The organism is Hyphomonas oceanitis SCH89 (assembly GCF_000685295.1).
GTDB classification, from domain to species: domain Bacteria; phylum Pseudomonadota; class Alphaproteobacteria; order Caulobacterales; family Hyphomonadaceae; genus Hyphomonas; species Hyphomonas oceanitis.
This window is the reverse complement of sequence record NZ_ARYL01000031.1, coordinates 1-50,557: the sequence shown is the minus strand read 5'-3', so window position 1 is coordinate 50,557 and position 50,557 is coordinate 1. Positions and strand designations below refer to the sequence as shown.

At 60.5% G+C, this 50,557-nt stretch carries 55 protein-coding genes; 24 read left to right on the top strand and 31 right to left on the bottom strand.

The genetic code is table 11. The features are described from left to right. Positions 1-1,278: hypothetical protein (locus tag HOC_RS16265; RefSeq protein ID WP_206741591.1), on the top strand; the 1,278-nt coding region annotated here is incomplete at its 5' end. A 9-nt stretch (positions 1,279-1,287) separates the two neighbouring features. Here HOC_RS16265 and HOC_RS16260 read toward each other — a convergent pair. The 3 genes from HOC_RS16260 to HOC_RS16250 all read right to left on the bottom strand — a co-directional run bounded on the left by HOC_RS16260 (position 1,288) and on the right by HOC_RS16250 (position 5,318). After that, on the bottom strand, positions 1,288-1,875 hold the full coding sequence (locus HOC_RS16260) for an anthranilate synthase component II (protein ID WP_035540540.1): 588 nt from the start codon (positions 1,873-1,875) through the stop codon (positions 1,288-1,290). A 117-nt stretch (positions 1,876-1,992) separates the two neighbouring features. Then, positions 1,993-3,420, bottom strand: a complete 1,428-nt coding sequence (gene trpE, locus HOC_RS16255) for an anthranilate synthase component I (RefSeq protein WP_035540538.1) — start codon at positions 3,418-3,420, stop codon at positions 1,993-1,995. Then, positions 3,417-5,318 (bottom strand): peptidylprolyl isomerase, encoded by a 1,902-nt coding sequence (locus tag HOC_RS16250; protein ID WP_277813053.1) that lies wholly within the window; start codon positions 5,316-5,318, stop codon positions 3,417-3,419. Before HOC_RS16250 ends, trpE begins: the two co-directional genes overlap by 4 nt. A 99-nt stretch (positions 5,319-5,417) precedes the next feature. Between HOC_RS16250 and tpiA the strand changes: the two genes are divergently transcribed. The 3 genes from tpiA (at position 5,418) to HOC_RS16235 (ending at position 8,428) form a co-directional block, all read left to right on the top strand. Beyond that, a complete protein-coding gene (gene tpiA, locus HOC_RS16245; RefSeq protein WP_035540535.1) occupies positions 5,418-6,164 on the top strand; it encodes a triose-phosphate isomerase in 747 nt (248 codons plus the stop codon). An 80-nt stretch (positions 6,165-6,244) separates the two neighbouring features. Continuing rightward, complete coding sequence (secG, locus tag HOC_RS21480) at positions 6,245-6,730, top strand: preprotein translocase subunit SecG (protein WP_051625005.1); 486 nt, start codon at positions 6,245-6,247, stop codon at positions 6,728-6,730. Between the two features lie 63 nt (positions 6,731-6,793). Further along, positions 6,794-8,428, top strand: coding sequence for a CTP synthase (locus HOC_RS16235; protein ID WP_035540533.1), 1,635 nt, complete (start codon positions 6,794-6,796; stop codon positions 8,426-8,428). Here HOC_RS16235 and HOC_RS16230 read toward each other — a convergent pair. The 6 genes from HOC_RS16230 to HOC_RS16205 form a co-directional block, all read right to left on the bottom strand. Beyond that, positions 8,425-9,138 carry an SDR family NAD(P)-dependent oxidoreductase gene (locus tag HOC_RS16230; protein ID WP_035540531.1) on the bottom strand — a complete coding sequence of 238 codons (714 nt, stop codon included), beginning with the start codon at positions 9,136-9,138 and terminating at the stop codon, positions 8,425-8,427. The two genes, HOC_RS16235 and HOC_RS16230, sit on opposite strands and share 4 nt — an antisense overlap. 117 nt (positions 9,139-9,255) lie before the next feature. Further along, positions 9,256-9,918, bottom strand: a complete 663-nt coding sequence (locus tag HOC_RS16225) for a hypothetical protein (RefSeq protein ID WP_035540530.1) — start codon at positions 9,916-9,918, stop codon at positions 9,256-9,258. A gap of 147 nt (positions 9,919-10,065) precedes the next feature. Beyond that, positions 10,066-11,289 (bottom strand): SAM-dependent methyltransferase, encoded by a 1,224-nt coding sequence (locus HOC_RS16220; RefSeq protein ID WP_035540529.1) that lies wholly within the window; start codon positions 11,287-11,289, stop codon positions 10,066-10,068. Beyond that, complete coding sequence (locus HOC_RS16215) at positions 11,286-12,092, bottom strand: DUF1365 domain-containing protein (protein ID WP_051625004.1); 807 nt, start codon at positions 12,090-12,092, stop codon at positions 11,286-11,288. The genes HOC_RS16220 and HOC_RS16215 overlap by 4 nt, the downstream gene beginning before the upstream one ends. Beyond that, a complete protein-coding gene (locus HOC_RS16210) occupies positions 12,089-13,405 on the bottom strand; it encodes an NAD(P)/FAD-dependent oxidoreductase (protein ID WP_035540528.1) in 1,317 nt (438 codons plus the stop codon). Before HOC_RS16210 ends, HOC_RS16215 begins: the two co-directional genes overlap by 4 nt. Next, on the bottom strand, positions 13,402-14,838 hold the full coding sequence (locus HOC_RS16205; RefSeq protein WP_277813054.1) for a cryptochrome/photolyase family protein: 1,437 nt from the start codon (positions 14,836-14,838) through the stop codon (positions 13,402-13,404). Before HOC_RS16205 ends, HOC_RS16210 begins: the two co-directional genes overlap by 4 nt. A 237-nt stretch (positions 14,839-15,075) precedes the next feature. On the opposite strand from HOC_RS16205, the gene rfaE2 reads away from it, so the two are divergent. The 3 genes from rfaE2 (at position 15,076) to HOC_RS16190 (ending at position 18,571) form a co-directional block, all read left to right on the top strand. Continuing rightward, positions 15,076-16,542, top strand: a complete 1,467-nt coding sequence (rfaE2, locus tag HOC_RS16200; RefSeq protein ID WP_051625003.1) for a D-glycero-beta-D-manno-heptose 1-phosphate adenylyltransferase — start codon at positions 15,076-15,078, stop codon at positions 16,540-16,542. Continuing rightward, positions 16,539-16,718, top strand: a complete 180-nt coding sequence (locus HOC_RS16195; protein WP_035540526.1) for a hypothetical protein — start codon at positions 16,539-16,541, stop codon at positions 16,716-16,718. Before rfaE2 ends, HOC_RS16195 begins: the two co-directional genes overlap by 4 nt. A 77-nt stretch (positions 16,719-16,795) precedes the next feature. Next, positions 16,796-18,571 (top strand): SLC13 family permease, encoded by a 1,776-nt coding sequence (locus tag HOC_RS16190; protein WP_035540524.1) that lies wholly within the window; start codon positions 16,796-16,798, stop codon positions 18,569-18,571. 20 nt (positions 18,572-18,591) lie between these two features. Here the strand turns inward: HOC_RS16190 and hspQ are convergent, their stop codons facing one another. Further along, positions 18,592-18,870, bottom strand: coding sequence for a heat shock protein HspQ (gene hspQ / locus HOC_RS22720; RefSeq protein WP_051615695.1), 279 nt, complete (start codon positions 18,868-18,870; stop codon positions 18,592-18,594). 224 nt (positions 18,871-19,094) lie between these two features. Here hspQ and HOC_RS16180 point away from each other — a divergent pair, with 224 nt between their 5' ends. Both HOC_RS16180 and HOC_RS16175 read left to right on the top strand, forming a co-directional pair. Next, a complete protein-coding gene (locus HOC_RS16180; RefSeq protein ID WP_035540554.1) occupies positions 19,095-20,228 on the top strand; it encodes a Ppx/GppA phosphatase family protein in 1,134 nt (377 codons plus the stop codon). Then, entirely contained in the window at positions 20,218-20,922 is a 705-nt protein-coding gene (locus HOC_RS16175; protein WP_035540523.1) for an RlmE family RNA methyltransferase, read from the top strand. Before HOC_RS16180 ends, HOC_RS16175 begins: the two co-directional genes overlap by 11 nt. 8 nt (positions 20,923-20,930) lie before the next feature. Here HOC_RS16175 and HOC_RS16170 read toward each other — a convergent pair whose 3' ends face one another. Both HOC_RS16170 and HOC_RS16165 read right to left on the bottom strand, forming a co-directional pair. Beyond that, positions 20,931-21,140 (bottom strand): dodecin, encoded by a 210-nt coding sequence (locus HOC_RS16170; protein WP_035540521.1) that lies wholly within the window; start codon positions 21,138-21,140, stop codon positions 20,931-20,933. 72 nt (positions 21,141-21,212) lie between these two features. Then, positions 21,213-21,506 (bottom strand): dodecin family protein, encoded by a 294-nt coding sequence (locus HOC_RS16165; RefSeq protein WP_051625002.1) that lies wholly within the window; start codon positions 21,504-21,506, stop codon positions 21,213-21,215. A 141-nt stretch (positions 21,507-21,647) separates the two neighbouring features. Here HOC_RS16165 and HOC_RS16160 point away from each other — a divergent pair, with 141 nt between their 5' ends. Together HOC_RS16160 and HOC_RS21475 are read left to right on the top strand one after the other, a co-directional pair. Next, on the top strand, positions 21,648-22,058 hold the full coding sequence (locus HOC_RS16160; protein ID WP_035540520.1) for a GFA family protein: 411 nt from the start codon (positions 21,648-21,650) through the stop codon (positions 22,056-22,058). Further along, positions 22,055-22,480: a hypothetical protein gene (locus HOC_RS21475; protein ID WP_051625001.1), complete on the top strand. Its 426-nt coding sequence runs from the start codon at positions 22,055-22,057 to the stop codon at positions 22,478-22,480. Before HOC_RS16160 ends, HOC_RS21475 begins: the two co-directional genes overlap by 4 nt. A gap of 13 nt (positions 22,481-22,493) precedes the next feature. Here HOC_RS21475 and HOC_RS16150 read toward each other — a convergent pair whose 3' ends face one another. After that, the gene (locus tag HOC_RS16150; protein WP_051625000.1) at positions 22,494-23,819 is read right to left on the bottom strand and encodes a serine hydrolase domain-containing protein; all 1,326 of its coding nucleotides are present in this window, start codon (positions 23,817-23,819) and stop codon (positions 22,494-22,496) included. 242 nt (positions 23,820-24,061) lie between these two features. On the opposite strand from HOC_RS16150, the gene guaB reads away from it, so the two are divergent. Continuing rightward, entirely contained in the window at positions 24,062-25,519 is a 1,458-nt protein-coding gene (gene guaB, locus HOC_RS16145) for an IMP dehydrogenase (RefSeq protein WP_035540519.1), read from the top strand. Positions 25,520-25,660: 141 nt separating this feature from the next. Next, complete coding sequence (locus HOC_RS16140) at positions 25,661-26,167, top strand: DUF6680 family protein (RefSeq protein WP_035540518.1); 507 nt, start codon at positions 25,661-25,663, stop codon at positions 26,165-26,167. A gap of 37 nt (positions 26,168-26,204) precedes the next feature. On the opposite strand, the gene HOC_RS16135 is transcribed toward HOC_RS16140, so the two are convergent. Continuing rightward, positions 26,205-26,825 (bottom strand): GNAT family N-acetyltransferase, encoded by a 621-nt coding sequence (locus HOC_RS16135; protein ID WP_035540516.1) that lies wholly within the window; start codon positions 26,823-26,825, stop codon positions 26,205-26,207. Positions 26,826-26,991: 166 nt separating this feature from the next. Between HOC_RS16135 and HOC_RS16130 the strand changes: the two genes are divergently transcribed. Further along, the gene (locus HOC_RS16130) at positions 26,992-27,903 is read left to right on the top strand and encodes an NAD(P)/FAD-dependent oxidoreductase (protein WP_051624999.1); all 912 of its coding nucleotides are present in this window, start codon (positions 26,992-26,994) and stop codon (positions 27,901-27,903) included. Between the two features lie 5 nt (positions 27,904-27,908). On the opposite strand, the gene HOC_RS16125 is transcribed toward HOC_RS16130, so the two are convergent. Further along, positions 27,909-28,211, bottom strand: coding sequence for a DUF1330 domain-containing protein (locus tag HOC_RS16125; protein ID WP_035540515.1), 303 nt, complete (start codon positions 28,209-28,211; stop codon positions 27,909-27,911). Between the two features lie 119 nt (positions 28,212-28,330). Between HOC_RS16125 and HOC_RS16120 the strand changes: the two genes are divergently transcribed. The 4 genes from HOC_RS16120 (at position 28,331) to HOC_RS16105 (ending at position 33,354) form a co-directional block, all read left to right on the top strand. Continuing rightward, the gene (locus tag HOC_RS16120) at positions 28,331-29,638 is read left to right on the top strand and encodes an RsmB/NOP family class I SAM-dependent RNA methyltransferase (RefSeq protein WP_035540514.1); all 1,308 of its coding nucleotides are present in this window, start codon (positions 28,331-28,333) and stop codon (positions 29,636-29,638) included. After that, positions 29,635-30,093 (top strand): hypothetical protein, encoded by a 459-nt coding sequence (locus HOC_RS16115; protein WP_035540513.1) that lies wholly within the window; start codon positions 29,635-29,637, stop codon positions 30,091-30,093. The genes HOC_RS16120 and HOC_RS16115 overlap by 4 nt, the downstream gene beginning before the upstream one ends. 128 nt (positions 30,094-30,221) lie before the next feature. Further along, positions 30,222-31,784, top strand: a complete 1,563-nt coding sequence (guaA, locus tag HOC_RS16110) for a glutamine-hydrolyzing GMP synthase (RefSeq protein ID WP_035540510.1) — start codon at positions 30,222-30,224, stop codon at positions 31,782-31,784. Positions 31,785-32,079: 295 nt separating this feature from the next. After that, positions 32,080-33,354, top strand: a complete 1,275-nt coding sequence (locus HOC_RS16105) for a tyrosine-type recombinase/integrase (protein ID WP_035540508.1) — start codon at positions 32,080-32,082, stop codon at positions 33,352-33,354. 27 nt (positions 33,355-33,381) lie between these two features. Here the strand turns inward: HOC_RS16105 and HOC_RS16100 are convergent, their stop codons facing one another. From HOC_RS16100 to trbB, 14 genes are all read right to left on the bottom strand, one after another. Further along, entirely contained in the window at positions 33,382-33,981 is a 600-nt protein-coding gene (locus HOC_RS16100) for a mobile mystery protein B (RefSeq protein WP_035540506.1), read from the bottom strand. Continuing rightward, on the bottom strand, positions 33,981-34,436 hold the full coding sequence (locus HOC_RS16095; RefSeq protein ID WP_035540505.1) for a mobile mystery protein A: 456 nt from the start codon (positions 34,434-34,436) through the stop codon (positions 33,981-33,983). Before HOC_RS16095 ends, HOC_RS16100 begins: the two co-directional genes overlap by 1 nt. Before the next feature lie 91 nt (positions 34,437-34,527). Continuing rightward, positions 34,528-34,908 carry a helix-turn-helix transcriptional regulator gene (locus HOC_RS16090; RefSeq protein ID WP_084146396.1) on the bottom strand — a complete coding sequence of 127 codons (381 nt, stop codon included), beginning with the start codon at positions 34,906-34,908 and terminating at the stop codon, positions 34,528-34,530. Between the two features lie 17 nt (positions 34,909-34,925). After that, positions 34,926-35,237, bottom strand: coding sequence for a DUF736 domain-containing protein (locus HOC_RS16085; protein ID WP_034789507.1), 312 nt, complete (start codon positions 35,235-35,237; stop codon positions 34,926-34,928). 2 nt (positions 35,238-35,239) lie between these two features. Beyond that, positions 35,240-35,476, bottom strand: coding sequence for a DUF2274 domain-containing protein (locus HOC_RS16080; protein WP_035540504.1), 237 nt, complete (start codon positions 35,474-35,476; stop codon positions 35,240-35,242). Further along, the gene (locus tag HOC_RS16075; protein ID WP_035540503.1) at positions 35,476-36,732 is read right to left on the bottom strand and encodes a TraB/TrbI/VirB10 family type IV secretion system protein; all 1,257 of its coding nucleotides are present in this window, start codon (positions 36,730-36,732) and stop codon (positions 35,476-35,478) included. Before HOC_RS16075 ends, HOC_RS16080 begins: the two co-directional genes overlap by 1 nt. Beyond that, positions 36,729-37,736: a P-type conjugative transfer protein TrbG gene (gene trbG / locus HOC_RS16070; protein ID WP_035540502.1), complete on the bottom strand. Its 1,008-nt coding sequence runs from the start codon at positions 37,734-37,736 to the stop codon at positions 36,729-36,731. The genes HOC_RS16075 and trbG overlap by 4 nt, the downstream gene beginning before the upstream one ends. Beyond that, a complete protein-coding gene (gene trbF, locus HOC_RS16065; protein WP_035540500.1) occupies positions 37,733-38,428 on the bottom strand; it encodes a conjugal transfer protein TrbF in 696 nt (231 codons plus the stop codon). Before trbF ends, trbG begins: the two co-directional genes overlap by 4 nt. Before the next feature lie 4 nt (positions 38,429-38,432). Then, a complete protein-coding gene (gene trbL, locus HOC_RS16060) occupies positions 38,433-39,749 on the bottom strand; it encodes a P-type conjugative transfer protein TrbL (RefSeq protein WP_035540498.1) in 1,317 nt (438 codons plus the stop codon). A 6-nt stretch (positions 39,750-39,755) separates the two neighbouring features. Then, a complete protein-coding gene (gene trbJ / locus HOC_RS16055) occupies positions 39,756-40,469 on the bottom strand; it encodes a P-type conjugative transfer protein TrbJ (RefSeq protein ID WP_035540496.1) in 714 nt (237 codons plus the stop codon). Beyond that, positions 40,466-42,928 carry a conjugal transfer protein TrbE gene (trbE, locus tag HOC_RS16050; protein WP_035540494.1) on the bottom strand — a complete coding sequence of 821 codons (2,463 nt, stop codon included), beginning with the start codon at positions 42,926-42,928 and terminating at the stop codon, positions 40,466-40,468. Before trbE ends, trbJ begins: the two co-directional genes overlap by 4 nt. Continuing rightward, on the bottom strand, positions 42,922-43,176 hold the full coding sequence (locus HOC_RS16045; protein ID WP_035540493.1) for a VirB3 family type IV secretion system protein: 255 nt from the start codon (positions 43,174-43,176) through the stop codon (positions 42,922-42,924). Before HOC_RS16045 ends, trbE begins: the two co-directional genes overlap by 7 nt. Beyond that, positions 43,176-43,508, bottom strand: coding sequence for a TrbC/VirB2 family type IV secretion system protein (locus tag HOC_RS16040; protein ID WP_035540492.1), 333 nt, complete (start codon positions 43,506-43,508; stop codon positions 43,176-43,178). The genes HOC_RS16045 and HOC_RS16040 overlap by 1 nt, the downstream gene beginning before the upstream one ends. An 11-nt stretch (positions 43,509-43,519) precedes the next feature. Further along, positions 43,520-44,500 (bottom strand): P-type conjugative transfer ATPase TrbB, encoded by a 981-nt coding sequence (gene trbB, locus HOC_RS16035; RefSeq protein ID WP_084146395.1) that lies wholly within the window; start codon positions 44,498-44,500, stop codon positions 43,520-43,522. 198 nt (positions 44,501-44,698) lie between these two features. Between trbB and HOC_RS16030 the strand changes: the two genes are divergently transcribed. Beyond that, positions 44,699-44,965 carry a hypothetical protein gene (locus HOC_RS16030; RefSeq protein ID WP_035540491.1) on the top strand — a complete coding sequence of 89 codons (267 nt, stop codon included), beginning with the start codon at positions 44,699-44,701 and terminating at the stop codon, positions 44,963-44,965. 3 nt (positions 44,966-44,968) lie between these two features. On the opposite strand, the gene HOC_RS16025 is transcribed toward HOC_RS16030, so the two are convergent. Both HOC_RS16025 and traG read right to left on the bottom strand, forming a co-directional pair. Then, complete coding sequence (locus tag HOC_RS16025) at positions 44,969-45,346, bottom strand: hypothetical protein (protein ID WP_035540490.1); 378 nt, start codon at positions 45,344-45,346, stop codon at positions 44,969-44,971. Between the two features lie 3 nt (positions 45,347-45,349). Beyond that, the gene (traG, locus tag HOC_RS16020) at positions 45,350-47,269 is read right to left on the bottom strand and encodes an IncP-type conjugal transfer protein TraG (RefSeq protein WP_084146394.1); all 1,920 of its coding nucleotides are present in this window, start codon (positions 47,267-47,269) and stop codon (positions 45,350-45,352) included. 173 nt (positions 47,270-47,442) lie between these two features. On the opposite strand from traG, the gene HOC_RS16015 reads away from it, so the two are divergent. The 5 genes from HOC_RS16015 to HOC_RS15995 form a co-directional block, all read left to right on the top strand. Then, positions 47,443-47,814, top strand: a complete 372-nt coding sequence (locus HOC_RS16015; RefSeq protein ID WP_035540489.1) for a hypothetical protein — start codon at positions 47,443-47,445, stop codon at positions 47,812-47,814. Positions 47,815-47,820: 6 nt separating this feature from the next. Then, positions 47,821-48,177, top strand: coding sequence for a helix-turn-helix transcriptional regulator (locus HOC_RS16010; RefSeq protein ID WP_035540486.1), 357 nt, complete (start codon positions 47,821-47,823; stop codon positions 48,175-48,177). Between the two features lie 97 nt (positions 48,178-48,274). Continuing rightward, positions 48,275-49,192: an ImmA/IrrE family metallo-endopeptidase gene (locus HOC_RS16005; protein ID WP_162174882.1), complete on the top strand. Its 918-nt coding sequence runs from the start codon at positions 48,275-48,277 to the stop codon at positions 49,190-49,192. Positions 49,193-49,287: 95 nt separating this feature from the next. Then, positions 49,288-49,842, top strand: a complete 555-nt coding sequence (locus tag HOC_RS16000) for a C1 family peptidase (protein ID WP_035540481.1) — start codon at positions 49,288-49,290, stop codon at positions 49,840-49,842. Continuing rightward, positions 49,839-50,557: thymidylate synthase family protein (locus tag HOC_RS15995; RefSeq protein ID WP_035540480.1), on the top strand; the 719-nt coding region annotated here is incomplete at its 3' end. The genes HOC_RS16000 and HOC_RS15995, both read left to right, overlap by 4 nt.

The window sequence follows — 50,557 nt, the reverse complement described above, 5'->3', positions numbered from 1 at the left end:
ATAACGGACCACTTTTCGGGAGGCAGACCACTAGAAGCAAATCTGGGTTTCCAGTACGACGCTAAGCGAGCCCCCAATGCAATTATATTACGCTATGCGGAGGGGGGGCAGCTGGTTAATCGTTGTGACTATTCGCGGGTTTTGCGGGTGATCCAGAACACACAAAAATCTAAGACAGTTGTTGTTTATGTTCACGGTTGGCGAAACGATTCAGGGCAGAAAGACGAACTTCTCTACAATTACCGCGGGGGTGACTATACTCCGCAGTCAATGGGGGGGGATTTAAAATCCTTCAATGAGTTTCTTGGGCGGTTGCGTAACGAAGATAACGAGCGACCGGTCATAGGCATTTTCGTAAGCTGGAAAGGAGGAACAGGAATTCCTGTTCTAGAAACGCTAAGTTACACCAACCGTAGAAATGGAGCTGACAAAATTGGCAATGCCGGCGGCCTCCCAAGGCTTATGGGAGCTATTGCAAACATCTCTAAAGCTCAAGAAACTATGGATCCAAAATGCGCGCAGAAGAAGAATTTAACAGATGAATGCGTGGTCAATCAACTGATATATATAGGTCACAGCTTCGGGGCGAGAATACTCTACAAGGCTGTGGTCGATGACATGATAGTCAACACGCAGTTAGAGCACCCTAGCGACCCCTACAATTCATCAGGTCCAGCGCAACTCAGTCTTTGTGACAGACAAGAAAGATTTAACGTGATTTCGAGCACGGCAGATCTTGTTGTTTTGTTGAATCCCGCGTTTGAAGCGGCCTCCTATCAAGCACTTAACGAATTTCGCTATGCAGACAGGTGTTTCTCCGAAGATCAGCAGCCGCTGATGGTTACAATCCAATCAAAGGGCGACAAGGCAAACCGCATATATTTTCCTATCGGCCAAGTGCTCAGTATGGAGTGGACGAGATTGGAAACTCAGGCGGTGGGTTTTCGAAAGCAATATTTTTCACACCACCTTAAACGTATCTCCAACAAAGATTGCCCCGTCCAGAGGAGACTAAGCGAACTTCCAATTTCTAACAGCACTCCAGAACTGTATAACGGATACTGCTTGAACGGAATAAGCCTAGAATACGAACCGTCAGCTTCTGATGTATCGACAGGACAGATGCGGCTGTCACCTTTTCTTGTAATCACGGCAGATGATACAGTCTTAGATGGACATGGCTGGTATTCTGGTAGGGAAAATAAGAATGATGATTTCAAGGCCTGGTTGGTCGGTTACTTGTCGCAATATCAGCCTCAACCACCAGGGGTAAAATAGCTAACACAACTACCGTCCAGTAAACGTGCTGAGGAAGTTCTTCAGTAGGGCGTGGCCGTGTTCGGTCATGATGGATTCGGGGTGGAACTGGACGCCGTAGAGCGGGCGGGTCTTGTGGTGGAGGGCCATGATCTCGCCATCGTCCGTGTGGGCATCGGCGACGAGGCAGTCGGGCAGGTCCGTCTCGCGGACGGAGAGCGAGTGGTAACGGACGACCGTGAAGGTTTCGGGCAGGCCCTCGAACAGGTCGCCGCCAGTCTGGTGGATGTCGGACAGCTTGCCGTGGCGGATTTCCTTGGCCGTGATGACCGCGCCGCCAAAGGCCTGGCCGATGGACTGGTGACCGAGGCAGACGCCGAGGATGGGCATGTCGTCGGGCGCGGACTTGATCAGGTCGACGCAGATGCCGGCCTCGTTGGGCGTGCAGGGGCCGGGGGATAGAAGGATGCCGTCGGGGTTGAGGGCGAGGGCCTGTTCCACCGTCAGCTCATCATTGCGGATGACCTGTGTGTGGGCGCCTAATTCTTCCAGATAGTGGACGAGGTTCCAGGTGAAGCTGTCATAATTGTCGACGACGAGGATGTGCGGCTTAGGCATGCTGACCTCCAGATGGCCCGGAGCGCTCACCCTGAGCGAAGTCGAAGGGCGGGCGCGGGGCGAACGGAACTCGTCCTTCGACTTCGCTCAGGATGAGTTCCTTGAGTGAGCATGCCGTCATTGGTCGAACTCGTAGGTGGCGGCGAGTTCGGCGGCGCGGCGGAGGGCGCCCGCCTTGTGCAGGGTCTCGTCATATTCGTATTGCGGCACGGAATCGAGGACGACCCCGCCGCCCGCCTGGATGTGCAGTTGGCCATCCTTGATGATGGCGGTGCGCAGGGCGATGCAGGTGTCGAGGTCGCCATTCCAGCCGAAATAGCCGACAGCGCCGCCATAGATGCCGCGGCTGGCGCTTTCCATCTCGTTGATGATCTGCATGGCGCGGATCTTGGGCGCGCCCGACACTGTGCCTGCCGGGAAGCCCGCGAAGAGCGCATCAACGGCGTCGAGGCCTTCGCGGAGGTTTCCTTCGACATGGGAGACGATGTGCATGACGTGGCTGTAGCGCTCGACGATGAAACGCTCGGTGACTTCGACGCTGCCATAGGCGGCGACGCGGCCGACATCATTCCGGCCAAGGTCGAGCAGCATGAGGTGTTCGGCGATCTCTTTCGGATCGGCCAGCAGGCCTTCGGCGCGGCGGGCATCCTCTGCGGCGTCGCCCGAGACAGGACGCGTGCCAGCGATGGGGCGGATGGCGACACGGCCATCGCGGACGCGGACGAGGATTTCCGGGCTGGAGCCGACGAGACGGACGGTGCCGAGGTTCATGTGGAACATGAAGGCCGACGGGTTCAGGCGGCGCAGGGCCCGGTAGAAGCTGATCGACTTGCGGGTAAAGGGCGTCGACAGGCGCTGGCTCGGCACGACCTGAAAGATGTCGCCAGCGCGAATGTACTCGCGGCACTTCTCGACGATCTCGAAATAGCGCTCCTTGGTCGTGTTGGACGTGAGCGTCACCTCGGTCGGCTTCTGGTCCTTGGGCGGGACGACGGGCAGGCGCTCAAGGCGGGCTTCGACTTCGTCCAGCAGCGTGTTGATCGCCGCCTCGTTGCCATTATGGACACGGCCGATGAGCAGTATTTCCTGATAGATATGGTCGAACACGATAACGACCTTGGGGATGACCAGCAGCGCTTCGGGCACGTCGAGCGTGTCTTCGGCGCTAATGGTGACCGGCTCCACGTGCTGGATCATGTCATAGCCGACATAGCCGAAAGCACCGGAGGCCATGGGGGGCAGGGGCGTGTCGGTTTCGGCGCGGGCGCTGGCCACGAAGGCGCGCAGGGCGTCGACGGGGGTGGCGTCCAGCTTCACGCCGTCGCTGAAGGCAGCGTCGGTGGCAGTTTCGGCCACGCCGTCCTGGATGCGGAACCATTGTTCCGGCTCGAGACCAATGAAGGAATAGCGGCCGAGGCGCTGGCCACCGGCAATGGATTCGAACAGGAAGCTTCCGGGCTGGTCGTCGCCCAGTTTCAGCATCGCGCCGACGGGCGTTTCAATATCCCCGATGCGCCTGCGAACAATCAGACGGGCTGTGCTCATTGATCGGAAGCAATCGTTCTCTTGTAGGCTTCAAGGGCGCCCGGATTGGTCTTCAGCTTGATGGCCCGTTCGATCTCGGCCTGAAGGGCGACCTGGAGGTCTTCGTTCAGGGCCTGATTGAGCGATGAGGTGGCGCGTGTGCCAAGCACTTCAAGAGCTTCATCCGAAGGCGGCGTGATCTTGTCGAGGCGAACGACCATGTACTTGTCGCCAGCGCGGCTTGGATAGGCATAGACGTCGCCTTCCGCGCCGCTGAAGATGGCGGTGATGGCCGGCGTGGGCAGGCCGCTTTGTTCGGCTGTGACACGCGTCAGCGGCATCGTCGGGGAGTCGACAGCGGAATCGGCAGCTGCGGCGGCAGCTGCGAGTGTCGTCTCGCCTGATTTGATGCTTGCGACGATATCGTCCGTGAAGGTTTTCATCGCCGTTGCGGCGCGCTGGGCGACCAGTGTCTGGCGGATGTCTTCCTTGACCTTCTCGAAGTCCGGCGTGCTCGGCGCGACGACGGCGCTTGGCGATGTCAGGTAGACAGCGTCATTGCCGTCGAACCGGATGGATACATCACCGGCATTGATCTTGAAGGCATCGTTGAACGCATCCTGCGCGGCGATCAGGCCGTTCATCATCGTGCCGTCTTCCGTCATGCCATTGGCATCGACCGGCTCGAAGCTGATGACCGGCACACCGAGTTCGGAGGCGATCTGGCTGAGCGGGTAACCGGCGCCGATGGCGCGGTCGAGCTCGTCGAGTTTCTCGTAGAACAGGACCTGGGCGCGCTCGCGGGCGAGTTCGCCGCGGATTACGTCAGAGACTGTCTCGATCGGGTAAACCGCGCCGGGCTGGACAGACACCAGACGCGCAACTTGCCAGCGGCCGTCAACCTCACGCGGGTCGAGCAGGGCGCCGCTCTGCTTGCCGGGGCCGAACATGGCGTCGCGGAGGGCGGCGTCGGTGATGCTGTCCTTGTCGCCGGTCTTGGTCTGGCTGGAGAGGACGCCGGACAGCGTGGCCGGGTCTGCGCCACCTGCGAGCAGGCCGAATGCGGCGCGGGCGGTATCACGGTCGGCGAAATAGAGTTCGATATAGGTGCGTTGTTCCGGCTCCGAGAAGCGCTCGGATTTTGTCGCTTCGTAAATGGTCGCGATTTCCTGTTCGGTGACCGTTACCTGCGATAGGAAATCGTCGGCCGACATTTGCAGGAGGTCAATCGCCCGGCGTTCCGGGTGCTCAAGCGCCGCAAGGTTAGCGTCGTAATAGGCGCGGATTTCCTCATCGGTGGGCGCATCTGGTGTCGGGGCCTTGGACGCATCGAGGATGAACCATGCGACGTCGCGCGTTTCGCCAATATAGAGTGCCTGAATGCCGGCAAGGACCTGCGGCGGGAAGAGCGCCGCTGTGGCGCCTTCGCTCAGCGTCTTGAGAATCAGGTCGTCGGAGACTTGTTGCTCGTATTCTTCCTTGGTCAGGCGGTTCTGGTAGAGGACTTCACGATATGTGTTGAGATCAAGCTCGCCCGTGAGGGGATTCTTGAACGCGTCGACCGTTTTAAGCTGTTCGACCACGGCATCGGTCGAGGGTTTGATTCCAATGGCATTGGCATAACCGAGGCTGACGATGCGGGACTTTTCCAGTTCGAAGACCTGATCGATAATGCCTTGCTCGACGGCTTCCGACTTGGTGATCGGCTTGTCAGAATTCGTATTGATATTGCGCAGCAGGGTTTCGACACGGCGGTCGAGTGATGTTGCATCAATGCCGCGCGTACCGGCGCCGGCCAGATTGCCACCGAGCCCGGAATTGACCGCAGTCCATGCCTGATCGGCGCCCCAGAGCGCCATGCCTGCACAGATGATCATGACGACGATCTTGCCGAAGATCGAATTCATCAGGCTTTTCATCACGGCTAGCATATTTGACGCAGTCTTTCTGAGGGTTTGCGGGATGGCTCAGTGCTTGCTAGGCGACACGGCTTAGTCTTGCAAGATAGGGATGGCTGCATGTCACGGACACTGATCGCGGGAAACTGGAAAATGAACGGCCTGAAGGCCGGGATTTCGCAGATAGAGGCAGTCGCTGTTGCAGTTGGCGCCGGACGGGACGATGTCACGGCGCTGCTCTGCCTGCCAGCCACGCTGGTGGCACTTGGATCGGCGGCGAAGGGGCATTCTGCGCTGCGAATCGGCGGGGAAACCTGCCATCCGAACGAAAAAGGCGCGCATACGGGCGATATTTCGGCTGAAATGCTGGCAGATGCAGGCGCGTCGCACGTGATCGTAGGCCATTCCGAGCGCCGCGCAGACCATGGCGAAACCGACGCCGTGGTCGCCTCGCAGGCCAAAGCCGCGCTGCGGGCAGGCCTCGTTCCAATCATTTGTGTCGGGGAAAGTCTCGAGGAGCGCGAAGGCGGACGGACGCTGGAGCGGATTGAAAGCCAGCTCGCGGGCTCGATTCCAGAGGGCATTGGCGCGGCTGATTTCGTGATTGCCTATGAACCAATTTGGGCCATCGGGACCGGAAAAGTGGCCAGTACGGAACAGATTGGCGAAGTACATGGCGCCATTCGGGCCTGGCTGTCAGGCCGGTTCGGACCTGATGCGGCGGTCACACTGATTCTATATGGCGGCAGCATGAACCCGGGCAATGCCGCCGAAATCCTTGCCGTAACTGATGTTAATGGCGGCCTGATCGGTGGTGCGAGCTTGAAGGCCGAGGATTTCCTCTCCATTTACATGTCAGCAATTTAACACAGACTGACGGGAGAGGCTTGGCGTTCGCCTTCATAGGCGATATGCGGGCCCCTTGATTTCAGGAAATTCGGTCCGCCATGCAGAATCTCATCCTCGTTGTCCACATCTTCGCCTGTGTCATCATGACCGGGCTGGTTCTGATTCAGAAATCGGAAGGCGGCGGTTTGGGAATGGGCGGCGGCGGCGGTGGCAATTCGCTGATGTCGGGACGTGGCGCAGCAGGTGCGCTCGTGCGCACCACGATCATTCTTGGCGGCGTGTTCTTTGTTACAAGCCTTGCGCTCACTGCGATTGCCAACCGGACCAGCGATACGCGCTCGGACGTCGAAAAGGCGCTCAGCGTCGACGAAACAGGCGCTCCGGTGGAGCAGAAAGACCTGTTTGACCCGACGACGTCGCTTCTGGACGGACAGGATGCCGGATCGGGCAGCCTGACGAACCCTGACGCGCCTGCGGATGACCTGGTCGATCCGACCGCATCCGAGCCTGTCCTGCCTCAAGGCGACGCGGCAGTAGAGGAAACCCCTGTTCCGGCTGATCCGGAAACGGGCAATCCCCAGTAAATTTGCGGCAAGGGCATTTTGCCCGCGCCAATCATCAACGAATCACGGCATCGGGATAGTCCCATGATCCGCTATATTTTCATTACGGGCGGCGTGGTGTCATCCCTTGGCAAAGGGATTGCTTCCGCCGCACTCGGCGCATTGCTGCAGGCACGTGGCTACAAGGTCCGCCTGCGCAAGCTGGACCCCTATCTCAACGTCGATCCGGGCACGATGAGCCCCCGCCAGCATGGCGAAGTCTATGTTACCGATGACGGGGCAGAGACCGATCTCGACCTTGGCCACTATGAGCGCTTTACCGGCGTCTCGGCGCGCCAGTCGGACAATATCACGACGGGGCGCATCTATCAGCGCATCATCGAGAAGGAACGGCGCGGGGATTATCTCGGCGCGACGATCCAGGTGATTCCGCACGTCACCAATGACATCAAGGATTTCGTCCTGTCGGATCCGGGCGAGGACGTGGAATTCGTGCTGTGCGAGATTGGCGGCACGGTGGGCGACATTGAGGGCCTGCCTTTTTTCGAGGCCATTCGCCAGCTGGGCCAGGAACTGGGCCCGGAGCGCGCCTGCTTCATCCACCTGACGCTGCTGCCCTACATTCCGGCAGCCGGCGAGATGAAGACCAAGCCGACGCAGCACTCGGTGAAGGAGCTGCGCTCGATCGGCATCCAGCCGCATATCCTGCTGTGCCGCTGTGACCGGCCAATTCCGGAGACGGAAAAAGGCAAGATTGCGAGCTTCTGTAACGTGCGCCCGTCCTCGGTGATCGAGGCGCGCGATGTGGGCCATATCTATGACGTGCCGGCGGCCTATCACGCCGAAGGCCTTGATACCGAAGTGCTGGGCCATTTCCGGATAGGGGATGCGCCTGAGCCTGACCTGACCTCGTGGAACAAGATTGCCAAGACAATCCGCAACCCCGACGGCGATGTCTGTATCGGTCTGGTCGGCAAGTACACGGACGTGCCGGACGCCTATAAATCGGTGATGGAAGCGCTGGTGCATGGCGGCCTCGCCAACCAGGTGAAGGTGCAGGTCCGGCTGATCGATTCAGAGCAGTTCGATGACGAACATGCGCCGCTGGACATTCTCGAAGGCGTGCATGGCGTGATCCTGCCGGGCGGTTTTGGCGAGCGCGGCGCGCATGGCAAGATGCGGGCGGCCCGGTTTGCGCGGGAGCGCCAGGTGCCATGTTTCGGCATTTGTTACGGCATGCAGCTGTCGGTCGTGGAAGCGGCGCGGCACATGGCAGGCATTGCGGATGCCTCAACCAGCGAGTTCGGCCCGACCAAGTCGCCGCTCGTCGGCCTGATGGAAGAGTGGACCAAGGGCAATGAGCGCGTCGTGCGTGACGAGAACACCGACAAGGGCGGCACGATGCGCCTGGGCGCGTATCCGGCCCGCCTGAAAGAGGGCAGCAAGGTCGCCGAGATCTATGGCTCACTGGATATTTCCGAGCGTCACCGTCACCGCTATGAGGTGAATGCTGGCTATATCAAGCAGCTGGAGAAGGCGGGTGTGCTGTTCTCGGGCATGTCGCCGGATGGCAGGCTGCCGGAGATTTTCGAGCTGCCGGACCACCCCTGGTTCATCGGCGTGCAGTTCCACCCCGAACTGAAATCACGTCCGTTCGAGCCGCACCCGCTGTTTGCGAGCTTTATCGGCGCGGCGGTGAAGCAGAGCCGACTGGTTTAGGCCGGGATTTCCTTACCGGCCCAGTCGAAGCTCTTGCCGGTGTCGGCGGGGCTCAGGCCTTCAATCACTTTCAAGAGATATCCGGCCGACTGGTCCGGGCTGAAGAGCTGTGCGTCCGGTACGTTCGACTGGAAAGGCCGCGAGAGGCCTGTGTCGACTGTGCCGGGATGGAGGGTGACGGCGATGAACTGGTCGTTCACGCGGGCCTGTTCGATGGCGTAGTTGCGCACCAGCATGTTGAGGGCGGCCTTGGAGGCGCGATAGGCGTGCCAGCCGCCGAGGCGGTTGTCGCTGATCGAGCCGACGCGGGCCGAGAGGGCGGCGAACACGGCGCGACCTTTACGCGGCATCAGCGGCAGCATGTGCTTTGCGACGAGGGCCGGGCCGAACGTGTTGGTGCGGAAGACCTGTTCAAAGGCGTCGAGTGACTGGTGCCGGTAGGACTTTTCGGGCTGCAGGCCGGTTTCATCCGAGAGCAGGCCGGTGGCGACGATGACGAGTCCCAGATCGCCTATGCCTTTGAGCGTGGTCGCGAGCGCGGCAAGATCGGCCTCGCTGGTAATGTCGGCCGTATGCGGCGTGACCTTTTCGGCTGAATCAGTGCCGGAGCGCGAGACGGCGTGGAGGTGGCTGATGTCAGGGCGGGCGGCGAGCTGGGCCACGAGGGCGCGGCCGATACCGCCGGATGCGCCGAAGATGACTGCCTGCATAGTGTTGCTCCTTCAGGCGGGAAGCTAAGGCATCGGCGGCGCAAGGAAAGGCCCAGCACAGATAGCGCCACATGCGGGGGGCATGTCGCGTGAGGCGGAGTGGCGATGCAGTCGATATCAGGAGGAGTTCAGGCGCGGCACGAGGGCGGCGATTTCCGCCTGCAGGCCGCTAAGGTTCTCGCGTTCGAGCGTTGAACGGGCACGGGAGCGGAAGGCGGGCGGTGTGTCGGCGCGGACCGGGGCCGGAGCTTGCGGCTGTCCGAGGCGGCGGCGCATGGCGGTGATGTAGAAGAGCGGGTTCTCGAACACGTCATTGAGGGCGCGCAGGCGCTGGATCAGCGGCTTTGCTGGCAGAATGTCTGTCGGCTGCGGCGGATACACGAAGGGCGCGGGTGGCGGGAGCGGCAGGTCCAGATAGCGAAAGCCGGGGCCGGTGGCGGCAGCGCGGCGGGGCGGAAGGCTGTGGACCGCGCGCTTCGGCGGCTCGGCAATGCGGAAACGGGGTTTACGGAGGAAGCGGCACGATTCCGGTGCGCTGTGCTTTGCGCCGCCTGATTTGGACGTTGCTGTGGCCTGCGCGCGCGGCGGCAGGGCACCGAGCTCAAGTGCCATGAGGAAGAGGAGACGCCGGACAAGCGGCTCGAACCGCGCGAGTTCCGCCGCGAGGCGGGCGCGCACCGGACGCAGCAGGAAGGGGCGGCAGCCGGTGAGCCCGAGGGCGAAAGAGCGGTGGAGCCCTTCGACCAGATAGCCTGCCTGGTTCCACGCGAAGCGGATCATGCTGGAGACTAGAGGAGTGGGCTTATAATGCATTCGGCGAGGATAGGCGCCGCGCCTGTGCGGTAGGACAGATTTTCATCCGGGCCAGTTGCGACGGGCGCTTTCGCCGGGATGTGCCGAGGAAAGCGTATCACTTATCCTGCAGAATCAGGCCTTGGAGACGGAGAACTGGCCGACATTGATGCGACCGTCGAGGAAGCCCGCTTCGCAATAGGAGAGATAGAAGTTCCACATGCGCTTGAAGGGTTCGTCGAAACCGAAGGTCTGTATCTCGTCCCATTTGTCATTGAAGGTGCGGGCCCATTCATGACAGGTGCGGGCATAGTCCTGGCCGAAATAATGGACGCCGTCATGGCGCAGGCCCGCCTTGGCGAACTGTTCCTTGAGGACTGTTTCGCCCGGCAACATGCCACCGGGGAAGATGTAGCGCTGGATGAAATCGACCCGGCTGCGATAGCTTTCGAAGAGGTGGTCATCAATGGTGATAATCTGGAGCGCGGCCTTTCCACCTTGCTTCAGGCTGTCGAAGATCTTCGCGAAATAGCTTGGCCAGTAGGATTCGCCGACGGCTTCGAACATCTCGATTGAGGCCACACCGTCATAGACGCCCTGATGGTCGCGATAGTCTTCGAGACGGATGTCGACACGTTCGGAGAGGCCTTCGCGCTGCATGCGCTCCATCGCGTAGTCGCGCTGGGACGGAGAGATGGTGAGGCAGGTGACCTTGCTGCCGCGATGCTTGGCGGCATATTCGGCGAAACCGCCCCAGCCGCAGCCGATTTCGAGGATGCTGCTGGATGGACCGGCGTCGATGCGGTCGCAGATGCCCTTGTATTTGACCTGCTGGGCCTGTTCGAGCGACTGGTTGGGGCTTTCGAAGATCGCTGAGGAGTAGGTCATACTGGGATCGAGCCAGAGACGGTAGAAGTCATTACCCAGATCATAATGCGCCATGATGTTGCGACGCGCACCGGCCTTGGAATTCCGGTTGAAGAGGTGGCGGACCATGTTGGCCCAGCGGACGACCATGCCGCCGCGGGCAAGGCGTTGTGCGCTCTCGAAATTGGCGGAGAAGAATTGCAGGACCTTGGTCAGGTTTGGCGTCGACCACTGGCTGTCCATATAGGCCTCGGCAAAGCCGACATCGCCGCCCGCAAGGGCGCGTTTCACGAAGCCATAGTCGTGGACGATGATTTCGGCTTCGGGGCCGGGCTCGGCATTCTTGAAGAGGAGCTGGCGGCCATCCGGCAGGGTGAACTGAAGCTTGCCGCGCTGGGTGCGCAGGACAGCGAGGGCGACCAGCCGGAACGTGGTGGGTACGCCCTTGAGGCGGCCGATTGACTGCGTGGTGGCGATGATTGGGTCGGTCATGCGGCGTCCTTTACAACTCGTGGCAGATCGCATGCCGTTTCAACGGCAATTGTGGCACCGTTTGCCGGGGGCTTGGGTTTGGATCGGTATTTCGCGCCGCGCATCCAGAGGAGGAAGGCCTGCCAATGGATGCCGATCGTGACGCCGATTGTGGAAAGCGGCATCGAGACGGCCGTGCGGAGGAGGGCGGATGGCGTCGCTGCCACGCGCCGGGCGGTGATGTTGGCCATGTGCAGGCGGACATCATCCTTCAGGCTCTCCACCACGACGCCGAGGCGAACGTCAGGCTGGCGCAGCGTGAAACGGTAGGTGCCTGTCACGTCGAAGAAGGGCGAGACGTGGAAGGCCTTGTCAGCCACATGGCGCGAGCGGTCGCGCGACACGGCCGCGACATAGGAATGGCTCTCGCCGAACGTGTTGTTTACCTCGTAGATGATGCCGCGCAGGTCGCCTTCCGGTCCATAGCCATACCAGAGCGATATTGGCGCGAAGCGGTAAAGCAGGTGGCGCGGGAAAGTGACAAGGCGAATGGCGCCGCCGTTCAGCGCAACATCAGCTTGCGCGAACATGTGCTCTGCCCACGGACGCAAGGGCACGTCGATCCGGTCACCATGATCCTTGCGGTGGAAGGAGAAAAGGCCCCGCCGGTCAATGGAGAAGAAGGGTGTCTGCGCATCGGCCTCATCGAGTCGGTCAATGTCGATATCGATCATGGCGATCTTGTAGGCAAAGCGGCGTTCGAACGGCACATAGCGTGCGTGTGCCGTCTGACCTTTCCACAAACTGAGCGCTGGGACGGTCAAACCGACACCTCTGCTGCAATTTCCATAAAGCTAGTTTTGCGCGAGCCTGCATGAATGTCCACGCCTTTCGCTTCCCACGGGACCCGGCCCCCAAGGGAAAGGGCGGCGGAAAGGCCGGACTTGAGGCCATCCTCGTGGAAGCCGCGGCCCATCCATGCCCCAGCGAGCCACAGGCCATTTTGACCCTGGGTGCGCTTGAGTCCGCGTACAGCCGCTTCTGCAGCACCATCGAACTGAGGATGGTCGAATTCGTATTTATGGAAGGCCAGATGGTCCATCGGCGGCACTTCGGGGTTGAGTGTGATGAAGAGCGGGCGCGCATCATCAAGACCCTGAAGGCGGTTCATCCAGTAGGTGAGGCAGATGTCGCCATTGTCCTGCTTGATGACGTTCCAGCTGGCCCAGGCGCTTCGGCGGGTTGGCATCAGAGCCGGGTCGCGGTGCAGATAGATCGTGTTGGGACGATAGTGGACGGAGCGCAGCAGGAAGGCGCGATCTTCATAGCTGTCCTGCACGAGGCGCAGGGCTTGGTCGGAATGGCACGCAAGGATGACGTCATCAAAGACTTCGGTGCGCTTGTCTGCTGTCAGGACAGTAACCTTGTCGCCGAAGGGGGCGACGCGGGTGACGGGCGAATTGGTGCGTACACGCTGGCCGAGCTCTGCGGCGACGGCGCGGACATAGGTCTGGCTACCGCCGGTGACGGTGCGCCATTTCGGGCGCTCCTTGTGCATCAGACGGTGGTTTTCGAAGAACTGGAAGAAGCTCTGGGCCGGATAGTCCAGCATATTAGCCTCGGGCGTCGACCAGATGGCTGCGCCCATGGGGAGGATATAGTTGCAGCGGAACGGCTGGTCGAAGCCGTGCATGTCGAGCCAGGCGCCGAGCGTGGTGTCGGCGATCTTGCCGGCGGCGAATTCGGCGCGGGCGAGGTCATTAAAGCGCAGAATGGTGCGCCAGAAACGGTGGAATTTAGGGCTGAGGAAATTACGCTTCTGGGCAAAGATGCCGCGCGCGGTGGACGCCCATTCCCAGCCATCGCGGTCGGACACCGCGAAGCTCATGTCGGAGGGCTGGGTGGCGACGCCGAGCGCGTCGAAGAAGCCGATCAGGTTTGGATAGTTGAGGCCATTGTAAACGATGAAGCCGAGATCGACGGCGGTTTCGTGGCCGTCATAATCGAACACGTGCGTGCAGGCGTGCCCGCCGAGCCGGTCGTCCGCCTCAAAAACGGTGACGTCGGCCGTGTCTTTCAGGGCATAGGCGGCGCCGAGGCCGGAAATGCCTGATCCGATAATGGCGATTCGTTTCATGCGGCGTTCCGTTTTTCCTTGAGGGTATCATAAGCGTCGAGTGCGCGCTGGCGGGCCGTAGCGTGATCGACGATCGGTTTGGGATAGGTCGTGCCGAGCGTGATGCCGGCCTCCTTCAGCGTGTCGCTGTCTGCTTCCCATGGCGTGTGGAGCACTTTGTCAGGCAGGAAGGAGAGTTCCGGGCACCAGCGGCGCACATAGGTGCCGTGGGGGTCGAACTTCTGGCCCTGCGTGATCGGGTTAAAGACGCGGAAATAAGGGGCGGCATCGGCGCCGCTGCCGGCGGTCCACTGCCAGCTGGCGGCATTGGCGGCGGGGTCTGCGTCGACCAGCGTGTCCCAGAACCAGTCTTCGCCAACCTGCCATTGCTGGAGCAGGTGTTTGGTGAGGAAGGATGCGACGATCATCCGGACACGGTTGTGCATGTAGCCTGTATGCCAGAGCTGGCGCATGCCGGCATCGACAATGGGATAACCTGTCTGACCCGCGCGCCATGACTTCACCGCGTCGCAATCTGCCCGCCAGGGCAGCAAGTCGAAATCGGAATTGTAGTTCTCCGTTGCGAGATCCGGATTGTAGTAGAGCAGGACGTAGGAGAATTCGCGCCAGACCAGTTCGGACAGGAAAGTCATGGCATTGGATTCGTCGAACTTTCCGGCACTGATACCGTGCTGGACAGCGCGCCAGACCTGGGCGGGGCTGATCTCACCGAAATGGAGGTGCGGTGAGAGGCGGGACGTGCCACCTTCAAGGTCAGGACGGTTGCGATCCTGGGCGTAGGTGTTGATCGAGCCTTCCAGGAATTCCCAGAGACGCTCGATGGCGCCGGCCTCGCCGGGGTGCCAGGTCGCTTCCAGACCGCCGGACCAGTCGGGATTGGTCGGCTGCAGGCCGAGCGACTCGATAGCTTGGGATTTGAGAACCGGGCCGCTCAGCGCTTTAGGCGCCGCGAGGACGGGCGGGGCGCGGTAGGTGGACTTCAGGGCTTTCCAGTAGGGTGTGAAGACCTTGTAAGGCGTGCTGGCGCCGGTGGTAATGTCCCACGGCTCTGTCAGCAGGCGGCCGTTGAATGTTGAAACATTCATTTCGCCTTTCCGCAGCATCGCTTTCAGGTCGGTGTCGATCGTACGCTCGGCGCTGCCATAGCGTCGGTTCCAGAACACGGACGTCGCGCCGGTTTCGGCGATAATATCGATCAGGACTTCTTCCGCTCCGCCGGCGCGTATCGTGAGACGCCCACCGGTATATTCGATTTGGCGTGCATGCTCTGCCAGGGACTTGCCGAGCCACCATTTGGATGCGCCGCCACGCGCCCGCAATCCGGGGGACACTTCGTCATGGATATAGAGCAAAACCAACGGCCGACCGGTCTTCACAGCCGCCGTGAGGGCCGGATTGTCAGCGAGTCTCAGGTCTTCTCGGAACCAGACGATGGCGGGGGCAGATTGAGTCAGGGCAGGCTCCGGATGGTTACGGGTTGGTGTATGCTTCTCTTACGCCGCTGAAGCGCATCTGGATCAGTTGATGCCACGATGGGTTTCGCGGGGCGCGACGGGCGGCTATATCCTGTTAACAAAGGGAGTCGCCAGCATGGCCTCGTATTTCGGGCTTGAGCCACATTACGTTGTAATTGCAACAGATTACGCAGCTTTTCTGGCGGACTATCGCTAATGGAAACGAGCGCACTGATGGCACTGGTCCGCGCGGCCGCAGGCAAACGCGTTGTTTGCGTCGGTGATGTGATGCTCGACCGGTTTGTATATGGCCATGTGGCACGTATTTCGCCCGAAGCACCGGTGCCGATCATGCGGCGCACGCGCGAAGCGGCGATGCCGGGCGGCGCGGGCAATGTGGGGCGGAACCTCTCGACCCTCGGCATGAAGACCTCGCTGATCGGCGTCGTCGGCGATGATGCTGAAGGGCGCGCATTGGCCGAGTTGCTGGGGCAGATTGACGGGGTTGAAGCCGACCTGATCGTCATGCGCGACCGACCGACAACGCTCAAGACACGTTTCGTGGCAGGCGGGCAGCAGCTGCTGCGGGTCGATGCCGAGGATACGAAGGCGATTGACCTCTCGACGGAGGCCGACCTCGTCGTCTCGCTGGAAGACGCGGCCAAGGATGCCAGCCTGATCATTCTGTCTGATTATGCCAAGGGCGCGGTGACGCCGGGCGTGATCGAGGCAGCAATTGCGGCGGGACGTGCCCATGGCATTCCCGTAATTGCTGACCCTAAAGGGCTCGATTTTGCGCGCTATGGCGCAGTGGATGTGCTGAAGCCAAATGCTGTCGAGCTGAGCCAGGCCATGGGCCTGCCGGTGGAGACGGACCGCGACGCCGCCGAGGCGCTGGGACAGGCGCTGAGCATCCTGCCGGCCAAAGCGATTGTCGTGACACGAGCCGCCAAGGGCATGTCGTTCGCCACGCAGGGCGGAGAGGTCATGCACCGCTCAGGCGAGGCGCGGGAAGTTTATGACGTGTCCGGCGCTGGCGACACGAGCATTGCGGCGCTGGCGCTCGGCCTCGCGGCGGGCGGCACACTGGAAGAGGCAGTGGCGCTGGCAATTGCGGCGTCCGGGATTGCTGTTGGCAAGTCGGGCACGGCAACCGTGGCGGCGGTCGAACTGAGCCAGGCGCTGCAAATGGGCATGCGGAATGGCGGCGTGTCACATGTGCCGCTGGAGACCCTGAAGGACCAGGTGGAAGTATGGCGCGATGCGCAGCTTACGGTCGGGTTCACCAATGGCTGTTTCGACATCCTTCATCCGGGTCATTTGCGCGTGCTTGAAGAAGCCAAGGCGCGGTGCGGTCGCCTGATCGTGGGGCTGAATTCCGACGCGTCGGTGAAGCGCCTGAAGGGGCCAACGCGGCCGGTGAATGATGAAGTGTCCCGGGCGCGGGTGCTGTCCGGGCTGACGGCTGTGGATGCGGTGGTCGTATTTGACGAGGACACGCCGCGAGAGCTGATCGAGGCGCTGCAGCCGGATCTTCTGGTAAAGGGCGGGGACTATTCGATTGAGACGATTGTCGGCGCGGATACTGTGCTGGCGCGGGGCGGGACGGTACATATTGTGCCGCTGGTCGATGGACAGTCGACAACGGCCGCCATTGCACGAGCGAATGCGCAGGCCGAATGAGCGAGACAGCCGCCAGCACCGCCGGACAATTGATGCGCCAGTATGGCGAGGATGCCGCCGTGATCGCAACACTGCGGGCGGCCGAGGTGGCGGCGCAGGGCGATGTGGAAGCCTTGGCCCATTGGGATGCGGTGATCGCCCTGATCGAGGGAACGGATACCGGCCTGTCAAGCTGACAGGATCACGTGGCATCTGAGGCAACCAGCGCTGAAGCTACGCGTATGAACCTCACCTCACACAGCGGGACACATGAATGCAGGCCTTTTTGACCGACCACGCTGCGCTTATTTCACTTTCAATTCTCGGGCTGATGTTTGTCGGCTTTTTCATGGAGCGGCTGCCGGCTGCGGCTATGGCCATGGTCGGGGCAGGCGTCTTCCTGATGCTGGGCTTTCTCGATGAGAAAGGCGCCCTTTCGGCCTTTTCCAACAGCGCGCCGATCACGATTGGCGCCATGTTCATCCTCGCGGCCTCGCTGCGCCGTACCGGCGTGCTGGATGCGATGGCAGCCTCTGTGCTGCAGGTGGCGGACAAGTCGGCCGTCGGGGCCCTGCTGTTGCTGGGGACGATTGTATCGGTGGCATCGGCCTTCGTGAACAATACCGCCGTCGTGGTCATCCTGCTGCCTATCGTGATCGAGTTGTCGCAGCGGCTGAAGATTTCAGAGAAGAAGCTGCTGATCCCCTTGTCCTATATCTCGATCCTTGCGGGCACCTGCACGCTGATCGGTACATCCACAAACCTTTTGGTGGCGGGCGTGGCGCAGGAAAATGGTCTCGCGCCATTCGGCATTTTCGAGATTACGCCAATTGGCCTTGTGACGTTCGCCTCAGGGCTTGTCATCCTGCTCGGGCTTGGCTGGCTGCTGTTGCCGCGCTCAGAGGGCGACGTGGCGCGGCCTGCGCTCGATTCTTCCTACCTGACGGATGTCTATGTGCGTGAGGAATCGCCAGCGGCCGGAAAGCTGGTCTCAGATGTGCCGGAACTGGCGAAGAAAGGCATTAACGTCATATCGCTGTTCCGCGGTAACCGGCGGCTGGCCGTGGCGGATGAGGAATCCATCTTGAAGGCGGGGGACCGGATCACGCTGCGCGCGGACCTGCAGGAATTGCTGACAATGGTGGATTCCGGCCTGTTCCGGATCGGTATCAAGCTGCGCCAGCTGGAAGGCGGCGCAGAAGAGCACGCCCAGGCCACGGTGACGCCGAATGACCCCAATATCGGGCGGCGGGTTTCGGAGATGACCTACCTGTCGCGCCATGCGGTGACCGTGCGTGGGCTGACCCGCTTTGGCAGCCTGCCGGGGCCCGATCTTGCCAGCGCACGCGTAAAGGCCGGGGACCGGATGATCATTGATGGCACGTCCGGTGAGCTGCGCGACCTTGCGGCATCAGGCGCGCTGGTGGTCGACACCTCGCTCAAGGTGGAGCCGTTCCGCCGTAAGCGGGGGCCGCTGGCAATTGCCATACTTGTCGCGGTGATCCTGTCCTCAGCGGTGTTTGGCGTGCCGTTGCTGATCACGTCGCTGATCGGTGTGGGGGCCGTTCTGGCCTTTGGATGCCTGACGCTGAATGATGCGTTCGAAGCGATGGATGCGGGCGTTCTGACGCTTATCGTGGCGATGCTCATGGTGGGGCAGGGGCTTCAGTCGGCAGGCGGCGTCGAGGCACTTGTCAGCGTGTTGCAGCCAGTGCTGGTGATGGCTTCGCCATTCTGGCTTGTGCTGATGGTCTATCTGTTGACCTCGGTGCTGACGGAAGTGGTGACGAATGCGGCTGTAGCAGTCATCATGACGCCGTTGGTGATCGGGATCGGCACGCAGCTGGGCATTGATCCGCGCGCACTGGTCGTGGCGGTGATGTTCGGAGCAAGTGCGAGCTTTGCCTCGCCCATCGGCTATCAGACGAACACGATCGTGCATGCTGCGGGGAATTACAGGTTTTCGGACTTCCTGAAGATCGGCGTGCCCATGAACCTGATCGTCGGCGTAGCGACGAGTGTCGCGATCTATTTCTTCTATCTGGCCTGAGGGGACGCTTGAGGCAGAGCCTAGTTGGCGACGCCCTTTTTGAGTTCATAGGTCCCGCGGCCCGTCAGCGTGAACCATTCGTGGATTTCGGGATGGGTTAGCGGGGTCTCGGAATCGTCGGGCAGGAGGTTTTGTTCGGACACATAGGCGACGTAATGTGTGCGCTCATTCTCGGCGAACAGGTGGTAGAAGGGCTGGTCCTTGCGGGGGCGGACTTCTTCGGGGATCGACTCATACCATTCCGCCGTATTGGCGAATTGGGGGTCCACATCGAAGATTACGCCTCTGAAGGGAAACATGCGATGGCGGACGACCTGGCCGATCTGGAACTTGGCATTGTGCCGGGATATCGCGTTGTATCGACGATTTCCGTCAATCGGATTGATCAATAGGAGAGGTTTTGTCTGCGTTTTCCTGCGCCGACGCCTGAATGGGTTTTTCAACCACGAGAAGAAGTTTGGTCCACTAGCCATTTCCCGCTCCTGTGATAACAATGCCCCAAGTCATCAATTTGGGCCACACCATGGCTGATAAAAAAGCGCCCGGTACCCGCGAAAAGCGAGGCGCCCAGCGCAACGGAAAGACGGCACCGCTTTTTGCGGCCGTCGACCTTGGGACAAATAACTGCCGCCTGCTGGTCGCTGAGCCACGGGGGAAGACGTTTCGCGTGGTCGATTCGCATTCCCAAATTGCACGTCTGGGGGAGGGGCTGCACGAGACTGGCCGCCTGTCTGACGCCGCTATTGAACGGGCCATTGATGCCCTCCGCAACATCCGCAAGAAGCTGAAGCAGCATGGCGTGGGCCGCGTGCGCTGCATCGCGACCGAGGCTTGTCGAAAGGCCGCCAATGGCGCCGAGTTCATTCGCCGTGTGCATGAAGAGACGGGACTGACCTTCAAGATCATCGGAGCGAAGGAAGAAGCGCGGCTGGCGACGATCGGGTGCCATGACCTGATCGAACCGAACGCTTCTTCCGTGCTGGTGGTCGATATCGGGGGCGGCTCGACGGAGCTGTCATGGGTCGATGCGCGGGCCGCACGCGAGAACGGGTTCAAGGGCTTGCTGGAGCATGCCCCGATCCTTGACTGGACGAGCCTGCCGCTGGGCGTGGTAACGCTGTCGGAGGCCTTTGCGCACTTGGACGAGGTGGAAGCCTATCCGCTGATGCTGGACCATGCGCGCCAGACAATTGCCAGCTGGCCCGGTATCGCCGCCGTGCGTGAGGCCATGGCGGAATCCGAAGCACACATGATTGGCACGTCCGGCACGGTGACTTGCCTGGCCGGTGTTCACTTGAAGCTCGACCGGTATCGCCGTGACAAGGTGGATGGAACATGGCTGAGCCAGGAGGATGGCCTCGCTGCCATCAAGCTGCTGCGGGATGTGGGCATGGATGGTCGCATAAAACTGCCGACCATCGGCAATGAACGCGCAGGGCTGATGCTGTCAGGCTGCGCGATCGTGGATGCGGTTTGGGAAGCCTGTCCGGCGGGCCGACTGCGTGTTGCAGACCGGGGCCTGCGCGAAGGCCTGTTGCTGTCGATGATGTATGGGCCCAAGAAGCCGAAACCGCGCCGGCGCGGACGGCGGGGCCGCAAGCCCGGACAAACACAGACCGGCGGCGATGATCAGAAGGGCATACAAGATGGCGGATGAAGAGAAGCGCCGCTGGAAGGGACCGACCGGCAAGGAAGGGACTTCCGGACGCCAGACGGGCGAGCGCAAGATACATGCCCACCACGCCAAGAGCGACAGTTCCAAGAAGTGGCTCGAGCGCCAGCTGTCGGACCCCTATGTGCGCAAAGCCAAGGACGAAGGCTTCCGGGCGCGGGCGGCCTACAAGCTGCTGGAAATAGATACGAAGATCGGCCTGCTGAAACGCGGCCAGCGCATTGTCGACCTTGGCTGCGCACCGGGTGGCTGGCTGCAGGTCGCGGTCGCCAAGGGCGCGCTGGAAGTTGTGGGCATTGACCTGCTCCCGGTCGATCCGGTCGAGGGCGCGCATATCATCCAGGGCGATGTAAACGAGCCTGACGATGTGGCGCGCATGCTGAAAGGCCTGACCGGCAAGCCCGATCTCGTGCTGTCAGACATGGCGGCGAACACGACAGGCCATAAGCAGACGGACCATTTGCGCACAGTTGCGCTGGTTGAGATGGCTGCGGCCTTTGCCGTTGAGCATCTGGCCCCGGGCGGGAGCTTTTGTTCGAAAGTCTTCCAGGGGGGCACGACGAAGGATGTGCTCGACATGCTGAAAGCAAACTTCAAGACCGTGAAGCACATAAAGCCGCCCGCAAGTCGTGCGGGCAGCCCTGAGATTTTTGTGATTGCCAAAGGCTTTCGCTGCTAGGCCGAACATCAGCCTTCGTATTTGAAGCCGAGCTCGATTGTGACCTGGTAAAATTTGACCTTGCCGTTTTCAATGAAGCCACGGGTCGATGTGACATCGAACCAGTCGAGGCTGCGCAGGGTCTTGCTGGCCGTGGCCAGAGCGCCGTCAATTGCGTCTTCGATGGATGTTTTCGATGTGCCAACGATCTTGGTGATGGCGTAGGTATCTGCTGACATGGTGGTCCTCCTTGTTGTGGAGACCAATCGTCTGAGCAGACGGAATGTTCCGTAACTTTCGGGATATACGCCTCAGAGACGCAGATCGACCGTATGGTACATTTCCGATTTGCGGCCGGAACAGGCAGCTGTGAAGTAACGGTCATCCTCCAGGGTTCCACGCTCTTTCGCGTAGCCGAGATCAAGGGTGACTTGATAGTGCGAGACATTGCCGTTGCTGAGGAAGCCACGGGCGGTAACGACGTCGAACCATTCGGGTTCGCTGAAGCGTTGGCGCGCAACATTAAGAGCGCGCGCTATCGCATCATCGACTGAAATATCGGACGTGCCTGTGATTTGGCGGGTGGTGTAAGTTGTCGATGCCAAACAAGTCTCCTTTCAGTTCATGTACGCGTTTATCCCTCCATTGGTTCTATGCATCGGGCATGCCATTCGTTCCATCTGGCGCTGCCTTGCCGTGCTTAACCAATCAAGCCACAATATTAACTACAGAACAGGGAGATCAGGATGAAAGCCAAAGGTGGGTGCTATTGTGGCGCGGTGCGCTATGAGGTTGACGGTGATACAATCTTCAATGGGCAATGCCATTGCCGTGAGTGCCAGTATTACTCGGGTGGACAGCCGAACATGGTGTTTGGCGTGCCTGCCGCAGCGTTCCAGCTGACATCAGGCGAGCCCGCCACTTATGCCCGGAGCGACCTTGAGGCGCCCGTTAAGCGGTCGTTCTGCGGTACTTGCGGGACCCCTTTGTGGTCAGAAAGCCCGTATATGCCGGGCGCATACCTGCTCAAGGCGGGCACGCTCGACAATCCCGCCGACTTTGGAATGGCGCAGATGGCCATCTACATGTGCGACGCTCAGCCTTTTCACGCAAAACCCGAGGGCATCCCCGTGTTCGACAAGGCGCCCGGTCAATGAGGGCGCTGCTGGCGGGGGCAACCGCGATGATATTGCTGGGCGCCTGTACTGGCATGGGCGGCACGGACATGGACGGGGCGGCGGAAGGACCGGCGCCAATGGCTGCATCCGGGCATGAGAAGATCCGGTTTGAGGGAAAGCGGGCCACGAAAGCCGAGCGCGCGGCATGTGAAGCGGCCGGAGGCGAGGTCGGGCCGGGCGGTATGCTTGGTTATGACCAGTGCGTTCGGCCCTATGCGGACGCCGGACAGGCCTGCAAGGGAACGGAAGATTGTGAAGGCCGCTGCCTCCTCTCCGCCGACTCGGATGATGAGATGGGACAGCCGACCGAGGATGGCATATGCCAAGCCAATGACAGCCCGTTCGGCTGCTATTCGGAGGTCAATGACGGGATGGCCCAATACACAATCTGCGTCGACTGAAGCTGGCGGAGCGCTATTCGCTATAGATCGCGTGATAGACGCTGCGCATGGACGACGCTCTCATGTTGACGCCGGCAGGCGAGAAATTCTGCTGCAGCCCAATGAAGATGACCTTGTTCCTGGGATCGATCCAGAACCAGGTTCCGCTGGCGCCGTCCCAGAAGTAGGTGCCTTCGGGCGCCGCAAGGCCGGACTGAATTGTATCGGTCACGACCCCGACGCCGAACCCGTAGCCTGTGCCGGCCTTGCGCTTGAACATGGTCTGCGGGGCCTCGGGATCGACAATCGGCAAGGCATTCGTGCGCAGGAGCGTGACAGATTCCGGCTTCAGCAAGGTCTGCCCGTCCAGCGTGCCGTCGTTGAGCAGCATGAGGGCGAAGCGCTCATAGTCTGCAAGGGTCGAGACAAGGCCCTGGCCGCCATAATCAACCGGCACGCTGGCGCGGTCCATTTTGGCGAGCGGTCCTCCAACGAGGTGAATCGGGGTGTCAGGCGTCCATGCGGTGGCGTCGGCGAGGCGGGCCTTCTGCTCAGGGCTGACGTAGAATGCGGTATCCGTCATCTTCAGGGGACCAAAGATGCGCTCCTGCATGAAGTCGCCCAGCGACTTGCCCGTGATGCGTTCAATGATGGCGCCCTGAAGATCGGAGGCAATGGAATAGGACCATGCCGTACCGGGATCGTATTTGAGCGGGATGGCGGCCGTGCGGCGTACGACTTCATCCATGGATGGCGCGGCCAGGACCTTGCGTTCCGTGAATTGGCGATTGATGTAGTCCTGCTTGCCGTCACCATAGCCGAAGCCCGCCGTATGGGTGAGGAGCTGGCGGATGGTGGGCGGCTGCGGGACCGGGTGCGTCGCTGACTTGGTGGCGCTGCCGGGGGAATTTGCCACCTGCAAAGACTTCATTTCCGGCAGGTATTTGGTGATCGGGTCATCCAGGTCGAGCTCGCCGTCTTCCTGCAACATGAGGATCGCGACGGCCGTGACAGGCTTGGTCATCGAATAGATGCGGTAGATGGTCTTGTCGCTGACCGGTTCCTCGCCCTCGAGTGTGCGGCTGCCGATAAATCCGCTTCTGACGCGCTCACCGTCCTTGATCAATGTATAGGAGAGGCTGGCGACACGGCCGCTCTTCACCGAGGCGGCGAGACTGTCATCCAGTTTGTCGAGAATGGGCGTGAAGAAAGAGTCTTCCGGATTGGACTTGGGGGCTTCGACGACAAGCGGTTCAACTGCCTGCTCGTCGGCTTTTGGCTTGCTATCCTGCGCGCCACAGGCCGCAACTGAAATGAGCAGGAGCCCGCTGCAAATGCGCAGAAGCGTTTTACGTGTCATGGCCTTGCCTTCCCAAATTCACCCTGTCTCGCTAATGGGGAAGGGGGAGGACTTCAATCCTTGCAGCGGAACAAATTCACGCACCGATAGAGATGTGGGCGCCTTCACATCAGGATATGCCCTGACAGGCCGCTCGCCGAACCCAATTGCAGCGCAGAGTGATTGTTCTGCAATTGTGACGAAACTACCCCCTTCACAAGACCCTGCGACTCCCTTACTAGGCCAAAAAGGGAGCTCCCCACATGAAAATCCGACAAGCCATTACCTTCGACGACGTGCTTCTGCAGCCCGGCGCGAGCGAGGTTTTACCTGCTGATGTGAACGTTTCGACGTTCCTGACCAAGTCCATCAGCCTGAATATCCCCCTTATTTCCGCTGCCATGGACACTGTTACCGAAGCGCGCTTGGCCATTGCGATGGCGCAATCGGGCGGCATCGGCGTCATTCACCGGAACCTGTCGATCGAGGAACAGGCTGGCGAAGTCGCCATGGTGAAGAAATACGAGAGCGGCGTGGTGATGAACCCCGTAACGATCTCGCCGACCGCGACACTGGGCGAGCTGCGCGAACTGAAGAAGCGGACCGGGTTTTCCGGCATCCCTGTGGTTGAGAAGAACGGCAAGGTTGTCGGCATCATCACGAACCGCGACACGCGCTTTGCTGAAGACCTGAACGAGACAGTTGCAAGCCTGATGACACGCGAGATCGTCACCGTGAAGATGGACACAGAGCCGTCGGAATCGCGCGCACTGCTGCACAAGCACCGGATCGAGCGCCTGCTGATCGTCGACAATGACGGACGCTGCATCGGCCTGCTGACGGTGAAGGACATGGACAAGGCGGCGGTGAACCCCAACGCGGCCAAGGATGCGGCGGGCCGCCTTCGCGTGGCAGCGGCCTCGACCGTGGGCGATGCCGGCTATGAGCGCACGATGGCGCTGATCGAGGCGGGCGTCGACGCGGTAGTAATCGACACGGCGCATGGCCACTCGATCAGCGTGGCGGACGCTGTGCGCCGGGCGAAGAAGATTTCGAACTCGGTGCAGATCATTGCCGGGAACGTGGCAACAGCCGAAGCAACCAAGGCGCTGATCGATGCGGGCGCGGATGCCGTGAAGGTTGGTATCGGCCCGGGCTCGATCTGCACGACGCGGATCGTGGCGGGCGTAGGCGTGCCGCAGCTGACGGCCATTGAGCAGTGCGCTAACATTGGCGCGAAGACGGGCATTCCGATCATCGCCGATGGCGGCATCAAGTTCTCGGGCGACTTTGCCAAGGCGCTGGCCGCTGGTGCGGCGACAGCGATGATGGGCAGCATGTTTGCCGGCACGGAAGAAGCGCCGGGCGAAGTGTTCCTTTACCAGGGCCGCAGCTACAAGGCGTATCGTGGCATGGGGAGCCTCGGCGCCATGGCGCGCGGCTCGGCAGACCGCTACTTCCAGAAGGATGCCGCCGCCGAGAAACTGGTGCCGGAAGGCATTGAGGGCCAGGTGCCGTTCAAGGGACCGATCGGGCCGATCCTGCACCAGATGGTTGGTGGCCTGCGGGCAGCCATGGGCTATGTCGGCGCCAAGGATATCGACGAGCTGCACAAGAAGGCGGAGTTCGTGCAGATCACCGGCGCGGGCCTCTCAGAGAGCCATGTGCACGATGTGATGATGACGCGCGAAGCGCCGAACTATTCGGTGAGCCGGGGGTAGGTAGCCTTTCATACCGCGACAGCAATTTTGCACCGTGCAATGGAATTCAGCTAACAGAAAATTTGAAATCACATTGCAAAAGCTTGCGTGTAATCCCATTCGATGGTCTGTTTTTGTTCAACTATCTTGCATAGGTGAACCATGGATCCGATCTGGGCTCAGACAATAGCAATCTCGGCGGCCACGATAATAGGTCCAATATCGGCTATTGTCGGCTCTATGTACCTTCAATCTAGGAAGGAAAAAAAGCGCGAAAAAGTCCAGATGGTGATGGATCTGGTCGCGAACCGGATGCATCCGTCGCGAGCCGAATTCGGTAAAATAATGAATATTGTCCCACTAGTCTTCCCACAGGACAAACTGGTTCTCACTGCTTTTGATCGGCTCCGGCTTTATCTTGAAGGGCCTAATCGCATATTGCGAGATGATCCAAATCTGCAAAATCTTGTCTCAGACATGCTCGTAGAGATGTCCAAGAAATGCGGACTAAAGTTTTCTCACATTCAACTTCGCGCTCTAAATTATTCATCTGGGGAATATGAATTGAGAGATACAAGGCTCCAACTCGCACTGGAATCTCTTCCCGCTATTGCACGAGCCTTAGAGGAAAATAGCACGTCACCCCATAAAGCTGGCGACGAGCTTTAGCGGACAGTCAGTAAAACTGGCGCGTTTCCTTAAAGTCTCAAGATTGCGAAGCGAAATTGCGTTTCGGCTTGCGCCACATCGCCTGCAAAGGTGGGGCGCCGGGGCCGACTTCCAAGTATTTCATGTGGTCGAAGCCGTGGCTCATGTAGAAGCCGGTATTGTCGGGGTTAGAGTTTTCGAGATAGGCGGGCAGGCTGTCGCGGTCGCAGGCCTCAAGCATTGGGCGGATGAGGGCCTTGCCGAGCCCTTTGCCGCGCGCAGCCTTCCGTGTGCCGATGGAGAAGAGGTACATGTGGGGTTCGTGCGGGTGGTTGGCATCCATCACTTCACCGGCCTTGAGGGCGCGGCCAACAGCACCTTTTGAACCCCAGCGCGCAACGCCAGCTGCGATTGAAAGTATCGCCATCAGCGGTGGGGTGCGGTTCGCATCTGCCCGGGACCACATGGTCGCGCCGCCATCGCCAGCGAGGTAGCAGAGGCCGTTCTTCAGATAGATATCGCGTGCGAGGACCGTGAAAGTGCTCTTGATGGCGCGGTTGCTGCCGAAGATCCACTTGTTCACCGGATCGTCGAAAAAGGCCTCCGCCGTGATATCGCCGAGCTGGCGCCAGTCAGCTTGCGTCGCGGCGCGCACATTGTCCGGAAGCTCTAATTGCATGTCTGCCAACCCCTATGCATGAAGGCAGTATAGGTAAGATAAGTAGCGACGACTAGCTTTCATTTTTGCGCAATTGGCGGTCGCGCATTGAATAATTGCTACAGAAAGCGGGACATTGCGGGCGGGCGCCCTAGGTGAAGCCTCGTAGCAGGGAGAGGAGCATTGCATGATCCAACGCGTGGCTATCGTTGGCGCCGGTCTGGCGGGCCTGTGCGCGGCGCGTGACCTCAACGCGGCTGGTCTGAGTACGGTTGTTTTCGAGAAGAGCCGCGGACTAGGCGGGCGCCTGGCAACTCGCAGGACTGATCTGGGGCCGATTGATCATGGCGCACCGGGCGTGTCAGTGGATGTGGCTCAGGCGGCAGGCGGGAGTGTCTGGGCAGAGGGGCCTCAGGATGCGCGCGGGATCGGCATTCCGGGCATGAGCACATTGGCGCGCCATCTGGGGAAGGGGATCAATGTGCAACGCGAGATCTCCATTACTGATGTCGCCAGTACGGATGACGGGTTTAGTCTGACCGATGCTGACAGCCGTGTGCATTCGGGCTTCGAGGCGGTGATCCTGGCTGTTCCTGCGCCACAAGCCGCAGCATTGCTGGGGCATGAGGAGGGGATGAAGAAGGCTCTGGCGGACGTTCGCATGAATCCCGCCTGGACCCTGTTGCTTGGCTTTGATGCGCCGAGCGGTCTTTCCCAAGATGTGCTCACGCTTACGGAACCCTTGGCGATGGCCATTCCGATGCTGTCAAAACCGGGGCAGATTGCGACGGAGCGGTGGACCGTGCATGCTTCTATCGCGTGGTCGGTCGCCCATCTTGAGCTGGACAAGGATGCGGCGGCGAGCCTGTTGCTGAAGGCCTTCATGGCGGCGACAGGGCTTTCGGGTGCTCCGGACTATGTGGCGGGGCATCGGTGGCGGTATGCGCGGGTGGACCGACCGCTGGGCCAGCCCTTTGTGGTCAATGGCGCGGGCACACTGCTGGCAGGCGGAGACTGGGCCCTGGGACCGTTGGCGTCGGATGCTGTGGCCAGCGGCCGTGCGATGGCGCTGCGCGTGCTGGAAAACGGCCGAAGCTGAGGCGATCAGGCCGCTGGCGCGGGAAATCCGTTCAGGATGGCGATATGGGCCTTCGCGCCCTTGAGTCGGTGGGGGAGGATGGCCTGGTATTCGGGGCAATTATACCAGGCGAGCGCCATATCCCTGTCGGGAAATTCGGCCAGGACGGTGCGCGTGCAGGCCCAGTCGCCTTCAAGAACGTGGGGCGCCTCATCGACAGAGAGCATCTTTCCGTCGAAGAGATTGAACACCGGCATGAAGCCCTGTTCGTATTTTCCGTAGGTCTCACGGTCGGAAATTGTGATCTGGGCGACGATATAGACGGTCATGATGGGCCCCTCCTGCCTGAATGACCCTATCTAAGAATGCAGACATTCCAGTGTCTATTGGTTTCCTTGGAGGGAAAGCGCGCGTAAAGCGTCCGTCAGATCAAGAATGAGGTAGAATAATGCGCAATGGCGGTAAGATTTCGGCGGCGATTGATGTCCTGACGGACGTGCTGAACCGGCACCAGCCTGTGAAGTCGGCGGCCCGGGACTGGGGCAAGCGGGCGCGCTATGCTGGCAGCAAGGACCGCGCTTGGGTCTCTGGGCTCGTCCTGGACGCGCTGCGCAAGCGTAACTCGATTGCCTATCGCATGGATGACGAGAGCCCGCGGGCGCTGGTGCTGGGGGCACTGGCCTTTGCCTGGGGCTGGGATATCCGTCAGATCGACACGGCGATGGAAGAGGAGCATGCGCCCTCGAAACTGACTTTGAGCGAGCGCGAGCATCTTGTGATGGCGCCGGATCCGTCCGCGCCGCCGCATGTGCAGGGCGATTACCCGGAATGGATGGCGCCGATGATGGCGCGCGTGTTCGGTGAGGAAGCGACGGTCGAGGCGCAGGCCATGGCTGTGCGCGCGGACGTGGACCTGCGGGTCAACACGCTGAAGGTGGATGCCGAGAAGGCCTCGATGCCGCTGAAGAGCGCCAAGGCCGAGCAATCGCGCCTGTTGCACAATGCCTTCCATATTCCCGCAAAAGACCCGAGCGAGCGCGAAGCTTCGCTGGAGAGCATTCCGGCCTATTCCAAGGGCTGGGTTGAGGTGCAGGATGCGGGCAGCCAGATTGCGGCCGCAGCTGCGAATGCGCAGCCGGGTGAGCAGGTGCTGGACTATTGCTCCGGCGGCGGCGGCAAGACGATCGCACTGGCGGCCCAGATGAAGGGCAAGGGGCAGATCTTCGCCTATGACATCGACGGCAAGCGCCTCAGCGCGCTGATCCCGCGCCTGAAACGGTCCGGCGCGCACAATGTGCAGCTGGTGCATCCGACAGAGCCGGTTCAACTGGAGACGCTGACGGGGCAGATGGACTGCGTCTTCGTCGATGCGCCGTGCACGGGAACGGGCACGTGGCGCCGCCGGCCGGATTCCAAGTGGCGGATCAAGCAGGGCCAGCTGGAAAAGCGGATGTCCGAGCAGACGGAGATCATCGCCAAGGCGAGCGAATTCGTGAAACCTGGCGGGCGGATGATCTATGCGACCTGTTCCTTCCTGATGGAAGAGGATGAAGACCGCGTGGCCGAGTTCCTCAGCATGCACCCTGAGTTCACCGAGGAAGATGCCGCCGGGGCGGCGATTGCCTCAGGCCTGCTGACGGATGAGGGCGCCAATGTGGTGCAGCGCTTCCGTATGCCGACGGGCAGCGTACGCCTGACGCCGCGCCGGGCAGGGACGGACGGGTTCTTCTTCGCCGTGCTGCGCCGCGCGGGATGACAGTCGTTCTGGCCATCACGCTGTTCCCGGTTGCGTTCATCGCGATGTGGTGTGGCGTGATCTGGCTGCTTGGCCGGGTTTCCGGCTGGCAAAGGCTGGGCCAGCATTATGCCTATCGCGGTGAGATACGGGGTGTTTCACGGGGCTTCCAGAGCGCGATGATGGGCTATTCGCGCTGGCGGCTGGTGCGTTACCGCGCCTGCCTGAACGTGACGGTGGACAGCGGCCTGCTGATCCTGAAGGCCTGGTTCATCTTTGGCCTGTTCCAGCCGCCGCTTGGTATACCGCTGCATGATCTGGTGCGCGCGGAGCGGACATTCCTGTTCTGGACCTTCTGCGAACTGCGGGCGGCGCCTGAGCCGCGTATCAGGATACTCGTGTCGCTGAGGCTTGCGAACTGGATCGAGCGGCAGGCTGGCGGTCCCATCCTCTCTGCCAAGGCGCGCGATTTCTAGCTGTTTAGCGCCTATCTGGCATTGCCGAGCGCTTTAAACAGGTGAGTTGCGCCGTTTGATGGACGGATTCCGCGCTTTGCAGCGACTGGAGGCTTGCCCGCTAGGGCGGGACTCAGCTAAACGGCGCCATGACAGAGCAAAGACACGAACGCGCCCTTATCGTCGACTTCGGCAGCCAGGTGACGCAACTGATCGCCCGGCGCCTGCGCGAGAGCGGCGTCTATTGCGAAATCCACCCTTTCAACAAGGTCGACAAGGCCTTTGTCGAGGCCTACGACCCGCAGGCCGTGATCCTGTCGGGCGGGCCTTCCAGCGTCTATTGGGACGATGCACCAATGGCCGACATGGCGATCTTCGAGGCGGGCATCCCGGTGTTAGGCATCTGTTACGGCCAGCAGGTGATGATGCACCAGTTGGGCGGCCGCGTAGAAGGCGGCACGAGCCGCGAATTCGGCCGCGCGTTCATCGAAAAAGTGATCGATGATCCATTCCTCGAAGGTATGCTCGAGAGTGGCGAGCATGAGCAGGTCTGGATGAGCCATGGCGACCATGTCGCCGAGATGGCGCCGGGCTTCGGTGTCATCGCGAAATCGCCGGGCGCGCCCTATGCGATCATCGCGGACCCTGAGCGTAAGTTCTACGGCACGCAGTTCCACCCCGAAGTCGTGCACACGACGCATGGGCGCCAGATTCTGCGCAATTTCACGCATGGTGTCGCTGGCATGAAGGGCGACTGGACGATGGCGGCCTATCGCGCCGAGGCGATCGAGAAGATCCGCGCGCAAGTGGGCAAGGGCAGGGTGATCTGCGGCCTCTCAGGCGGCGTTGATTCCTCCGTGGCCGCGGTGCTGATTCATGAAGCCATCGGCGAGCAACTGACATGCGTGTATGTCGACCATGGCCTGATGCGTCATGGCGAAAGTGAGCAGGTGGTGAGCCTGTTCCGTGAGCATTACAATATTCCGCTGGTCCATGTGGATGCGTCGGAGTTGTTCCTCGGCAAGCTGGCCGGCGTGTCGGACCCCGAAAAGAAGCGCAAGATCATTGGCGGTCTGTTCATTGACGTGTTTGACGAAGAGGCAAAGAAGATCGGCGGCGCGGATTTCCTGGCGCAGGGGACTCTCTATCCGGATGTGATCGAGAGTGTCTCGGCCCTCGGCGGCCCCAGCGTGACGATCAAGAGCCACCACAATGTGGGCGGCCTGCCAGAACGCATGAACATGAAACTGGTCGAGCCACTGCGCGAGCTGTTCAAGGACGAGGTGCGCGCGCTTGGCCGCGAGCTTGGCCTGCCGGAAAGCTTTATCGGTCGCCACCCGTTCCCGGGGCCGGGCCTCGCCATCCGCATTCCCGGCGAGATTACACGCGAGAAGGCCGACACGCTGCGCAAGGCTGACCTGATCTATATCGACGAGATCAAGAAGGCGGGTCTCTATGACGAGATCTGGCAGGCATTCAGCGTGCTGCTGCCGGTGAACACGGTGGGCGTAATGGGCGACGTGCGGACCTATGAGGCCGTGCTGGCCCTTCGGGCTGTGACGTCTACGGACGGCATGACGGCGGACTATTACCCGTTCGAGCACGCTTTTCTGGGCCGCGTTGCGACGCGCATCATCAATGAAGTGCAGGGCGTGAACCGTGTCGTTTATGACGTGACCAGCAAGCCGCCCGGTACGATTGAGTGGGAATGATTTCATCATTCTCGCGACCTTTCGAAATCTTTCAAAAACGCCATTAAGTTCAAACGCTTAGTGGCGTTTTTCTTTCGACTCCTATCGCCGTTTTTTACCGTCAAACACGAGCCGATGACGGTAAGGCTGACGGTATGCGTTCCCGGCACATACCGCTAAATTCGCACTTACCGTCATGCCAAAATGTGGGGTGACGGTAAAAACAGAGCCGTAGATCACTGAATATAATCAAAAAAATGGGAATTTACCGTCGCATTTTTGGGTGACGGTAAAATTTCCCGGAAAGGACATTGCGATGCTGACGGATGTTGCCATCAAGGCACTGAAACCAAAGAAAAAAGTCTACAAGGTGGGGGATCGTGACGGCATGTACGCAACCGTTTCTACTGTCGGCACGGTGACCTTTCGTATGGACTACCGGATCCACGGCAGGCGGGAGACGCTCACGATCGGACGCTATGGTCATGGTGGTATCAGTCTCTCGGAGGCCCGCCACAGATGCATGGACGCAAAGCGTCTGATCGAGGCGGGCGTGTCACCGGCCAAGGAAAAAAAGCGATCAAAAACCCGTCTCCTGGAATCCGGTTCGTTCTCGGAGATGGCCAATCGCTGGATCGAAAGCGATGACATGGCCGAAAGCACGCGCGACATGCGCCGGCACATTCTGAACAGGGACATCCTTCCCACTTTTGGGAGCTACCTGTTAAGTGAGGTTACACCTGAGGATCTCCGGGCCCTGTGCGAGAAGGTGAAGAAGCGCGGTGCTCCGTCTACGGCGCTTCACGTTCGGGAATTTGTCCACCTTATCTACAAATATGCCAGGCTGCATGGCGTGAAAGTCGATAATCCGGCCGACGAAATCGCGCCGGTCTCTATCGCCAAAGTGCGCCCGCGGGACCGGTCTCTCTCACCGCTCGAGATCAGAATCTTCTACAGCGTGCTCGAGGAGCTGATCGCGACGCCAACCCTCAAGCTCGGGCTGAAATTCATCTTGCTTACCATGAAGCGGAAATCCGAAGTCAGCTTGGCGACCTGGGACGAAATCAGTTTCGAGAACGCGGTCTGGTCTATCCCGAAGGAGCGGATGAAGACGGGACTGCCTCACAATGTATATCTGTCACGTCAGGCGCTTGATATTCTTGTGGCGCTCAAGACGTGTGCGGGAGGATCGCGCTACGTCTTGCCCTCCCGCTATGATTGCTACAAGCCGATCTCCAATGCGACGCTTAATCGGCTGACAACGGCGGCGTGGGAAACGGCGGGGGAAGCGGGCCTGCCGCTTGAACGGTTCACGGTGCACGATCTCAGGCGCACAGGATCTACGCTCCTCAATGAGCTCGGCTTCAATCGGGACTGGGTCGAAAAGGCGCTCGCCCATGAAGACCGTCGCACGTCACGCGGTGTCTATAACAAGGCCGAGTATGCCGATGGCCGGCGTCACATGATGCAGGAATGGGCGGACACAATCGATGCGTGGTCACAAGGGCATCAAAGGCAACCGGTGCTTACGCCGCCGGCATCGGCTGAATTGGGTTTTGATCTCCAGCTTGATCCTAAATTCGATCCATAATCTTGCTCGCAAGCGCCAATGTTGGCCTCATGACCGTGCAAATTCCATCAGGGCAGTGATGTCATGGCGGTCCGCCGCACGCAGGGCTGCAATGTATTGGCGTCTGAGCTCGCCCATGTCAGCAATCTGGCCACCTAGGACTTCGCTGCCCCAGCTGAAGGCTGGTTGGCCCAAGCGTTGGATCAGGAGGTCGGCCATCATGCGAGAAAGGCGCCCGTTCCCATTGGGATAAGGGTGAATGGCGACGAGCCGGTGGTGCAGGCGAACTGCAATCTCGTCGGCGGGATAGGTCTCGTGGTCGACCCAGTAATTTGCGTCGTCGAATAACTGGGCCATCTGGACGCCGATCATATAAGGCGCGACGCCGACATTGCGTTCGGTCGCGCGGTAAGTGCCTGCCCACGCCCAGACGTCATTGAACATCCGGCGATGCAGGTCGTTCGTGAATTCGACGCTGAGGATGGGTGCGCGCCGCCGCCGGAAGACCCAGGCGGCGGCGGTATCGATATTGTCCTGCTCTGCAGCGTTCAGTTCAGCGCGTGTTGCGATCCAGTCCTGCAGAAGTCCTGCCCGTTCGTCAGGATCGAGGGGCGTTGCGTCGTCTGGTTCCTGAAACAGGTCAGTCATCAGGACTCCCAGAGGTCGCGCTCATCGAGGCTCTCTCGTATGAACCGGTCGATCCGCTCATTCAGTTCCTTGTCAGACACAGCCTGATCTTCCATGGCCATTGTATGAGAGATGGCTCGGATCTGTTTCGCCGCGATTTCACGGGCGCGGTTCATGACGCGTTGCTCTAACCGGTCCCGCGGCAGGAGGAAGTAGACAACTTCGCAATCAAGCGCGTCGGCAGCACGTTCAAGCGTTTCCAAGCGGATCTTCCCCTCGGTTTCAGAGCGTTCGATGTCAGCAAGACTTTGCGGCGTGATCGACATGCGTTTTCCGAGCTGGATACGGGTCATGCCCAGCGCCTCCCGAAGCGTCCGTACCCAACCTGACTTTGGCCGCGCAAAATCTACCGCTTCCCGAATGGTCGAGAAACGCTGGTCCAGGGCCTGGCGCGAGCGTTGGCGGGTCTTTTTCATAAGGCTGCAACCTGTTTTTTAAGATTCGAAAAACAGGCTATATCCTTATTTATAATAATCTGTAAACAGGCCGCTACCTGTTTTGTGGCGCTCAATTACATGTCGGGCGGCTCTTCCGCTGATGAACGTCGGGAACAGGCGTGTTTTCAGGCCGCCCGTCTTCAGTAATACGCCGACGCTCCTCGATCCATTCGAGCACGTCCTTGAGCGGCCAGACGACGCATTTGGGTGTTAGGTAGAAGCGCTTTGGAAATTTCCCCCGACGTTCAAGTTCGTAGATCGTCGTGTCAGACAGGGGAACGAGTTTGCGCAATTCGGGGCGCCGCACGGTCCTGTTGTTGGCGATGAGCTGGCGAAAGGTGTCGTCACGGGACGATTTCGCGTTGGACCCGGGCCCCGGACCAAAGGAATAGACATCCTTTGCGAGGTCCTTGAGCGACTCCAGTCCGCCTGTCCGCAATTCATATCCCATGACGACACGTCTCCGGTTCAGTTCAGCTTCTGCCGGTTCCAGACCAGCACGCCGCTCCCATCCTCTTCCTTCTCGAAGAAGGCAGCCCGGATTGGCTTGTCGAACCCCGGATCATCCAGCTTCACGGCGAGGTAGGGGGTTTCGCCATCCTTGCTCTCTTCCTGCCAGGCCGCACCTAGCTCGGCGCCGCCTGCGAAGATGCGGTAAGCCGGCCCGCCTTCTGCCGGTTCGGCAACCGGCACCATCTGCGCTTTCACATTGATCGTCATGGTCCGGATCGTCCCGGTCCATTTGCCGTCCTTCTGGCTGAAGGTACCAATTGTTGCCATCTCTAGTCTCCTTTGCTGGCTCTGGCATGAAGGGCCTTGCGGGCCCGCTTGAACCCGGCATCCGATGCGAGGAAGGTTTCCAGCATGACAGGAACCAGGGTTTCGGGTTTCTCTTCGGCGCCATAGGTCTTGGCATAGATCGCCGCATAGTCGGCAAGCGCGGACGCGAGATCGGGTTCAACAGAGAGGGTCAGTTTGACCGGCGTGCGATCCGGCAGTTGGGCAATGCGAAGGCTCATCAGCGGCCTCCCTGAGAATAAGGCCGCAGGACAAGATCACGCGTCACGATGACCCTCACCGGCCAGCCGGGCCGGATACGAAGGGTCGGCTGGATGCCGAGGTTGCGATCAACGACGCGCTCCCCGGCCTCAGACACGCTGTCGCCGAACCCGCGCCGTATGGCACGTTCGATATCATCCTCGTCTGATCCTAGTTCCGCGCCGATGCCGAGAACGGTCGCAAGACCAGCGGCGACAAATACCCGGTCCCAGTGATGGTCTGTGCGGTCAGAAAGGCCCGCAAAACCCTGCTTGTCTGCGGCAGGTTCAGATATCTGCACAGAACTGCCATCCGGGAAGATCATTCGGTCCCAGATCAATAGTGCGCGCTGCTGGCCGAATGAGATTTCGGACTGGTAGCGCCCGATCAGCCGGGTACCCTGCGGAATGAGAAGATAAGCTCCGGTGACGGTGTCATAGACCGGCTGGGTGACCTGCCCGATGACCGAACCTGGCAGATCCGAGTTGAGGCCTGTCACAAGCGAAGCCGGGATAAGCGTGCCCGCCATGACCTGGTAGGGCGAGACCGGTGTCTCGAGATCATGCGGGTTGTAAATCGCCCCATCGCGTGCCTCGTCCGCGAAGGCGATCTTGCGGGCTTGCAAGTTGTCATCCTTACCTGGACCTGTCGGCAAGGCACCGGCGCTTTGGCTAGCGAGCGCCAGCAGCTCAGAGCCGAACGAGGCCGGAACTCCGGCAGACGGCAGGGATGCCGGCCCGATGCTCGGCCCAGCGCCAATGTCAAAGAATACGGAGGATTTGCCCGCTGCGTCAGCAAGCTTAGCCGCGACAAGACGTTCGGCCCGAAGGGCTTCATCTTCAGGCGAGGGCCTGAAATCATCCGAGGCTGCGACATCCCACTCCGGATCGAGCCCCCATTCGCGTTCCTCTGAAACCACTGTCCCGCCGAGGTCGCCGGCCATGGGTGCGCCAAGCTTTGGCGTTCCGGGCGACGGCGTCCAGGTCGCATAGGACGAGGGAAGTTCTGCCAGCCCATCCGGCGCGCGCTTCGTGGCCGTGTTGTAAAGTTCCTGGCGATCCGCGGGATCGACGGCCTTGGGCGGATCGAGCGCAATCGAGGCGGCAGCAAAGAGACCCAGCACACCGAGCCCGGCGCCGACCATCAGGACTTTCCGGTTGATCCGTGTGACGGGTCGCGGCCGCGCGCGCAGTTTCAGGGCATCGGCCTGCTGCGGGAAAGGGGCTGGCTCGCTCATCCCTTGCTCCCGAACAGGCTCGCGAGACCAGACCTCGGTTCGCGTTTGCGGATCCGCACCACGGTCTGGGATTTCTCACCAAGGCGAAGCTCAGCGGCCCGGAAGAGATGGTCGACAATGTAGTAATTGCCCTTGAGGCGATAATTGACGAGTTCGGCCTCGCCAGAAGCGCCAAGGACAAAGAGGGGCGGGGCCTCCATGGTCGACAACCCTTCCGGCATCTGGATGAAAACCTGCCGCCCATCATCGAACACGCGGACGGGTCGCCAGTCTGGACGGTCACCATCGATCAGGTAATCAAAGTCCAGCCGGTCGAGTGCAACACCCGGCATGATTGATGTCTCTTCCCGCGCGAGCGCTGCGCTGTTGCGAGAGATGAGTTGCGAGAGCTCGTCGGCTGGATAGCGCCAGGACAACGCCGCCATATAGGTGCCGTCACCGCTCTCCAGTTCCAGATGATAGGTCCGCCGGTCCGTCGCAATCATGAGATTGGTCGAGAGGCCGGCGCCGATCGGTTTGACCAGAACATGTGCGCGTGCTGTTCCGCCTGAACCGGAGGATGTATCTCCCACAATCCAGCGCACCGTATCGCCAGCCGAGACAGAGACCAGCGTCTCGCCGGGCTGCAGCGCAATGTCGGAGACCTGTCCCGGCGCGGCATACAATCTGTACAGCGCCCCTTCTGTATAGGGATAAACCTGAATGGCATTTACATAGCCGTCCACGGACGGTTCGATCCGGGCTTCTGATGTGCCCTTGCGGATCGTCTCGGAGGGCGAGGTATAGACACGGGTTACCGTGCGCTTGACCCCGTCGACCGGTTTCATCTGGCCGGGAAGCGGCAAAGGTGTTGGTGTTTCGACGATCTCGACAGGACGGGGCTCTGCGTCCTCGACCTGCGCGGCGGCGACAAACAGTTCCGGCTCGATCGGCGCGGCCTCCGGAAGGCTGGCGCAGGCGGTGGCAAGGGCCAGTGCGGATACCAGTGTGAGAGTGCGGATCATGGGTTGTCTCCTGTGACAAGGTCTTCGCCCCAATTGAGGCTGTGGATGTAGAGGCCGAGCGGGTTGGCGCGGAGCGTCGGCGCATCGCGCGGCGGGGAGTGGATCAGGGTGAAGAGGCCGGTGAACCGTTTGACGCCGGTCAGCGCGCCATTCTCGTAGGTCTTCTCAAGCCAGCGCGCCTGGAAGGACTCGTCCGAGACGCGGACGACACTTACGACATCGACACTGCGCGAGCGACGTCCGATCTCGGCGAAGGGGTCATTGTCGCGGGCATAATCGCTGAGCGTGATGGCGGCCTTGTCGGTCACATAGTCATAGGCCGCCAACCAGTTCTGCCGGACAATGACCGGATCGATGGAAAGACTGCGGACATCGGAGATGAAGTTGGCGAGGTGATGGGCGACCTGTGCATCGGTCGGGTCGTAATTGGCGAGGGCGGGGCCAACCGCTTTAACCGCGCCGGTATCGTCCACTTCCACGACATACGGCGTCACCGTCGATTGCAGGCTGCGCCAGACCAGCGCGGCAGACGAGGCGGCCAGAAGTCCGAGCAGACCGAGCGCCATGAGCCGCCAGTTCTTCGCCTGGACCCGGGCTGAGCCTATCCGGTCATCCCAGACCTGGCCGGCCTTCTGGTAGGGCGTTTCGGGATGCGGGCTTTGCCCGTAATGGGTAGAAGTTCGCCTGAACATGGGATCAGTCCTCGTCTCTCTGGAGTTTCGGGTTGTCGCCTGCCATGCCGCGGTCGCCGTCTTTCAGGGCGTGCACCGTGATGGCCCCGGCATGCTGCAGGCGTTGTTCTGTTCGCAGGCGCCGCGCCCAGGCCGGACTGGAACCGGACGCGCCGGACTCACTGGAAGACGCGCCTGTGGTGCCGCCCGTCGCGGCGAAAGCCGCTTCACTGCCACGGCGATAGGCATTGCCAACAGATCTGAAGGGCCGGCCCGCCATACGGCGGACGGCGTCACCTCCGGCCTGGGCCATGCCGGCCACGCCTGCGGCCCGCCCGCGCCAGCCATCCGCGCCCGAACCGAGCCGTCCAAGGTCATAGGAGGTGCGGGCCGCGCCCGACATGGAAGCCCCGGCCTTGACCGCTGCCGAGGCCCCGCCGATAGCGGCACGCCCGGCTGCAACTGTGCCTGTGCCCGCGAGGATCGCGCCTGCGCCAACTGCCGCCGTCGTGCCGACGACCGAACCGGCGCCAAGCTGCGGCGCCCCGGTGACAAGGCCCGACGCAATCCCCGGCGCGAACACACCCATCCAGAGAAAGACGATGGCGGCAAGCACGGTGCCCATCACTTGCGCCAGAGTCGTATCGCCCGGCCCGGTGAAAGCATCGGTGATCGAAGCAAAGAGCGTTGAGCCGATCCCGATGACGACAGCGAGCACCATCAGCTTGATGCCGGAGGTGACGACATTGCCGAGCACGCGTTCAGCGAGGAAGCTGGTCTTGTTCCAGAGCGCGAACGGGATCAGTACGAACCCGGCCAGCGTCGTCAGCTTGAATTCCAGGATCGCCACGAAGAGCTGAACCGCGAGCACGAAGAAGGCGACGAGGATGATCGCCCAGGCCAGGAACATGACAGCGATCAGGATAAAATTGTGAAAGAAGCTGATTGGACCAAGCATGTCGCCGATTTGGGCCAGCAAGGGTTCTGCCGCCTCGAACCCAACCCCGGCAATATAGCCCGGTCGCATAAGGTCGCCTGCCGTCAGCGTGCTGGAGCCCGCCTTCACACCGAGGCTCGCGAAGCTCTCGAACACGATATTGGCGAGCAGGGTGAAATTGCCGATGATGAAGGCGAAGAAGCCGACATAGAGCACCTTCTTCAGAAGCCCCGACATGACATCGGCATTTTGCGAGAGGGCCCAGAAGAGACCGGCCAGCGTGATGTCGATGACAATCAGCGTGGTGGTCAGGTAAGCGACATCGCCCGCGAGCAGGCCGAAGCCTGAATCGATATAGGCAATGAAGGTTTCGAGAAACCGGTCGATGACGCCCATCTCTTCCATGGCGGGTCAGTCTCCGAGAAAGGATTTAAGGCGGGCCCGGCCGCGTTCGGCCTCTTCAAGCTCGCGCGCGCGGTCGAAGGCAATAGCCCGGTAGTGGGCAGCCATCAGGGCCTCCATCTGGATCAGCTGCTCGGCAGAGAGCGCGCCGATCTGGTTGCCGGCCTGCAGGGCCTGGAGGTTGCCGATCGCAGTCTGGCTCTCATCTACCAAGCCGGTCAGCGCCTCGGAATCCTCGGCATTGTTGCGCACCGTTTCGGCGACCATGAGCAGGGTGTGCTTGTGGGCGCTGCGGGACTGGCGCCATCGGGCACGGGCATCTTCGACGAGCACGCCTGAGTCAGGCGGCGTATCGCCATAGGTTTCGGGATAGAGGTCCTCATATTCATCCTCGACCTCTTCCACGCCGTACCCGATGCCTTCAGCATCGCGCATCAGCTCGCTGATCCGCCGGATCCGGTCGGCAATGATGGCGCGGGCGACGTCTACGGGCAGGGTTTCCAGGTCTCGCGCCATCTTCTCGATCATGTCGATCTCATGCGTCAGCTGGCGGATCTGGTTGTCGACTTCCTGCAGCGCGCGCACGGCCTGGAGGATGTTCTGGGCATGATTGGCGGGATCATAGACGGTAAGCTGCGCAGCGGCCGGCGGGGTTAGAAACACCGGTATGGGCGCCGCGCAGACAAATACGGAGACGGCAATACTCAGGAAGGGTCGTTTCATGGTCTGGGTTCCTGTTCAGCAGCGATTTTTGCAGGGTCAGCGCCGGGCAGGCCCGGCCAGCCCGCGATAAGGTCAGCTGCCCAGCCGAGGTCCCTCAGCTCCAGCCAGCGACGGGCAAAGCCCGCTTCGCCCGCCTCTTCGAGACAGGCGGTCATCTGCTTTTGGTCGGCAGGCGCGGCAGCGCCGCACAAGGCGAGCGCAACCTCGCCCATGCCAAGCTCGAACAGGCGGCAGCCCAGGGGCGAGGTATAGTAATAGTCCCGCTTCGGAATGGCTTTTGCGAGGATGTCGATCTGCCGGTCATTCAGCCCGAACCGGCGATAGACAGATTGAGATGCCGGCTCGAGCGCCCGCTCGTTCGGCAGGAAAATCCGTGTCGGGCAGGATTCGATCAGGGCCGGGGCGATGGACGCCCCTTCAATATCGGCGAGCGACTGGGTTGCGAATACAACGGCAACGTTCTTCTTGCGCAGGGTCTTCAGCCAGTCGCGCAGGCGCGCAGCAAAGACCGGATGGTCGAGGAACAGCCAGGCCTCATCGAGGATAAGCAGTGCCGGGCGGCCATCGAACCGGTCTTCGAGCCGGTGAAAGAGATAGGTGATAACAGGCGCGACCGCTGACGGTGTCTGCATCAGCTCTTCCATCTCGAAACACGCGACCGATGTGAGATCCAGCGCTTCATGGTCGCTATCGAGCAAATGCCCGTAGGCCCCTTCCAGCGTGTAGGGCTGCAGCGCGGCCTTCAGCGTATCCGATTGCAGGATGAGGCTGAGGCCCGTTAGCGTGCGCTCGGTCACAGGCGCCGAGGCGAGGGACTGCACCCCATCCCAGAGGGCAGACTTCAAATCTGGCGTAACCGTCACACCCTCCGCCGCGATGAGACCGAGCAGCCAGTCGGCCGCAAAGCTCGCACCGCGCTCAGTGTCGATGTCCCTGAGCGGCTGAAGCGCGGGCCGCTCATCCCCGGCGAGCGGCAACCAGGTCCCGTCCATAGCGAGCGTCACCGCGCGGGCGGAGCCACCCTTGTCGAAAACGAAAACCTGTGCGTCCTCATAACGCTGCCATTGCGCCGCGAGGAGCGAGAGCAATACCGATTTGCCGGACCCGGTCGGCCCGACAATCAGCGTGTGGCCGACATCGCCGACATGCAGGTTCAGCCGGAACGGCGTCGTGCCTTCGGTCTGCGCTTCGATCAGCGCGCGATCGGACAGATGGTCATTCCAGCTATCACCTGCCCAGACCGAGGAGATCGGCACAAGATGGGCAAGGTTCAGCGTATGCAATATGGGCTGGCGGACATTGGCATAGACATGGCCGGGCAGGGAACCGAGCCAGGCTTCGACCGCGTTCAGCGTTTCGCGAATGGCCGTGAACCCGCGCCCGTTGATAATGCGCTCGACGGCGCGGGTGCGCGCTTCGACTTCGTCACGCGTCTCGCCCATCAGGGTGAGGGTCGTCGTGACATAGCCATAGGAGACGAGATCCGAGCCTAACTCCTGCAAGGCCGCATCGGCATCGGCCGCCTTGTTGTCGGCGTCATTATCGAGAAGCGCCGCCTGCTCGTTGAACAGGGTCTCGCGCAGCACGGCGCCGACGGATTTGCGCTTGGCAAACCAGTGGCGGCGCTTCTTGGCCAGGAGCTTCTCGGCCTCGGCCTTGTCCATGGCGATGAACCGCGTCGCCCAGCGATAGGAGAAACCGAGACGATTAAGCTCATCGAGCATGCCCGGTAGCGTCGTTGCCGGAAAGCCGAGCAGGGTCAGCGTCGCGAGATGAACATTGCCAATACGCGGCTCGAGCCCGCCATCGAAAGATTCGTCGGCAAGCACGGCGTCCAGAAAGACCGGCAGGTCCGGCACAGCGACCGGGTGGCGCTTGGAAGAGACGCAGGCATGCAAATAGGTCAGCGTCTCCTCATCACTGAGGGGATGGATCTCATCCAAAGCTGTCGACAAGAGGTCCAGTGTCTGCGCCGCCCGCGTCTGGAAATGTTCGAGCCGCTGGCGCCAGTCGTGGCCGTCACGCTTCTCCGGGCGCTCGATCAGCGCCTTCTCAGCGCGCCCCGTCGCGTCGGCGGGCGGCAGCCAGAGCAGGGTGAGGTAGTAGGTGCTTTCGAACCTCGCTCCCGTTTCTTCAGCTGATGCGCGCCGTTCCTGTTCGATCAGCCAGGCGGTCGCATTCCCGAACGCGCTCTCTGGCGATAACTGAGCCTCCTGCCGGACCGCTTCGAAGAAAAGCGCCCAGCCGGTCCCGAAGCGGCGCAGCACATTATTGACCCGCGCCGTCACGGCCACGAGTTCGGCTTCCGTCGAGCTTTCAAGGTCGGGGCCGCGATAGCGGAAGCCTGTCTGGAAGGCGCCGTCCTTGTTGAGGACGACGCCCGGCGCGACGAGGCACGCCCAGGGGAGGTAGTCAGCAAGGCGCGTGGGGTGGCCTGCATATTCAGAAAGATTCAGCATGCGAGATGCTCCTTATGACGGGCCGAGCGGATCGCCACGGTCAGGAAATCGGGGTCGGAGCGGGCCATGAGGACCGCGAGCGAGTGTCCCGCCACCCAGACAATGAGGCCCGGGATCCAGAGCCGAAGCCCGAGGGCCAACGCCGCTGACAGTGTCCCGATGGCGATGGCGGCCGAGCGCGGCGCGCCCGCCATCAGGATGGGCTCGGCAAGCGAGCGGTGGAGGGGGATCTCGTAGCCGTCGAGCATCAGAGCACCGCGCCGCCGCCGAACGAGAAGAAGGTCAGGAAGAAGCTGGTCGCCGCAAAAGCGATCGAAAGGCCGAACACGATCTGGATCAGCTTGCGGAACCCGCCGGATGTTTCCCCGAACGCCAGCGTCAGCCCCGTCAGTGTAATGATGATCACCGATACGATGCGGGCCACCGGGCCTTCGATCGATTGCAGGATCTGGTCGAGCGGACCTTCCCAGGGCATGCCGGTGCCCGCGGCATGTGCCGGAAGGGCGAGCAGGCCAACCGATGCGATTAAGGCTGCGGCCTGAACGCTGCGATTGAGCGCCTTGATCTGATGATAGTGCATAAAGTCTCTCCTCAATTGACGATGCTGATGAAGGGGGCGGCGAGCGGCTCGGTGCGGTAGCCCGTGCCGTCAAAGCCTGTGATACGAAGCGCCTGTTCGACCCGTCTTGACCCACTGGCGCGGGACATGAACACGATTACGTCAACCGCCTCGCCGATCAGGGCGTAGGGCAGGGCGCTGGTTGCTTCTTCGACTAGCTGTTCAAGCCGGGTGAGCCCGCCTAGCGCAGAGTTCGCATGAAGCGTGGTGATCCCGCCCGGGTGGCCGGTATTCCAGGCCTTGAGGAGATCGAGTGCTTCGCCGCCGCGAACCTCGCCGACAATGATCCGGTCGGGCCTCAGCCGCATGGTCGAGCGGACAAGGTCGCGCAAGGTGATGCCGGAGCGATGCGTGCGAAGCTGTGTGACATCATCGGCTGTGCAACGAAGTTCGCGGGTGTCTTCCAAGATGACAATCCGGTCGTCAGCCAGCGCCGGCTCAGACAGGAGCGCATTGGTGAAGGTCGTCTTGCCCGACGAGGTTCCGCCCGCGACAACAATGTTTAGCCGGTCTTCTAGCGCCTGTCGCAGTCCGGCGCAGAGAGCAGGCGTCAGCGCGCCCGTCTCGACATAGGTATCGAGCGCAATCGGACGTCCCGCCGGTTTGCGGATCGCAAAGCAGGGCGCTTCGGCAACGGGAGGCAGTATTCCTTCGAACCGTTCGCCTGAGCCCGGCAATTCGGCTGACACAATCGGCGAGTCCCGGTCGCAGGCTTCGCCAACAGCTGACGCGACCAGTCGGATGATCCGTTCGCGTTCCGCACGGCCGAGAGTCTCGGCCGCGCGCCGCAATCCAAAGCCAGCCTTCTCGACCCAGACTGAACCATCAGGATTGGCGAGGATCTCGATTGTATCAGGTGCGGCCAGCGCTGCCCCAACCGGCCCGTCAAAGGCCGTCCGCAGCATGGCGGAGCGCCGCGTGTCTGTTTCGGAAGATTGGGCCAGGGACGTCATGGCGCGGGGTGTCCTCATCAGTGATGAGGCAACGTCACACCCCTATGATCAGACCCCCAGATGGGACGGGAGGAGGCCGGGGGTACGAAAGGGACCTGCCGGGAGAGGCAGGGGTAAATTCACAACAAATCGGAGCGCCGCGATTGATTTTGCTCCCACCTCACGAAAGAACAACGCACGAACTACAGGGGGAAAGCTATGGGTCGCTACAAGTCAGTCCTGATGGCCAAAAAGGATGCACGCGAATTTCCATACCGTGTCGCGCTGCCTATTCCGCCCACGGGGCACGGCAAGCGTCTCGACATCATTGCCGCCTGGATCAATACAAATATCGGTCCCGACTGGCGCATGCACAGCCATCTTGAGAGAGGCGAGCACATGGCGCTCTACATGTTCAGGACAGAACAGTTGGCGTCGCACTACCGACAGGCGCTGTCGAGCGGAGAGCTAGATGTGGGCACCTGACACTCAGTTCCAGATATGCGGATTGGCCCGCTCCACGACCCGCTTGGTCAGGGCTTCAAGTTCAGATTTCGCTCGTGCCGCATCGGCAGGGGTCTCGAAGGGGTTTTTGCCAGGTCGTTGGCGAAGCCACTCGAATATGAACTCGATCAACAGGTCGGTCTGGAAGGCCGCGCTCGTTTCCAGCTTCTCCATCTGGTCCTCGACCCGTTCAAGCCTCTGCACAATAGCAGCATCAGGCCTCTTTTCCGGCGGCGTAAACATAAGGGTCAGCGCCTCATCGACAAGCGCGCCCATATTCACGCCATGGTCTCCGGAAACGCGCCGCAGCTTGCGCAGATTGGTTTCGGAGACGCGGACGTGCAGGCGTGGATTGTTGCTCATGGTTCAGAGCTCCCGGCCGCCATTTTCATGGAACTGGAGATAATAGCGCGCGATCTGGTCCTGAATATTGCTGCGCTCGACCGGCGCCTGCTCGGCCGTATCCATTTCGCGCTCAACTTCCTCGTCATCTGAGATGTCCGGGTCAACGGTTCGGGCCAGCCCCCCAGTGTCGCCGCCCGCAGGTGCCGGCCCCGATGCATGATAGCCGGAACAGGCTGGCGCATCACTGCCTGGCGCCGGTCTTTCCAACCCGCCTGCGCGTTCGGTGAAATTGCGATCCTCGAAATAGCGAAGCTTTTTCGCCTTGATCGGCGGATGGCTGGCCAGGAAGATCAGCGCTTCATCTGCGGGCATCTGCATAACCTCGCCCGGCGTCATGAGCTGGCGCTGTGTTTCCTGTTGGGAAACCATCACATGACTGAGCCAGGGAGCGAGCCTGTGGCCGGTATAGTTCTTCTGGCTACGCTGCTCGGTGGTCGTGCCAAGCATGTCCGAAATCCGTTTGGCTGTACGCTCGTCATTGGTCGCAAAGGCGACCCGAACATGACAATTGTCGAGGATGGAATTATTCTGGCCATAAGCCTTCTCGACCTGGTTTAGAGACTGGGCGATCAGGAAGGCCCGCACGCCATACCCCGCCATGAACGCCAGCGATGTCTCGAAGAAATCAAGCCGGCCAAGCGCGGGAAACTCATCCAGCATCAACAGGGTCTGCCGGGTCTCTTGTCCGTTAGGCAGCTTTTCGCACAGGCGACGCGCTATCTGGTTGAGGATTAGCCGGATCAGCGGCTTGGTCCGTGAAAGGTCAGAGGGCGGGACAACCAGATACAGGGATGCAGCAAGTTCCCCTCGCACCAAGTCCTCAATCTGCCAATCCGACCCGGACGTCGCGCGTTGCACCACTGGATCCCGGTATAGACCCAGAAAGGAAATCGCCGTCGACACGACGGATGATTTCTCGTTCTCCGCCTTGTTCAAGAGCTCCCGCGCCGCCTCAGCGACCACGGGATGGGTCAAGGGTCGGTCTCGCGATCCTAGATGGTTCGCCTCCAGCATCCGCTCCAGCGTCTCATCAATCGGCCGCGCAGGGTCTGACAGCAGGGTCGCCACGCCTGCGAGCGACTTGTCATCCTCGCAATAGAGAACATGAAGGATCGCACCAACGAGCAGTGAATGCGCTGTCTTGTCCCAATGATTGCGCCGTTCGAGCGAACCTTCCGGATCGACAAGGATATCGGCCACATTCTGTGCATCGCGCACTTCATGGGCGCCAAGCCGTACTTCTAGCAGCGGATTGAACCGCGAACTCGCAAGATCAGTCGGATCAAACCGGATGCAGCGTGAAAAGCCAGACCGCCACTTGGAAGTGAGTGACCAGTTCTCACCCTTGATGTCATGAATGATCGCATTGCCTGTCCAGGACAGCAGGGTAGGGACCACCAGCCCCACACCCTTGCCGGACCGCGTTGGCGCAAAAGCCATAACATGCTCTGCACCCGCATGCCGAAGATAACGTCTTCTGAACCGTCCCAACACAACGCCGGTTACGCCAAACAGGCCAGCTTTCCGAACATCGAGCGACGAGGACCACCTTGCCGACCCGTATGTCGTCGCATTTTTCTCACGCCGTGCGCGCCACAAGGATGCAATGATCGCCATCACGATCCCGGCAATCCCACCAAGAGAAGCAATCACACCGGCCCGCGCAAACACGTTCGGCGCATAGGCATCATAGGCATACCACCACTGGAACAGACGCCAGGGCTTGTAGACAGGCTGTCCAGCCACTTCAAACCACGGATCCCCCAAGCGCGGTTGATAGTCCAACACCCCTGCCACCCACTGCGTCGCCACCCACACCGAGCAGGTGATCAGGAACAGCGTCAGCAGGAATTGTCCGAGGAGGATTTTAGTAGGTGTCAATGGTCCAATCCTGAAATGAGAAAGGCACAATTCTAGGCCAAGCAGTCGATGGCGGAAATCGTCGCTGAGGGAGATCCCGGGCTATTCTGGGATATCCGATTCCTTGTGACGGCGTTGACATTTCGAACATAACGGCATATTTATTGTTCGAAATTCGAACACATGAGGTTCTCATGGAACTTACGCAGCAGCAGAAGGAAGCCGCTTTCGACGAGAAGGCCGATGAACTCGGCGAGGCCTTGGAGGAATGGTATGAAGAAGAAGCGCAGGCAATTGATGCCAACATAGTCGAAGACGCCCCGTCAGGCACTGGGGGTTCCATTATTTCAAAGACACCAGCGATTGATTCCAAGCGTGTTCTGGACGCAAGCAGCGTGACCAGCGAAATTCTCGATATCGAAATACCACCCGAGATCATCAAGCCCGGAGGGTATGACAGCTGCGACGAGATGCTTGATGACCTGCTACCGAAACTGCGGGACGTCTACTCAGGAAAACGGAAAGTAAAAAAGCGGAAAGTCGAAAAAGAAATGATCGAGGTTTAAATCGGGATGAGCAAGTCACGAACGGAGTGGGAAAGCCTCGGCCAGAGATTAAAGATCGCCCGCGAATACCTCGATCTCAGTCAGGATGAAGCTGCAAGTGCGGTCGGTCTTCCAAGGTCTGCGATATCCTTGATCGAAAATGGCCGCAGAAAGGTGGATGCCGTCGAGCTTGCCCGCTTCTCCGACCTTTATTCCCAATCGATTGAGTCGTTGACCGGTAGGTCCGCGCCGCCGGTATTGCCGGAGAGTGTACATGCGCTGGCGCGCGCGGCCACGGAGCTCTCGGACGAAGATCGCCAGCAGCTTCTGTCATTTGCTATGTTCCTCCAGAACAAGACACCCGGCGAGGCGGAGGATGGTTAGAGGTCGCGCTGCAGAAATCAGACTGGAGGCGATCTCAGCTGCCAAGCGTCTTCATCGTGAGATGAAGATCCGCAATACCGTAACCTCAGGCTCCGGCATGATCGATGTGTTCGGCGCGATCGAGCAGCTTGAGATTCCTCTCGTCTTCAAACCCCTAAAGACAGCGCTCGGCCTTTGCCTGCCAAAACCGCTTAGCGGCATCATGGTTACGACCGAGCGTGGCCTGTACATTCAGCGATTCACCGCGGCCCACGAACTAGGACACGCGGTGCTAGGGCACTCTGGAAGTGTGGATCGAGAATTCAACTACAGAGCAATGCTAGAGCCCGCAAGTGGGCAGGACTTTCAAGAATTGGCAGCGGACGCATTCGCGGCTGAGTTCATGCTACCCCGCTGGCTCTACAAACATCATGTGCAACAACAGGGCTGGACCGTCCAACGCCATTTGCAGAACCCCGATATAGTTTACCAGCTATCATTACGGATGGGCGCGAGCTATGAGGCGACATGCTGGGGACTACTTAGCCACGACATCTTGAATCGGACTGATGTTGAGCTGCTGCTCAAGACGAAGGTCGCCCAGATCAAGCAGAGCACCGGTGAGACTTTTCGGCCAGCAAACTCCTGGGCGAACACGTGGCGGATATCTGCGAAGGATCATGGTGCGACGCTAACTGTTGACCCGGACGATCTCATCAAAATTGACCTCGAAGAAGCGGCGGGCAGTGGCTATCAATGGAACCTGGATAAGCTGAGGGGCGCAGGCTTCGAAGTCATTTCCGACAGGAACCAGATTGCGCGCGATCCTGTTCTATATGGCGGCGGCGTCCGGCGGACGTTGATTACGCGCCCCCCTGAAGCGCCTATGGTGAACATTGACCTGTCAGAGTCTCAGCCCTGGCAAGCCGCTCCTGATAATGACCGTCAACTGCGTGTCTCGCTGATAATGTCAGGAAAGGAGTCCGGAGGCTTGTCGCGCATTGCCCGAATAAATCGGGGAGCGGTGGAGAAGTGATCGTGCATGCGGATTTGCGCCCTTCCTTGAGTAGCGTACTGCAACAGGGCAGACGTGTGTCCTGCCTATCTTGCGCCACGTCTACGGCGCACGGATTGACGGCAGCGGCGTCTGAAGATCTCTCAATCGAATACCTGTTCTATCATTCCGTGCAGCAGATGCCGGCCGCCAATCCCGATGAGGGAACGACGTTCGATTCAACCGCATCAGCTTTATTGTCAGAAGGCCAGCCAGTCGACCATGTTTGGCCTTATGCCGACACGCAGGCCTACGGCGTCGACTGGGCTCCCCCCGTTCATTCCGCACCTGTCTACAAAGCGAACTTTGAGCCTATTCCCCCGGATTTCGACGCTATTGCCTCACAGTTTCTCACTGGTCGAACTGTAGTGATGGGGCTGATAATAACCGACGCCTTCTACCGATGTGATCACTCAGGGATGCTCCCGTCGCTGGCACCTGACACCGAGCGCGGCGGGCATGCCGTTCTGGGCGTTGGTTCCGCAAGCGATGGCACCGACCATTTCATTCTCATACGCAATAGCTGGGGCGCCGGGTGGGGCATGTCGGGACATGCCTGGCTCTCACGAGCCTATATCGAACTACACCTCATCGAAGCCCGTATTGTCGCGCAGGAAAGGATTGGATCATGAAACTGATTGAAGGCCGGACTATTCCGGAAGTCTGGGTAAGAGCCGCCCGCTATCTCCAGGACAGGAAAGGGCATGAAGATTATGACCTCATCCTTCACATAGCAAATCCAGTTGAACTGTCATCGGAAGATTCCGAGGTGATCGATCTTGTCGATGGATTCCTCAATACGCATGGCGGCGGCCGGATCCACACCGTTGCAGAGACAATTTTCCCCATCAGCGACTATGTAAGGAATGGCCGCGACGGTGTGTTTAGGATCTATCCCGAGCGGATGGACCGCATCCATGCTTGCCGTAAAGACAAGAGGTGGGGCTGCTATGCAATGCGAATGCTTCGCCAGACTGACCTTGAGGGAAAAACTTTCAACCCGCTGGAAAAGATCATCAAAAAGATGTCCGCAGCACGGAGATACAAGGCCTGCTACGAACTCGTGCCCGGGCGGCCTTTCTTGGACGAGGTCGCAAACACTGCAGAAGTGGCGACCTACGATCCTGCCACAGACCGCAAACCATACTATGGAAACCTGCCCTGTCTTAGCCTCGCCAGCTTCAAGTACGATAATACCAAAAGCCAGGTGAGGTTGAATGCGACGTACCGTTCTCACTATTACATGCAGCGCACGCTGGGAAATCTGATCGGCCTCGGGCGGCTGTTGTATTTTGTTGCCCGCGAGGCAGGCGCTGATGGCCTGCCCCACAGGGGTGATCCACCAGA

Excerpts from the sequence above, each read along its gene's own strand:
- HOC_RS16190 (WP_035540524.1), top strand. The coding sequence starts at position 16,796 with ATGCAGGCCTTTTTGACCGACCACGCTGCGCTTATTTCACTTTCAATT.
- HOC_RS16005 (WP_162174882.1), top strand. The coding sequence starts at position 48,275 with ATGATCGATGTGTTCGGCGCGATCGAGCAGCTTGAGATTCCTCTCGTC.
- HOC_RS16095 (WP_035540505.1), bottom strand. The coding sequence starts at position 34,436 with ATGAAAAAGACCCGCCAACGCTCGCGCCAGGCCCTGGACCAGCGTTTC.
- HOC_RS16115 (WP_035540513.1), top strand. The coding sequence starts at position 29,635 with ATGACAGTCGTTCTGGCCATCACGCTGTTCCCGGTTGCGTTCATCGCG.
- HOC_RS16125 (WP_035540515.1), bottom strand. The coding sequence starts at position 28,211 with ATGACCGTCTATATCGTCGCCCAGATCACAATTTCCGACCGTGAGACC.
- HOC_RS16260 (WP_035540540.1), bottom strand. The coding sequence starts at position 1,875 with ATGCCTAAGCCGCACATCCTCGTCGTCGACAATTATGACAGCTTCACC.
- HOC_RS16150 (WP_051625000.1), bottom strand. The coding sequence starts at position 23,819 with ATGACACGTAAAACGCTTCTGCGCATTTGCAGCGGGCTCCTGCTCATT.
- HOC_RS16100 (WP_035540506.1), bottom strand. The coding sequence starts at position 33,981 with ATGACTGACCTGTTTCAGGAACCAGACGACGCAACGCCCCTCGATCCT.
- HOC_RS16045 (WP_035540493.1), bottom strand. The coding sequence starts at position 43,176 with ATGCTCGACGGCTACGAGATCCCCCTCCACCGCTCGCTTGCCGAGCCC.
- HOC_RS16135 (WP_035540516.1), bottom strand. The coding sequence starts at position 26,825 with ATGCAATTAGAGCTTCCGGACAATGTGCGCGCCGCGACGCAAGCTGAC.
- HOC_RS16075 (WP_035540503.1), bottom strand. The coding sequence starts at position 36,732 with ATGAGCGAGCCAGCCCCTTTCCCGCAGCAGGCCGATGCCCTGAAACTG.
- trbG (WP_035540502.1), bottom strand. The coding sequence starts at position 37,736 with ATGATCCGCACTCTCACACTGGTATCCGCACTGGCCCTTGCCACCGCC.
- trbJ (WP_035540496.1), bottom strand. The coding sequence starts at position 40,469 with ATGAAACGACCCTTCCTGAGTATTGCCGTCTCCGTATTTGTCTGCGCG.
- trbL (WP_035540498.1), bottom strand. The coding sequence starts at position 39,749 with ATGGAAGAGATGGGCGTCATCGACCGGTTTCTCGAAACCTTCATTGCC.
- hspQ (WP_051615695.1), bottom strand. The coding sequence starts at position 18,870 with ATGTTTCCCTTCAGAGGCGTAATCTTCGATGTGGACCCCCAATTCGCC.
- HOC_RS16195 (WP_035540526.1), top strand. The coding sequence starts at position 16,539 with ATGAGCGAGACAGCCGCCAGCACCGCCGGACAATTGATGCGCCAGTAT.
- HOC_RS16015 (WP_035540489.1), top strand. The coding sequence starts at position 47,443 with ATGGAACTTACGCAGCAGCAGAAGGAAGCCGCTTTCGACGAGAAGGCC.
- HOC_RS16225 (WP_035540530.1), bottom strand. The coding sequence starts at position 9,918 with ATGATCCGCTTCGCGTGGAACCAGGCAGGCTATCTGGTCGAAGGGCTC.
- HOC_RS16230 (WP_035540531.1), bottom strand. The coding sequence starts at position 9,138 with ATGCAGGCAGTCATCTTCGGCGCATCCGGCGGTATCGGCCGCGCCCTC.
- trbF (WP_035540500.1), bottom strand. The coding sequence starts at position 38,428 with ATGTTCAGGCGAACTTCTACCCATTACGGGCAAAGCCCGCATCCCGAA.
- HOC_RS16235 (WP_035540533.1), top strand. The coding sequence starts at position 6,794 with ATGATCCGCTATATTTTCATTACGGGCGGCGTGGTGTCATCCCTTGGC.
- HOC_RS16160 (WP_035540520.1), top strand. The coding sequence starts at position 21,648 with ATGAAAGCCAAAGGTGGGTGCTATTGTGGCGCGGTGCGCTATGAGGTT.
- HOC_RS16040 (WP_035540492.1), bottom strand. The coding sequence starts at position 43,508 with ATGCACTATCATCAGATCAAGGCGCTCAATCGCAGCGTTCAGGCCGCA.
- HOC_RS16175 (WP_035540523.1), top strand. The coding sequence starts at position 20,218 with ATGGCGGATGAAGAGAAGCGCCGCTGGAAGGGACCGACCGGCAAGGAA.
- HOC_RS16025 (WP_035540490.1), bottom strand. The coding sequence starts at position 45,346 with ATGAGCAACAATCCACGCCTGCACGTCCGCGTCTCCGAAACCAATCTG.
- HOC_RS16090 (WP_084146396.1), bottom strand. The coding sequence starts at position 34,908 with ATGGGATATGAATTGCGGACAGGCGGACTGGAGTCGCTCAAGGACCTC.
- trbE (WP_035540494.1), bottom strand. The coding sequence starts at position 42,928 with ATGCTGAATCTTTCTGAATATGCAGGCCACCCCACGCGCCTTGCTGAC.
- HOC_RS16130 (WP_051624999.1), top strand. The coding sequence starts at position 26,992 with ATGATCCAACGCGTGGCTATCGTTGGCGCCGGTCTGGCGGGCCTGTGC.
- HOC_RS16180 (WP_035540554.1), top strand. The coding sequence starts at position 19,095 with ATGGCTGATAAAAAAGCGCCCGGTACCCGCGAAAAGCGAGGCGCCCAG.
- secG (WP_051625005.1), top strand. The coding sequence starts at position 6,245 with ATGCAGAATCTCATCCTCGTTGTCCACATCTTCGCCTGTGTCATCATG.
- trpE (WP_035540538.1), bottom strand. The coding sequence starts at position 3,420 with ATGAGCACAGCCCGTCTGATTGTTCGCAGGCGCATCGGGGATATTGAA.
- HOC_RS16080 (WP_035540504.1), bottom strand. The coding sequence starts at position 35,476 with ATGAGCCTTCGCATTGCCCAACTGCCGGATCGCACGCCGGTCAAACTG.
- HOC_RS16085 (WP_034789507.1), bottom strand. The coding sequence starts at position 35,237 with ATGGCAACAATTGGTACCTTCAGCCAGAAGGACGGCAAATGGACCGGG.
- tpiA (WP_035540535.1), top strand. The coding sequence starts at position 5,418 with ATGTCACGGACACTGATCGCGGGAAACTGGAAAATGAACGGCCTGAAG.
- HOC_RS16010 (WP_035540486.1), top strand. The coding sequence starts at position 47,821 with ATGAGCAAGTCACGAACGGAGTGGGAAAGCCTCGGCCAGAGATTAAAG.
- HOC_RS16120 (WP_035540514.1), top strand. The coding sequence starts at position 28,331 with ATGCGCAATGGCGGTAAGATTTCGGCGGCGATTGATGTCCTGACGGAC.
- guaB (WP_035540519.1), top strand. The coding sequence starts at position 24,062 with ATGAAAATCCGACAAGCCATTACCTTCGACGACGTGCTTCTGCAGCCC.
- HOC_RS16250 (WP_277813053.1), bottom strand. The coding sequence starts at position 5,318 with ATGAAAAGCCTGATGAATTCGATCTTCGGCAAGATCGTCGTCATGATC.
- HOC_RS16170 (WP_035540521.1), bottom strand. The coding sequence starts at position 21,140 with ATGTCAGCAGATACCTACGCCATCACCAAGATCGTTGGCACATCGAAA.
- HOC_RS16220 (WP_035540529.1), bottom strand. The coding sequence starts at position 11,289 with ATGACCGACCCAATCATCGCCACCACGCAGTCAATCGGCCGCCTCAAG.
- guaA (WP_035540510.1), top strand. The coding sequence starts at position 30,222 with ATGACAGAGCAAAGACACGAACGCGCCCTTATCGTCGACTTCGGCAGC.
- HOC_RS16105 (WP_035540508.1), top strand. The coding sequence starts at position 32,080 with ATGCTGACGGATGTTGCCATCAAGGCACTGAAACCAAAGAAAAAAGTC.
- HOC_RS16030 (WP_035540491.1), top strand. The coding sequence starts at position 44,699 with ATGGGTCGCTACAAGTCAGTCCTGATGGCCAAAAAGGATGCACGCGAA.
- HOC_RS21475 (WP_051625001.1), top strand. The coding sequence starts at position 22,055 with ATGAGGGCGCTGCTGGCGGGGGCAACCGCGATGATATTGCTGGGCGCC.
- HOC_RS16140 (WP_035540518.1), top strand. The coding sequence starts at position 25,661 with ATGGATCCGATCTGGGCTCAGACAATAGCAATCTCGGCGGCCACGATA.
- rfaE2 (WP_051625003.1), top strand. The coding sequence starts at position 15,076 with ATGGAAACGAGCGCACTGATGGCACTGGTCCGCGCGGCCGCAGGCAAA.
- HOC_RS16210 (WP_035540528.1), bottom strand. The coding sequence starts at position 13,405 with ATGAAACGAATCGCCATTATCGGATCAGGCATTTCCGGCCTCGGCGCC.
- trbB (WP_084146395.1), bottom strand. The coding sequence starts at position 44,500 with ATGACGTCCCTGGCCCAATCTTCCGAAACAGACACGCGGCGCTCCGCC.